This window comes from Opitutus sp. GAS368, assembly GCF_900104925.1.
Lineage (GTDB): Bacteria > Verrucomicrobiota > Verrucomicrobiia > Opitutales > Opitutaceae > Lacunisphaera.
The window spans coordinates 2949326-3004164 of the sequence record NZ_LT629735.1 but is presented as its reverse complement, the minus strand read 5'-3'; the positions used below and the strand labels follow the sequence as shown (position 1 = coordinate 3004164).

Here is a 54839-nt window from a genome sequence, read left to right as displayed (position 1 = left end):
TGCCACTTGCCCCTTGTCACTTTCCCCTCCCGCCATGGGCATGGAATTCGGCTGGTGGGACAAGGACGAGGACGGCGTGAAATGGCAGATCAATGCCCGTTTTCACGGCGGCCACGTCGTGTTCAGCCGCAAGACCGGCCACAATTCCTCGTGGGAAGACTTTGCTCCCACCGACGAACAGTGGGACCGGCTGGTTAGCGAGGCCGAGCGCCGCCTGCCTCGCCGCCTCATGAGTACGAAGGAATTCAACCTGCTCAAGGGCCAGCGGCCGACGTAGGCGCTGCCTGGACTGTAGGAGGGGCTTTACGCCCCGATTTTGGCCGCAAAAAGGCGCAAAGATAATTCCACCTGCCTGCGGCAATTGCGCGCGCCTATAGGCGCCTTGTGAGCATCTTTGCCGCCGGACTTCTTTGTGCCTTCTTGTGGCTAAACTGCCTTGGGCTTGGGCACGAAATGCTCCCGCGCCCGCGCCCAGATGAACGCAAAGGCCGGCGCCAGTTCCTGTGGCCGATCCACCAGCCAGCGGTCGATCTGCACCACGGTGAACCAGTCGCCGCGCTCGATCTCATCGGCCTGCAGGACGAACGGTCCTTCGGCCTCCACGCGGTAGACCCAGACGAATTCCTGGCCGGTCTCCTCGCGCGCCTCGATCTTGAACAGGCGTTGCGGCGGTTTCGCCGGCCGGCAGCCGATCTCCTCTTCCAGCTCGCGCACGGCCGTCGCGTCGTAGTCCTCGCCGGCACCGACGTGTCCGGCGGCCGACGAATCCCACACGCCGGGGAAAAGATCCTTCTGCATCGAGCGCTTGTGCAGGAACACCTGGCCGGCGCGGTTGGCGACCAGCAGGTGCACGGCCCGGTGCCGGAGCTTGCGCCGGTGCACCTCGCGGCGGGCCAGCTGGCCGGTCACCCGGTCCTGCTCGTCCACCACGTCGAAGAGTTCGTCGAGATTCTGCGCCATGGGAATTCCTGTTGAAAATGTGGAAATCAGGAAAGCTGGAAATGCCCACCATTTTCGCCTGCTTGTTCCTGATTTCCTGAGTTCCACATAAAATCCGTTCTTTCTCCTTCTCATCCGTGCTCATCCGTGTAATCCGTGGTCTCTCTCCTCTTTTCCCATGGCCAAAATCGAAGTCAGTCAGGTCGCCGAGATCCTCAAAAAGCACAAGCTCGACCCCTCCATCCTCCGCGAGATCGTGGAGGAGATGAACGAGATCACCTCGCCCGCCGCGGACGAGGACATCAAGCCGCCCGCGCCCAAGAAGCAGTTCGTCATCCTGCTCTCCGACATGGAGGGCAAGCTGCCGAAGAAGGACCTCACGGGCTGGGTCGTGCAGATCGCCGAGGACGCCAGCCCCTACTCGACCACCGACCGCGTCTTCAAAGGCGCCTACGATTTTAACGCCTCCAAGAAAGGCCGCCTGCTGCCGGTGAAGTCCGTCGGCGAGGCGCTCGAGAGCGCCAGCGCGAAATACTTCCGCGAGTCCGAGCTCTGGGTGAAGACCAAGCTGCCCGTCGCCGTCGTCGTCACTGACAACGTCCTCCCGAAGGACGAGTTCAAGATGGAGAAGGTCGACCGCCGCCGAAAGGACGCCTAAGGAGTCTCTTGCTTGCGGTGGAACCCGGCCTCCGGACGGGTTTGTTTGGCGCGCATCCTGAAAACCCGTCCGGAGGCCGGGTTCCACCTTTGGCTCGCGACCAATCCGAAATCCTAGCGCAGCCCCGCCGCCTCGGGCTTGAGCCCGCGGGCCTTCAACGCCTCGGCCACCGCCTTCAGGTCGAGCATCGCGCCGGGCTTCACGCCGCTGCGGGCAAACCAGCCCTGGTTCATCTCGAGGCAAAACTGGATGTTGCGACTGCGCGAGCCCACCGGCCGCTCGTCGTGCGGATACATCGGGTAGATTTCCTTCAGCTCGCCGGTCGGATCGATGTAGCCGATATCGAGCGGCAGGATGGTGTTCCGCATCCAGAAACCCTGCTGCTGCGGGCCGGCGAACACGAACAGCATGCCCTCGTCCTCGCCCATCGCCGTCCGGAACATGAGCCCCTTCTGCTGTTCCGGTGGCAGCGCCGCAATCTGCATCTGCACGGTGCGGTCGCCGATCTTGATGGCGAAGCGGTCGTCGACGGTCTTCGGCACCGCGTTCTTGGCGGCATCGGAACCGCCGCAGGCGCTGAGCAGGGCGAACACGGCGAGGAAGGGCAGGAAACGGCGGGAAAACATGTGGCTCCATTCCCAGTCAGGGAACGCCCAGCGTAAATCCTAAATTGCGCTCCTCTCACTTTCACCTTCACTCCTTGCCGCGCCATAGCCCACCGGGCGACGGCGGGTCCCCTCCCCCTCACCTTCCCCTCCCATGTCCCGTTCCTCCCCGCCCCCGCTCCTCTACGCCGACACCGCCAGCAGCGCCGATCTGCTCTATTTCGGCCGCGTCGAGGTGCACGACCCGTTCATCGCCTTCGGTGCCGGTCGCAAAAAGATCACCCTGCAGAGCGCCCTTGAGTTCGGCCGGGTCAAAAAGACCGGCGGTTTCGATGTCGTCCTGCCGCTCGAGGAGTGGCAGGCCCGCGCCCGGCAACGCTTCGGCCCGAAGGCCGCCGTGCCCGAGGTTATCGCCAGCGTCGCCCGGCATTACGGCCTCCGCACCTTCCGGGTGCCGGCCAACTTTCCGGCGGCCCTTTATCTCCGGCTGACCAAACTGGGCCTGAAGTTCGTCTTCCCCGACGGCCTGCTGTTCCCGGAGCGCGAAATCAAATCCAAGTGGGAGGCGGACTGCATCCGCGAGGGCAACAGGCTGTGCTCGCTCGGTTTCGCGGCCGCCGAGAAAATCCTGCACACCGCCCGGATCAAGGGCCGCACCCTCGTCCACCGCGGCAAGGTGCTCACCTCGGAGGTGCTGCGCTTCGAGCTGGAAACCGCCATCCGCGAGCAGGGCGGCGACCCGCGCGACACAATCGTCGCCGGCGGCGACCAGGCCTGCGACCCGCACGAGCGCGGCTCCGGCCCGCTCCGCCCGCACGAACTGATCATCATCGATATCTTCCCCCGCGTCCTGAAAACCGGCTACCACGGCGACATGACCCGCACCTACCTCAAGGGCCGGCCGCGCGAGGTGCAGCGCCGCCTCGTCGCCACCGTGCGCGAGGCGCAGCAGCGCGCGACCAAGGCCATCAAGGCCGGCGTGGACGGCCGGGCCGTGCATGCCGCGTGCACTGAGTGCTTCGCCGCGGCCGGCTACGAGACCAAGCGCACGAAGCATGGCGCGGTCGGCTTCATCCACGGCACCGGCCACGGCCTCGGCCTCGCCGTGCACGACCCGGGCCGCATGTCGCCCACCGTGGCCTATCCGCTGAAAAAAGGCTCGGTGATGACCGTTGAGCCCGGTCTTTACTACCCCGGCCTCGGTGGCTGTCGTTGGGAGGACGTCGTGTGGGTCACCGCGACCGGTTCCCAGCCTCTCTCCAAACACCCCCACGTCTGGGAAATCCGCTAACCCCATGAAACTCCCTCCCCTGTTGATCACCGCCGGCCTGCTCGGCACCGCCCACCTCGCCGCCCAGCAACCCGATCCCATGATCGCTGTCCGCGCGCCGGTCGTCGCGCTGACGCATGCCCGCGTGATCGACGGCCGCGGCCATGCCCCGATTGAAAACCAGACGCTGATCCTCCGCGACGGCAGGATCGCCGCGCTCACCCCCGACGCCGCGGCACAGATCCCCACGGGCGCCACCGTGCTCGATCTCACGGGCAAGACGGTGCTGCCCGGCCTCGTGATGGTGCACGAGCATCTCTACTATTCCTCCATTGTCCGGGGGCCCCTGCACATCAACGAAATGGAATTCTCCTTCCCGCGGCTTTACCTCGCCGCGGGCGTTACCTCGGCGCGCACCACCGGCAGCATCGAGCCCTACACCGATCTGCAGGTGAAAGACAACATCGACGCCGGCACCACGCCCGGCCCGAAGCTGCATTTGACCGCACCTTACTTCGACGGCCCGGAAACGGGCATCGCGCAGCTGCACGGCGTCAAGGATGCCGCCAGCGCGGTGCGCATGGTGAACTACTGGGCCGACGAGGGCTTCACGTCCGTCAAGGTCTACATCAACCTGCCACACGACATCATGGCCGCGACCATCGACGCCGCGCACAAGCGGGGAATGCAGGTCACCGGCCACATTGGCAAGGTCGGCTACCGCGAGGCCGCCGGACTCGGCATCGACAACCTCGAGCACGGCTTCATGGCGATGTCCGACTTCGTGCCCAACCGCAAGGAAGGCGATCCCTCCAACGCCGTCTACAATTACCGCAGCCTGGAGAACCTCGACGCCGACGCGCCGGCCGTCACGGACCTCATCCAGCTGCTGTTAAGCAAGCATGTCGCCGTCACCTCCACGCTCGCCATCTTCGAGACCTTCACGCCCGGCCGCCGTGTCTGCAGCCAGGCCGAGCTCGATACCCTCGCCCCGCCGCTCCGCGAGAGCTATCTCACCCGCTGGTCGGCCATCAACATCCAGAACAATCCGACCTCCAAGGCCGCGTTCGCGAAGGACATGAAGCTGGAGGCCAAATTCTTCCGGGCCGGCGGGCTGCTCGTCGCCGGCACCGACCCGACCGGTTACGGTGGCTGCATGGCGGGCTACGGCAACTGGCGCGCCATCGAACTGCTGGTCGAGGCCGGCCTGACTCCGGTCGAGGCCATCCAGGTCGCCACGTTCAACGGCGCCAGACTCCTCGGCATCGACGCCTCGACCGGCAGCATCGAGGCCGGCAAGGCCGCCGACCTCATCGTCGTCAACGGCGACCCGTCGAAAACCATCTCCGACATCCGCAAGACCGAGATCGTCTTCAAGGACGGCACGGGCTACGATTCGAAAAAGCTCTTCGACGCTGTGAAGGGGCTCGTCGGCATCCAATAACGTGCCCACCTGAGCTTCTGGAGCTGCAGCGACCTCGCGGCAGTTCGCGGGCGAGGTCGCCCGCGCTCCATTTCCAATTTACCCGAGATAATCCATGCCCGAGCTGGCCGAAGTTGAGTTTTTCCGCAAGCGCTGGAGCGCCGGGCACGGCGCCAAGGTGCTCGCCGTGCGCTTGCACGAGGGGAAGAAGGTCTTCCGCGGCAGCAGCCCTGCGCTGATCAAAAGGAAACTCACCGGCGCCACCCTCCTCGGCTCCGAGACGGCGGCCAAGCAGATGCTCTTCCGTTTCAGCGGCGGCGGCTGGCTCGGCCTCCATCTGGGCATGAGCGGCGAGCTCCGCGTCGAGGCGCCCGACTACCTGCCGGCCAGGCACGACCACTTCATCCTGGTGCAGAAGGACCGCCAGCTGGTCTTCAATGACCCGCGCATGTTCGGCGGCGTGCTTTTCGCCACCGGGCCCAAGCCGCCCGCCTGGTGGACGCGCATCGCCCCGGCGATTTTGTCCAAGGAGTTCACCGTCGAGGTCGCGGCTCATTTTCTTGAACGCCGCGGCCGCGCACCGATCAAGGCCGTCCTGCTCATGCAGGAACGTTTTCCGGGCATCGGCAACTGGATGGCCGACGAGGTGCTTTGGCGCGCCGCCATCCATCCCCAGCGCCCGGCCGGATCGCTCAAGCCCGCCGAGGTGCGCGCCCTGCACCGCGAATGTCAAAAGGTCTGCCGGCTCGCGCTCGACACCATCGCCGGCACCGGCCGCTACCTGCCGCCGCACCTCAACGCCCACATCCCGAAATCCTGGCTCTTCTGGCATCGCTGGGAGGACGGCGGCCGGTGTCCGCGCACGAAAAAACCGCTGGTCCGCGCGGAGGTCGGCGGACGCACAACGTGCTGGTCGCCGGCGCGGCAGAAGCTCTGATCGCTTGGAGCCACGGCGACCTCGCCGTGGTTTTCCACGTCGTCGCGGGCGAGGTCGCCCGCGCTCCAAAAGGGGAATCATTTATGGCGTGGACGAAGCCTGGAAGTGGGCTTTGCTCATCACGTGCCTTCGGCCAAACAACGACTCGACGAACTGCTCGTGGCCCGCGGCCTCGCTCCGTCCCGCGCCCAGGCCAAGGCCCTCATCATGACCGGCCGCGTCCGCCACGGCACCGAGCGACTCGACAAGCCCGGCAAGGAATACCCGGCCGACTTCGAGCTCAGCGTCGACCAGCCGCCACGCTTTGTCAGCCGCGGCGGCGAGAAACTCGCCGCCTTCCTGGAAAAATTCCCGGTCGAGCTGACCGGCGCGCACGTGCTCGACGTCGGCGCCTCGACCGGCGGCTTCACCGATTGCGCCCTGCAGGCCGGCGCCGCCTCCGTCACCTGCGTGGACGTCGGCCACGGCCAGCTGCACGACCGGATCCGCCGCGACCCGCGCGTGACCAACCTCGAGAAGACCAACGCCCGGCACCTCGCGCCCGGCGCCCTGCCCCGCGCCGCGTATGACGCCCTCGTCATGGATCTCTCCTTCATCTCGCTGAAGAGCGTCCTGCCCGCCGTATGGCCGTTCCTGCGCCCCGGCGGCATGCTCATCGCCTTGGTGAAGCCCCAGTTCGAGGCCGGCAAGACCGAGGTCGACAAGGGCCAGGGCATCATCCGCGACGACGCCGTGCGCGCCCGCGTGCTGGCGGAGGTGCGCGATTTCGCCCTGCGCGAGCTGGCCGGGGCGCAAGTGCTCGGTGAAATGGAAAGCCCCGTGCACGGGGCCGACGGCAACCGCGAATTCCTGCTCGGGCTGGACAAGCTGTAAAGCGGGACACCGTATCCCGCCTTCGTTCGGGAATGATATCATGTTCGCGGCTGGGTTCGGTGACCCCGCCCCACAGTAAATTGGTATTCCAATATCTGCGTTTATCCGCGTAATCAGCGGGAAATCACATGCCTCCCTTCCGCAAACTGGCCTTCATCTACAACTCGGAAAAGCCCGGTGCCGCCGAGCTGGCGCAGGAGCTGATGGGAATCGCCCAGGCGGGCGGCGCGAAAAAGGTGAAGCTGTCCGGCGACCGCAAGCTGCCCCGCGGCTATTTCAAGGACTGCGACGCCTGCTGTGTCATCGGCGGCGACGGCACCCTGCTCGGTGCCGTGCGCGGGGCGGCCGAGGCGGACATTCCCATCATCGGTGTCAACCAGGGCAGCCTCGGTTTCCTCACCACTTTCTCGGCCGACGAGGCCCGCGCGCAATTCGCCGCCCTGCTCGAGGGCGACTACCGGATCGCCCGCCGCGCGCTGCTCGACTGCAAGACCGGTCCGCGGCGCACCGACGTCGCCCTGAACGACGTGCTGGTCAAGGACGCCAAGCCCTCGCGCATCGTCCGCCTCGAGGTCTTCGCCAACGACAAGCTCGTCACCGAATACACCTGCGACGGCCTCATCTTCTCCACGCCCACCGGCTCCACGGCCTACAACCTCGCGGCCGGCGGCCCGATCATTCATCCGCAGGCCGAGGTGATCGCGATGACCCCGATCTGCCCGCACACGCTGAGCAACCGCACGATCATCTTTCGCAACGACGTGAAGCTCCGCGTGGTCAACCGCACCGAGGGCTCGCGCCTGCTCGTCGCCATGGACGGCCAGCGCAACATGGTCGTGACCGAAGGCACGCCGGTGGAAATCGCCATGGACAGCCGCACCCTCGCCCTCGCCCAGCGGCGCGATTATTCGCACTACGAGGTCATGCGCGCCAAACTCAAGTGGAGCGGCGGCTTGCTGGAGAAAAAATAAACCAGCAGAACCTGTAGCGGCGCTCCATGAGCGCCGTCCGATCATCCGGCGGTCATAGACCGCCGCTACAGTTGCGACCGCGTTCCATTTGCAAAACAAAACCCCGGCGTTGCGGCCGGGGTTGGGACACGGAGATAAGATGCCGTTTACTTGGTGCTGTTGGCATCTTTCTCGGCCTTCTTGGCGTCCTTTTCCGCCTTCTTGACCGCCTTGGCGGTTTCCTCGTCGGCCTTCATCGCGGCCTTCTCGGCCTCGTCCAGCTTGCCGTCCTTGTTGAGGTCGTATTTGGCGAGGTTGGCTTCCTTGGTCGCCTTGGACTTGGCGGCGATGTCGGCCTTCCAGGCGGCGGTCTCCGCCTTGTCGAGCACGCCATCCTGGTTGGCGTCGTATTTCGCCAGCGTTTCCTTGGAGGGTTTCCTCTCCTTGGGGGCCGCACCATCATCCGCGGCCGTGGCGCGGTTCACTGCAAACAAAAGCGCCAGCAGACCCGGCGCGATCCGTAGAATTGAGCGTAATGCTTTCATGGGAGCGCCAGCCTACCACCCGTGGTCAGGGCGACAAAGATTCGCCTGCGCCTAAAAACAGGCGCCTAAATTTCTCTGACTAAGCCTGCACTCCTAGGTGGAGTGCACTGACCCCCGTGCGCTGATTGGCGGCGGCGGGCGCAAGCGCGCTGGGGTCAGAGCGCTCCACCTCAATGCCTGATCCCGCCTCAGGGCTTCACCACCAGCTGCACGCGGCTGCCGGACTTGAAATACCGCCGGGCAAACGCCTGCACGTCGGCCAGTGTGACGGCATCGATCCGGGTATCGTAGGTCCGCCAGTCGTTGACGGGGAGGCCGTAAACCGCATTCAGCGCGGACTGCATGGCGCGCGACGAATTGGTCTGCAGGCCCATGCGCTTGCCGGCCTTGAGCCGGGTCTGGCAGCGCGCAAGTTCCTCCGGGGTCACGCCGCCGCCCTGCACGCGGGTGATCTCGAGGTTCAGTTCCTCGACGACCTCGCCGTAGCGCTGCGGACTCGTGCCGGCATAGAAGTAGAACATGCCGGTCTCCAGGCCCACGATGCGGCTGGAGCGGACGAAATACGCCAGGCTCTTCTCCTCGCGCACGCGCTCGAACAGGTGCGACGACATGCCGCTGAACAGCTCGTCCATCACCTCGCTCACGGTGTAGTCCGGCGCGTGCAGGCCCGGTCCGGGGAACGCCTGGAAGACGATCGCCTGCTGGCGCGGCTGGGTCTCGGTGAAGTCGCCCGCCTTGACCTTCAGCGCAGCCGTCGCCTTCGCCGCGGCGCCCTTGGGCAGCTGGGCAAGGAACGCCTTCAGCTTGGGCACGAGTTTCTTCGCGTCGAAATCGCCCGCCACCGCCAGCACGGCGTTGCCGCTTACGAGCTGCCGCCGGTGCAGAGCGCGCAGGTCGGCGACCGTGATGGCCTTCAGCCCGGCCTCGTCCCCGCCGCTCTCGATGGCAAAGGGGTGCGCACCGAAGAATTTGGCCCGCATCGCCTTCCGGCCGACGGTGACCACGTCGTCGAGTCCTTCCTTGAGCGCCGCCAGGGCCGACTCGCGCTCGACTTCGAGTCGCGCCGGCTTGAAGGCCGGCCGCAGCACGGCGTCGCTGATCAGTTCCAGTGCCAGATCCGCGTCGCCGGGCAGCACCTCGGCCATGAGCCCATAGCTGTTGTTGCCGGAGAAATCCTCGAACGCTCCGCCCACTGCCTCGATGGCGCGGGCCACTTCCTCGGCGGAGCGCTTCGTCGTGTCCTTGGCCAGGAGCGTGGACAGGAGGTTGGTCAGGCCGCGGCGGTCCGCCGGCTCGAACATCGGCCCGCCGGCCAGGGCGAGGCGCAGGTGCAGGTTGGGCAGGTGCTTGTTCGGCTGCAACAGGAGCCGCGCACCGTTGGGCAGCGTCAGCTCCTCAAAATCCAGCGACGACCCTCCTTCGCCAAGGCCTCGGAGGACGGGTGCGGCGGCCGCACCCGCCGGGTTGCTCGAAACAACAGTGAGCTTCTCCGGCACGAGGTAGGTGTGCATCACCTTTTTCAGGCCGGCCGGCGTGAGGGCGAACAGCCGCTCAAAGTAAGTTCGCGCGTAGTTGATGTCCCCGACCACGACCTCGCCGGCGCCAAGGCGCGAAGCCTGGCCGGACATGGTCTTGCGCATGTTGATCTCGGAGGTGACGGCCTGCCGCACGGCCTTGGCGAGGGCCTTCGGGCTGATACCCTTTTGCCCGATGCGCGCCAGCTCGGCGAGGATGGCCGACTCGGCGGCCACGCGCTTGTCGGGATCGGCGAGGAAGGAAATGTAGAAGAGGCCGCTGGTGCCCGGGCTCCAGGCCATGGCGTCGATCGAGTGCACCAGCCGGGCCTTTTCGCGGATGGCCTGCCAGAGCAGCGAGCTGTCGCCATGGCCCAGCACCATGGCAAGCATGTCGAGCGCCGGGGCGTCGGGATGGGTCAGGCCCGGGATCTGCCAGCCGAGGCCGGCGCGCGACACCTGGACATCCTCGGACAGATGCTGGTCGCGGCGGGAGAGCTGGACGGGTTCGTCGGGCACGAGCACCGGGGCAAGGCGCACGCGCGGCGCCTTGCCAAAATGCTCGGCGATGGCCGCGCGCGTCGCCACGGGGTCGAAAGCACCCGCGATGACCACCACGAGGTTGTTCGGCACGTAGCGGGCGCGGTAGTAGGCCAGCAGGTCCTCGCGGGTATTGGCGGCAAAGACATCGCGGTGCCCGATGATGGGCTGGCGGTAAGGATGGGTGCGGAAGGCCGTCTCGAACAGCGCCTGCGACAGCCGCTGGTCGGGATCGTCGAGGCACATGTCGATCTCCCGCAGGATGACGTCCTTCTCCTTGGTCACCTCCTCAGCCGGCAGGAGCGAGTGCAGCGTGGCGTCGGCCAGGAGATCGATGGCCACGGCCGTGTGGATGGACGGCACGTCGATGTAGTAGACCGTGCGGTCAAAGGTCGTGTAGGCATTGATGTAGCCGCCGTGGGCCTGGACCGTCGCGGAGATCTCGCGGCCGGCGCGGCGCTCCGTGCCCTTGAAGAGCATGTGCTCAAGGTAGTGCGAGAGGCCCGCGCCGAGGTGCGCGCCCTCGTGCGTGCTGCCGGTCTTCACCCACACCTGCACCGAACTGACCGGCGCGGCGGTGTCATGCCGCAGCAGGACGGTAAGGCCGTTAAGCAGCGTGTAACGTTCGACCGGCTCGCGCCAAAGGCTTTCCAACAAGGCGAGGTCGCGGGGACGGGCGGACATTTTTTGGGCGGGCATCAGGAGGGATGAGAGAGAGAAGGAAAGAAGTGAAGGACTGCAAATCCACAGTAAAACTATCGACCGGGCTGGAGACGGATCTTGGCTCGAGCGGGCGGGGTCGCCCGCACTCCACTGTTCCTGAAGACCCGGGACCTCGTCGTGGTATTCCGCTCAGGCGGCGCCGGAATGACCGCGCGTGCGACGAGACGCAGCGGGCTGGAAGGGCTTCACGAACGCCTCGTCGAAATCGTAGATGTCCGCAAAATCCTCGCGGCGGTCGGTCTCGGTTTTGCTGAAGACATTGTATTCGATCAGATTGAAGACAATGTCGCCGAAGTCGGAGCAGCGGCGGATGCCCCAGGTGGTGAGGACGGTCTTGGTCAGCGGGCCGTATTGCTCCAAAGCATAGGCGCGGATGCCTTCGAGGAGTTCGGCCCCGGTCACATGCTGCGACTTGCCGGTGCGCTCCGGGTTTTTGCGCTTCGTCTCCTTGACGGTGTGGTCAAGTGCCTGCCGGACAAAGTTGTAGGCCTTGCGGTCAAAGCGGGAGTCTTCTTTACAAATCAACCCGACGATTTCGGAAAATTCCAAGTCTTGCATGAATTTCAGGGGCAATAGCTAGCACAGCCGGCCACAGGCCGCAACCCCGCAGCCAATCCTCCACCCGCACCGGCGCACGCGTGTAGGGCGTCATCCTACATGCATTTCATCGCAGTAAAGTAGCGTTTGGAAAAACTTCACCTCGCATTTCTCCCGGCATAAGGCATATAGATTACCCTATACCCCACATGATTTCCGCGACCCAGTCGAACCACCCCCTGGCCGCTGTCGCCGCCAGCCCCGCTCCCGCAGATTCGGCCTTGGATGATGCTCGCACCCGCATCCGCCAGGCCCGGATGCGCATCACCAAACCCCGCCTCGCGATCATCGAGTCGATGCAACGTCATGAGGGACCGGTCAGCATCGAGCGCATTCACCACGAAATGGGCACCGCGGTGTGCGACCTCGTCACCGTCTACCGCTGCCTGGCCGCCTTCGAGCAGCTCGGCATGGTCCGCCGCAGCTACCTGCACAATGGCACCTGCCTCTACGAGCTCACCCTGCGCACAACGCGCCACTATCATATCATTTGCAAGGCCTGCGGCTCGACCGATCGCGTGGACTACTTTCCCGTGGAGGGCATCGAGCGCCTGCTGCATGAGCGCGGCTATGCGGACGTCAGCCACGTCGTCGAGTTCTTCGGCGTCTGTCCGGCCTGCCAATCGGCGGTCTCGACCCGCAACGTTGCGCCGGCCATTCCCGGCGATCGCGTCTGAGATTCGCTTATTCTCCCCTTCCGGCGCGGCCCTCTTGCCGCGCCTTTTTTATGGGACAAGCGGATGGACTGCCCGCACCCACTCCTGCACCGGCACGCCACCCTCGAGGTGTTCGCGCCGGATCCGGTCGAAGCGCTCGGGCGTGACCGACGCATACCAGACGCCGTCGGGATAGACGACCAGCCACGGGCCGTCCTGGCACATTTGCAGGCACGCGGCCTTGGTGCGCAACGTGGGGATCTTGTGCTCCTTGAGCGCGCCCTTCAGATGCTCCCAAGTCGCCAGCCCCTGCTCCGGCGTGCAGCAGTCCGGACCGACACACAGGAACAGGTGACGCCGGGCCGCAGGCAGGCCGATCTCATCGAAGGATTTGGGATTCTTAGTCACAGAGTTCACCGAGAACCACCGAGGACACCGAGCAAGACCTCCTTGCCCTCACTCCGGCCTCTCTGCTCTCTGTGTCGAATTCATCAAGCCTTCAGCGCCGCGCCGTAGTTGGTCTCGGCCTGGGTCCAGTTGAGCACGTTCCAGAAGGCCTTCACGTAGTCGGCGCGGACATTCTGGTAATGCAGGTAGTAGGCATGCTCCCAGACATCGAGGCCGATGATGGGCTTGGCGCCGTCGCTGAGCGGCGAGTCCTGATTCGCCGTGGACTGCACCACGAGCTTGCCATCCTTCAGGCTCAGCCAGGCCCAGCCGCTGCCAAAGCGTTTCATGGCGGCATCGGTGAACTGTTTCTTGAACTCATCCATCGAACCAAACGCGGCCGCAATGGCGACGGGCAGTTGCTGGGTGGACGCCCCGGTATCGGGCGCAATGATCTTCCAGAAGAAACTGTGGTTCACGTGGCCGCCGGCGTTGTTGCGGATGCCGGTGCGGATCGCCTCCGGCACGCTCGCCAGGTCACGCACCAGGGCCTCGGGTCCGCGCGCCAGCAGGTCGGGGTGGTCCTTGAGCAGGTTCTTCGCGTTGATGATATAGGCCTGGTGATGCTTCGTGTGATGGATTTCCATCGTTCGCGCATCGATGTGCGGCTCGAGGGCGCCGTAGGCGTAGGACAGCTTGGGCAATTCCCAGTCGAGGGCGGGAGCGGTGGTGGCGGCTTCGGCGGCAATGGCCTTGGTCAGGCCGAGGCTGGCGACCGCCACGCCGGCTCCGATGATTTTCAGCGCGTCACGGCGCGAGATCTGCGGGTTCTCAGGGGCATTCATGACGTGAAACATGTCCGCATCTCCCCGTGATGCAAGGCCGGCGCCAAAAACAAAAGGCCCGGGCGGCGCCCGGGCCTCGACCCCATCCTCACGCTCAGCGCACCAGCGGCGGCACGGCGGCGGTCTCGGAGTGGCGGGCCTTCTTCCTCATTTTGTCGAAGTTGAACATGTTGAAGAAGTGCATCGCCCCCAGCACGAGCAGGACCAACCCCAGCTTCGTGGCCAGGAACTCGAAGGCCGCCTGCACCGTCTCGGGCTTGGTGCCGAGCGGCAGACCCAGCAACACGTAGCCGACATTGATCAGGTAGAACCCGACCAGCAGCAGATGGTTGACCGAGTCCGCCATGTCTTCCTTCCCGTGAAAGGCCTCGACCAGGAAGATCCGGCCGTTGCGATGCAGCGTCTGGCCCACCCAGACCGTCAGCGGCACGCCGAGGAGCAGGTAGATGATGTAGCATTTTTCGGTGATGTTCATGGTGGTTTCCTTTTTCGGCAGCGGGCGGGTTATTCCACCAGCTTGAAGATCTTGTCGCCGAGCTTCAGCAGCCGGCGGAGGGACTCGGGCGAGAGTTTCTGCGCACGCTCCGCCCAAGCGGAGGCCAGTTCGACCAGCCCGAGCAGTTCGTTGAGCCGGTCCTCGGTGTAGGCCTCGTCGGCCTTCTGCTCGTCGAGCTCCTGCACGCACTCGCGCAGCAGCTTCACCGAGGGGTCGAGTTCGCGGCGCTTCCGGCCGTCGAGGATGATGCCGACCATCGCCCAGACGTCCTTGGTCGTCTCGAAATGGTCGCGCCGGTCGCCCAGGAGGTGCGTCACCCGCGCCAGGCCCCAGCCTTGCAGCTCGCGCAGGCTGCCGCTGACGTTGGAGCGCGCGATATCGAGCGTCGTGGCGATCTCGTCGGCGTGCAGCGGCACCGGCGAGACGTAGAGCAGGGCGTGGATCTGGGCGACGGAGCGGTTGATGCCCCAGCGGGTGCCCATCTCGCCCCAGTGGAGGATGAACTTACGGGTCGTATCAGTGAGTTTCATAGCGAGTGTTTCTCTGATTTCTGTCTTTACTGAAATATCTGTCACGATAGGTGTCAAGCTGCAAAAGGAGCCCGCCATGAACACCACCGCCCTCTGCCCCGTCCCTCCCCTCACCGCCCGGGCGAGCCGCTGCTGATCGCGGACTGGGACCGGGCGCTGATGATCCACTATGAGGTGGACCCAGCGCTGCTGCGGCCGCTGGTCCCCTTCCCCCTCGACCTGCACGAGGGCCGGGCCTACGTGACGTTGCTGGCCTTCACGATGCGTGGCATGAAACCGCGGCGGGGCGGTTGGCTCGCCGAATGGCTCTTCCGCCCCATCGCGACGCACGGCTTTCTCAACGTCCGGACCTACGTGAAGGTCGGGAATGAAACCGGCATCTACTTCCTTGCCGAGCACCTCAACAACCGCCTGAGCCTGCGGCTGGGTCCGCCGCTGTTTGGCCTGCCCTACCGGCTGGCCCGGCTGAACTACGCGCACGACTGGCGGAGCGGCGAGGTCAGCGGCCGCGTGACCGATCCCGCTTCCGGCGCCGTTTTCAGCTATCGCGCGCTGGTCGATGCCGATCCCGCGGCCTACCGGCCGGCCGCTGCCGGTTCGCTCACCGCCTGGCTGATGGAACGCTACACCGCTTTCACCGTGCGACTCGGGCACCGCTGCCTGTTCCGGGTCTGGCATCCGCCTTGGCTCGCGACCCCTGCGGTGGTGAAGGTGCGCGAGGACTCGCTGCTGCGCGAAAACTGGCCGTGGTTTGCCGGCGCCCGGCTGGTCGGGGCCAATTTCTCCCCCGGCCTGGCCAAGGTGTGGATGGGCCGGCCCCTGCGGATGCCCTGAAGGCGGAACGCGCTGACTTCAGCGCGCTTGGCTCTGATGGCTCCCAAGCCAGCGCACTGGCGTCAGTGCGCTCCACCACAAGGCCGGCTCAGGCCTCGAGCTGCTTCCGCGCGATCGCGTCCACCAGTTGCGGGTTGGCCTTGCCCTTCGACGCCTTCATCACGGCGCCCTTGATGGCGTTGAGCGCCTTTTCGTTGCCGCCCCGGAAGCCGGCGGCGGCCTTCGGATCAGCGGCGATGGCGTCGGCCACCCACCTCTCCAGCTCGCCGGTGTCGGTGGATTGCTGCAGGCCCTTGCGCCCGACAATGGCGTCGGCCTGGTCGCCCGTGGCAAACATCTCGACGAAGACCTCCTTGGCGCTATTGCTGGAAATAATCCCCGACTCGACGAGCTTCACGAGACCGGCGATGTGCGTCGGCCGGACCTTGCTGCCGGCCAGGTCGACGCCCGCCGCGGCCAGTTCACGCAGCAGGTCGTTGGCGATCCAGTTGGCCGCCGCCTGCGGTTTGCCGCTGAGCTGGGCCGCCTCCTCGAAGAACGCGCCGAGCGCCAGCTGCGGCACGAGGACCGAAGTCAGTGTGTAGGGCAGCTGAAACTGGTCCATATACCGCCGCTGCCGGTCGAACATCGGCTCGGGCAGTGTGGCGCGGATCGCGGCCTGCCAGGCCTCGTCGACCTTCACCGGCATCAGGTCGGGGTCGGGAAAATACCGGTAGTCGTGGGCCATCTCCTTCGACCGCAGCGACTGCGACGCGCCGGTCTGCCCGTCGTAGTCGCGCGTCTCCTGCACGATGGCGCCGCCGCTCGTGACCACGGCGATCTGCCGGCGGATCTCGTGGGCGATGCCGTCGCGGACGAACGAGATGGAATTGAGGTTCTTCAGTTCGACCTTCGTGCCAAGTTTGGTCTCGCCCGCGGGCCGGATGGAAATGTTGGCGTCACAGCGCAGCTGGCCCTTCTCCATGTCGCAGTCGGAGATGCCGCCCTGCACCATCGCCGTGCGCAGCGCGGTCAGGAACGCGAACGCCTCGTCGGCGCTGTGTATCGCCGGCTCGGAGACGATCTCCATCAGCGGCGTGCCGGCGCGGTTGTAGTCGACGAGCGAGTCGCTGGCACCGTGGTTGAGCTTGCCGACATCCTCCTCGAGGTGGATGCGGGTCAGCGGGATCTTCTTGTGCTCGCCCATCACGTTGCGCGACGGGCCGGGCAGCTCGATCTCGACCGAGCCACCGACACAGATCGGCTGGTCGTATTGTGAGATCTGGTAGTTCTTCGGCGAGTCGGGGTAAAAGTAGTTTTTGCGGTCCCACTTGCAGACCGGCGCGATGGTGCAATCGAGGATGAGCCCGGCCTTGATGGTCTTGTCGAGCGCCTCCTTGTTCATCACCGGCAGCGCGCCCGGCAGCGCGAGCACGACGGGATCCGTCAGCGTGTTCTCGGGCTGGCCGTAGCCGGCCGCGACGCGCGTGAACATCTTCGACGCCGTCCTGAGCTGCACATGGACCTCCAGGCCGATGACTGCCTCGTAGTTGGATGGTGATTGGGACACGGAGGAAGAGGGAGGCTGCACAGAGGTCACAGAGCCAGGCGGCGCAGCCCCTTCGTCAGGATGGTTGAGCGAAAATTCATGAGCAGGCCAATATGGCAGTTGGTAAACCTAAGATAGGTGAGGACCTGGGCGTCATGCACCTCGAGCAGCGCATCAACGGCCTTGAGTTCAACCACCACAAGACCATTGACGAGGAAATCCAGCCGATACGCGTCGTCGATGACCAAGTCCTTATATTGAACCGGACAGGGCTTCTGCTGCTCAAAGGATATCTTTCTCAGGGTGAATTCATGGGCAAGCGCCCGTTGGTAAGCCGACTCCAATAAACCCGGTCCGAGTTCCCGGTGCACTTCAATGGCCGCACCAATCACAAGCTCGGTCAAAACGTTGGTTTCTGGATTCATCTCTGTGCCCTCTGTGTCATCTCAGTGCGCTCTGTGCCTCAAAGCTTCGGGTGTTGCGTGGACCAATCATGGGCCGACTCGTAGGCCTGCGCGACGGCGAGCAGGCCGGCCTCGTCGAACGGCCGGCCGATGAGCTGCAGGCCGATGGGCAGCCCGCCGCCGGTGAAGCCGCACGGGATCGAGATGCCCGGCAGGCCGGCAAGGTTGACGCTGATGGTGTAGATATCGGTGAGATACATCGCCAGCGGGTCGGCGGACTTTTCGCCCAGCTTGAACGCCGGCACGGGCGAGGTCGGCGACAACAGCGCATCGCAGTCGCGCAGGACGGCGGTGAACTCGTTGCGGATGAGGGTGCGGACCTTCTGGGCGCGCAGGTAATAGGCGTCGTAGTAGCCGCTGCTCAGCACGTGCGTGCCGAGGATGATGCGGCGCTTCACCTCGGGGCCGAAGCCCTCGGCGCGCGACTGGAAATAGACGCCGGCCACATCCTGGGCCGCCTTGGACCGGTGGCCGTAGCGGATGCCATCATAGCGCGCCAGATTCGACGACGCCTCGGCCGTCGCGATAAGGTAATACACCGCGATGGCGTATTCCGCCGCGAGCGGCAGCGATACCTCTTTGATTTCGCAGCCCTGCCGCCGATAGAAAGCGATGGCCTGCTTCACGGCCGCGCCAATCTCGGGATCGAGGCCGGCGCCGAAGAATTCCTTCGGCACACCGAGCCGCCACGGACCCTTGCGACGGACCAGCTCCGCACGGTAATCAGGCACCTCGGCCTTGACCGACGTCGAGTCGCGCGGGTCGTGCCCGGCGATGGCGCCGAGCAGCAGCGCCGCGTCCCCGACCGTGTGGGCCATCGTGCCGATCTGGTCGAGGGACGAGGCGAACGCCGCGAGCCCGTAGCGCGAGACGAGTCCGTAGGTCGGCTTGAGGCCGACGATGCCGCACAGCGCGGCCGGCTGCCGGATGGAGCCGCCCGTGTCGGAACCGAGGGTCAGCGGCACCTCGCCCGCCGCCACCGCGGCGGCCGAACCGCCCGAACTGCCGCCGGGCACACGGGTCAGGTCCCACGGGTTGGCCGTCGGGCCGAAGGCGGAATTCTCGGTGGAAGAGCCCATGGCAAACTCGTCCATGTTCAGCCGGCCGAAGGGAATCGCGCCCGCGGCCTTGAGCTTGAGCGTCACCGTGGCGTCGTAGGGCGACACGAAATTCGCGAGCATCTTGCTCGAGCAGGTCAGCGGCTGGCCCTCGACGGCGATGACATCCTTGAAACCGACCGGGATGCCGTCGAGCGGTCCCCGCGCCTGCCCGGCGGCGCGGCGCGCATCGGAAGCCTTTGCCGCCGCCAGGGCGCCGGCCTCGTCGAAGGAGTTGAAGGCCTTCACGCGGCCGTCGACCGCCCTGGTGCGGGCGAGGCAGGCCGACACGAGCTCCACCGCGGAGATCCTCCCCGCCGCGAGTTGCGCCGCCAGCTGGGCGGCGGATTGGTAAATGAGTTCGTCCGCCATCGCCTACTCCACGACTTTGGGCACCACGATCATGTCCTGCCGCCGGGCCGGCGCGTTGCGCAAGGCCGCCTCGACCGGCAGCCCCGGCTGCGCGACATCGGGCTGCCAGACATTGTAAACCGGGGAGGCGTGGGCCATGGGCTCGACGCCGCTCACGTCTACCTGCTTCAGTTTCTCGACGTAGTGCAGGATATCGCCCAGTTGTTGCGAAAACTGCGCCTTTTCCGCCTCGGTCAGGGCGAGGCGGGCGAGGTTTGCCACGTAGTCGAGGTTGAGGTCGCGGTTGGTGCTCATGCGGATCGCCGGGATTCCCTCCAAGCAGGCCGTGGAAACGCCGGTTGGCAACCGGCAAAAGGCGTCCGCCGCTCCTATGACCGAGCTTGAACCAGCGCGACATCTCCCCTATCGGTCCCCCGTGCTTCTTTTCAAAAAGATCCTCAACTTCAAGGCGGCGGGCGGCCTCGGAGACAAGCGCGGCGCCACCCGCTACCCCGTCGGGGCGAAATACCCCCTCAAGGCCAAGGTCACGCTCGTCGGGCGCGACGGCGAGGGTCACATCCTCAAGGCTGACGACAACCGCGCCATGGACTGGGGCGGGCAGCTGGTGAACATGTCCTCCGGCGGCGTCAGCATGCGGCTGCATCCGGCGGCCATGGGCGATCGCGGCGAGAACTGCCGGCTGAAGCTCGAACTGGACCACAAGCTCTTCGAGATCGACGCCACCGTCGCCCACTTCTGGTCCGGGCCGCAATACGCCACCTGCGGCGTGGCGCTCAAGTTCCCCGACAGTCACACGCAGAAGGCCTTCCGCCAGCTGGTGGAGCCCGTCGCGCTCGGCTCCGTGCTTACTCCCGTCGACGCGAAGTCGGTCGAGCAGGACGCTCCCGGCCTCCTCAAGGAACAGTATTCCGGCGGCGAGGAAATCCTCCTCACGGTGTGGCGCGACAGCACCGGCAAGGTCATCGAGCATTTCGAGCTGCTAACCCACGACTACATCATCCGCGGCAGCGCCGCCTCTCCGGGATTGCAGATCGGCTGCCAGGAAGGCGCCAAGGCCGGGGGCAAACTCACGCCCACCCAACAGAACGAGGTGCGTCAGCTTTTCCAGCTGATCGTGCCCAACATCCCCAAGGCCGTTCCGGCCGACGTGCGCGCTTTCCTTGAACGATTCGCCGCCTGAGGTCCATGCTGCTTTTCAAGCGCATCCTCAATTTCACCAAGAGCAGCGTCGCCGACAGCGAGCAGCGCGGCGCCGAGCGCTATCCCGTCGGCCCGGCGGTGCAGTTCAAGGTCGCCGTGACCCTGCTCCGCCACGATGACGGCGGGAAACCAGATCCCCGCGGCCGGCAAGGGCCCGATTTCGCCGGCAAGGCGCTCAACCTCTCGACGCTGGGCGCGAGCGTGCAGCTGCCGCCGGACGCCTTTGCCCACCACGGCGAGGACTGCCGGTTCAAGCTGAACCTCGACGACTACCATCTCGATATCGCCGGCAAGGTCGCCTATTTCCGCACCTACCTGACGCACGCGACCTGCGGCGTGGCCTTCGAGTTTGATTTCTTCGAGCTGCGCAAGGCCTACCTCCAGTTCCTCGAGGCCGTGGCCATCGGCGCCTCGCTGGCCCCGGTGAAGGCCGGCGAGATCAAACCCGACGCGACCGACCTCGACCGGGAGGTCTACCGCGGCAAGGACGGCGTCCAGCTGTCAGTCTGGCGCGAAGGGCAGGACGGCGACATCCAGCGCTTTGATTTCCGGATGAATGACTATGGCGTGCGCTGGGCCGCCGGTCTCAGCGAGCTGGAGACCTACGCCAGCGGCCGCAAAGGCGGCGGCGAACTGACCCGGGCCGAGCACGAGGAGGTCAGCTGGCTGTTCTGCCTCGCCGTGCCCAACCTCGCGAAGGCCGTGCAGGCCGACGTGCGGAAATTCCTCGCGACCTTGGTGGGCTGAGGGCGGAGCGCGGCCTCCGGACGCGCTTCTTTCGCCAACAAACCCGTCCGGAGGCCGGGTTCCACACCCGCTCAGGCCCGCACGGTCACCGATCCGGCGGCCGCGACCGCCTGCTGGATCTTCGCGAAGACCGCATTGACCTCGTCGTCCGTCAGCGTGCGTTCCGCCGAACGGAAAGAGAGCGCGAAGGCCAGGCTCTTCTTCCCCTCCGGCAGGCCCTTACCCTGATAGACATCAAACACCACCACGGACTCGATGGTGAAGGCCGCCCCGGCCGTCGCGGCGCACGCAGCCTTCAGCAGTATCACCCGCACCTCGTCGGCGTGGCGCGCGGCGTCGACCACGAGTGCGAGATCGCGCAAGGCCGCCGGGAAAAGACTGAACGGCTGGTAACGGCGGTGGCCGGCGATCGTCGTGAGCTTGGTCGGGAGGAAGGCGAGCATGCCCGCCCACACCTTGCCCTCGATGCCGGCAGCGCGGACCATGGCCAGATTCAGCAGACCGAAGCGCGCGGTCCAACCGTCCTTCATCTCGCCGGCGGCGGCCGACTGGCCCTCCTGCCAGCCCCAGAAGGCGCCGCGCACCGGCACCAGCTCCTGGGCGGCGAGGTCGAGGCCCGCCGATTGGGCGAGGATTTCCAGGTGCCGCTTCACGGCGTAGAAATCCGGCTCGGGCCGGGCGAGCCACGCACGGTCCTTCGGGTTGTGGCCGAGGACGAAACCGACGGCCACGCATTCCTGCACGGTGCCGTTGAGTTCCATGAAGACGCGGCCCGTCTCAAACAGGCGCGCCGCGGCGACGCCACGCGACTGATTGAGCCTGAGCGACTCCATGATACCGAGGATGAGCGTCGGCCGCAGGTGCGACTGGTCGTCGACAAAGGGATTCGCCAGGCCGAGTTCCTCCACCGCGGCGGCCGAGGCCCACGTGGCCAGCTCCTGCTTCGAGCGCAGCGTGTAATTGACCACCTCGTGGAAATGCTGGCCGACCAGGTAGTCGGTCGCCTTGCGGTTGAAGACGGCGATCGGGTCGTCGTCGCCGTCCACGAGCGCCGGGCCCGCGCTCACCTGCGGCGGGATGCGGTCGGTGCCGTAAATGCGCAGCACTTCCTCGACGAGGTCGATGGGCCGGTCGAGGTCACCACGGTAACTCGGGATGCCCACGGTCCACTCGAGGCCGGTCTTGGTGTCTTCCTCGTGCTTGATCGGCAGGTGCAGGCCGTGGAAGGCGTCGCGCATCTCGTCGTCCGTGATGTCAAAACCCACCTTGGCGCGGATGTAATCGGGCGTGACCTTGATCTCACGCGACCACGGCCGGTCGCCACCAACCTGGAAGGACGGGCCGACGACGGTGCCGCCGGCGGTCTCGAGGATGAGGTCAATGGCGCGGCGGGCGGCCTCGACCGTGCCATGCGGATCCACGCCGCGCTCGAAGCGGTAGGACGAATCGGAGGCGAGGCCCAGGCGCTTGGAGGTCCAGCGGATGGACTGCGGACGGAAATACGCGGCCTCGAGGATGATGTCGGTCGTGGTGGCGTCGACGCCCGCGTCGTGCCCGCCCATGATGCCGGCCACGACGAGCGGCTTGGCCTCGTCGGCGATGACCAGCATGCGACTGTTCAGCGTGCGTTCCTTCCCGTCGAGGGTGACGAGCTTCTCGCCGTCGGTGGCGCGGCGAACGACGATCGAGCGACCGGCGATCTTCTTCGCATCGAAGACATGCAGGGGTTGGCCGAGTTCGAGCATCACGTAGTTGCCCACGTCGACCAGGTTGTTGATCGGGCGCAGGCCGACGGCGGCGAGCCGCTCCTGCATCCACGCCGGGCTCGGGCCGACCTTCACGCCGGTGACGGCGATGCCCACGTAGAGCGGGCAGTCTTCGGGCGCATCCACGCGGATGTGCTTCAGGATGTCCGGGCGCGGAGCGCCGGCGGGCTGGCCATCGAACTTGATGGCCGGAAATTGCAGCTCGTTCCGCAGCCAGGCCGCGAGCTCGCGGGCCATGCCGATGTGGCAGAGCGCATCGGGGCGGTTCGGCGTGACCTCGATGTCGAACACCGTGTCGCCGTCGGGCATTGTCTCGTTGATCCGCTGGCCGATCGGGGCCGTCGCCGGGAGGATGAGCAGGCCGGCATGGTCGCCGCCCAGGCCGAGCTCGTCGGCGGCGCACATCATGCCGTCGGACTGCTGGCCGCGGATCTTGGACGACTTGATCTTGAAGTCACCCGGCAGCACGGCGCCCGGCAGGGCCACGGGCACGCGGTTGCCCACGTCGCAGTTGGGGGCGCCGCAGACGATCGTGCGGACACCGCCGTGAGCGGGGCCGACGTCGACCGTGCACACCGAGAGCTTGTCGGCGTTCGGGTGCTTGGCGCGGGTCTTGATCTCGCCGACCACGACCTGCTCGAGCGGCGGCAGGCCGGTGGCGTGCACGCCCTCGACCTCGAAGCCGAGGAAGGTGATGGCGCGCTGGAGTTCGTCGGTCGTGGCATAAAGCCGGACATACTGTCTGAGCCAATTGCGGGAGATTTTCACGGAAGGATTTTAACCACTAATGTTCACTGATTATCACTAATGCGGGATCCGGTGGGATTAGTGGCCATTAGTGCGGATTAGTGGTTTCAAGAAAACTGCCTGAGGAACCTCAGGTCGTTCTGGTAGAAGTAGCGGATGTCATCGATGCCATACATGAGCATCGCCAGGCGCTCGAGGCCCATGCCGAAGGCGTAGCCGCTCCAGACCTTGGGATCGTAGCCCACGCCCTCGAAGACAATCGGGTCCACCATGCCGCAGCCGCCGATCTCGATCCAGGGCTTGTTGACCTTGGGCAGATGCTGGGCGGAGAGGTCGACCTCGAAGCTTGGCTCGGTGTAGCCGAAGTAGTGCGGGCGGAAGCGCGTCTTCGTGTCCTTGCCGAGGAGCGTGGCGAAGATGTAGTCGAGCAGCGCCTTCAGGTCGCGGACGGTGACGTTCTTGTCCACGTAGAGGCACTCGATCTGGTGGAAGTTGGCGCTGTGCGTGGCGTCGGAGGTGTCGCGGCGGTAGACGCGGCCCGGGGACACGACGCGGATGGGCGGCTCGCCCTTGAGCATGGTGCGGATCTGCACCGACGAGGTGTGGGTGCGCAGCAGGTATTTCTCCTCGGGCGTCTTCTTGGTGATGTTGCCAAAGCGCGCCTTCTCCGGGAAATAGAACGTGTCCTGGGCATCGCGCGCCGGGTGGTCGGGGGGCGTGTTGAGGGCATCGAAGCAGTAATATTCGGTCTCGACCTCGGGGCCCTCGACGACGGTGAAGCCGGCCTTGCGCAGGATGCGGCACATCTCCTCGCGCACGAGGGTGAGCGGGTGCGAGGTGCCCGGGCCGGCGTCGGGTGATGGCAGCGTGGGATCGATGGCCGGCCCGAGCTGGGCGGTGATCTCGGCGTCGGCGAGGCGTTGGAGGGTGGCGTCGAGCTGGACCTGCAGCTGCGCCTTGGCCTCGTTGACGAGCTTGCCCATGGCGGGGCGTTCCTCCTTCGGCACGGCACCCATCTGCTTCATCAGCGCGGTGAACTCGCCGTGGGGGCCGACGTAGCGGGCCTTGGCGGCCTCGAAATCGGCGCGCGTCCGCAGCGACGGGAGCTCGGCCGTGGCCTTGGCGAGGAGGGCGGTCAGGGTGGCTTGCATCGATGAATCGTTCTCGGTCCTCGTTCTCCTAATCGTTCCCTCGGTCCGGGAGAACGAGGAAGATTACGAGAACGAGAAGGATATTATATTGGTAAATAAAAAGGACGGGCCCGCGGGGAGCCCGTCCTTCACTGAAATGGTCTTTTTGACCGGAAGGCGAGCCTCCAAAGGCCCGCCGGGTGTCAGGCCTTGGCGGCCTTGGACTTCAGCGCGGCCTGGGCCTGCTTGATGAGGCCGGCAAACGCCGTGGCGTCGGCGATCGCGATCTCGGAGAGCTGGCGACGGTCGAGCTGGATGTTGGCGGCCTTGAGGCCCTCGATGAAGCGGCTGTAGGTGATGCCGGCCTCGCGGCACGCCGCGTTCAAGCGCACGATCCAGAGGCCACGCATGTTGGCCTTCTTCTTCTTGCGGTCGATGTAGGCGTATTGCCAGGCATGCTGCACCGCTTCCTTGGCGTAGCGGTAGAGCTTGGATTTGTTGCCGAAATAGCCCTTGGCGTATTTCAGCACTTTCTTGCGGCGCTTGCGCGACGCGGGGGAGTTGGTGACACGAGCCATGTTATAGTGGTGGTTTTAGTGCCGGCGGGTCGTCTCGTTAGGATTCACCCGCCTGGCAAGTTGTGGTTTTGCGCTTCGGCTTGCTTACCGGAGACCGGTGGGCAGGCAGCGGAGCAGCGGCGCGGCATGGCCGGGCGCCACGAGCTTGTCGCGGGAGGCACGTCGCTTGGACTTCGTGCTCTTCGCGGCCAGCAGGTGACGGAAGCCAGGCGTGCGGCGGATCAGCTTTCCGGTGGCGGAAATCTTGAAGCGCTTGGCAACGGACTTTTTGGTCTTTTGCATGGGAGGAGCGGGCGAAAACAGAGCACGCGCGGGGGCTTGGCAAGAGTTTTGTCCAACAAAGTGCGGGGCACCGGAAGCACCCGCCTAACTCCGCCCCCCGCAGGCCCCTACAGGGGCGGGACGAAGGACCCGCCGGCATCCGCGGCGCGTCTTTTTCCGAGGGAAAATCGCGCGGGGGGCAAAAGCGGGAAATGTCGTTGACATGGCCCCCGCGATAATAACTTTTGCCCCTTCGTTTTTTGGCTTCCTAGCTCAATGGTAGAGCAGTTGACTCTTAATCAATTGGTTCCGGGTTCGAGTCCCGGGGGAGCCACCACTTTCTGTTTTTTGCCAGTCACTTTGGTTCAGTTGCGCAGCAACGCCTCGCCGGCGTAGCTCAACGGTAGAGCACCTGTTTTGTAAACAGGCGGTTGCGGGTTCGAATCCCATCGCCGGCTCCATTTTCCCGTCGGTGATGCGCGAACGAGACCCGCTGAAGCGCACGCAAAAGATTGATCACTGCCCGATGGTGTAATGGTAGCACGAACGACTCTGACTCGTTCTGTCTAGGTTCGACTCCTAGTCGGGCAGCCAATCCTGAACCGCCATTATTTTTTTTGGCGGACACAACAAAGCGCATTGACAGTCCAAAGTTAATCTCGGCAACATTCGGTTTCCCGACAGCATTTTGGTCACATTACTCCCGCTTTCCCACTCCCTTTCCCCCCGCCGAGCTTCCGGCGCCGCTGCTAATGTGTGTTCTTCTGGCGCGCCGCTTGCTTCACGCCTTCCGACTTTCCACTTAAGGAATATTACCCACGGTTAAATCCCTCATCCCACCCGCACTATGATCACCGCATCCCTGCCCTTGGCTCTTCTCCTTACCAATCCGGACGGCAGCCCCATGACCGCCATGGAACTGTTCCATGCCGGCAAGTTCGTCATGTGGCCCATCCTGATCGTCTCCTTCCTCCTGATCACGGTCGCCGTCGAGCGCGTGCTGTTCATCGTCCGGGAAAACCGCCGCCGCGAGCCCGAGCTGGTCGACAAGATGCTCGAGAAGGTCGAGGCCAACGACATCGACGGCGCCGTCGAGCTGGGCAAGAAGAGCCAGGACTACGTGGCCCGCATCATGGTTTACGCCCTCACCCACAAGGAACACTCCCTCGGCAACGCCTTCACCCGCGCCGCCAGCCAGGAGATGCAGCGCTTCGGCCAGGGCCTCCCGACCCTTGACACCTGCATCACCGCCGCCCCGCTCCTCGGCCTCCTCGGCACGGTGACCGGCATGATGGGCACCTTCGCCTCCCTGAACAGCGGCACGGGCGACATCGCCTCCGCGTCCGCCAAGATCACCGGCGGCGTCGCCGAGGCGCTCATCGCCACCATGTGCGGTCTGGCCATCGCCATCATGGGCCTCCTGCCCTTCAATTATCTCAACGCCCGTTCCGAAGAGGCCCGTCACGACATCGAGGACGCCTCCAACTCGCTCGAGATCATTATCAACAAGGCCGAGAGCGCCAAGAGCCGCTGAGCGGCTCCGGCCCTCGCGACTTTCAATCTTTAATCCCTTACTGTCATGCACGGTGGCGGAGGCGGCACAGGCCCAGGCGGCAAAAAAAGGGCGCGCATTGAGATCATCCCTCTCATTGACGTCATCTTCTTCCTGCTCGCGACATTCGTTCTGTTCACGCTCTCGCTGAACAAGTCCAACGGCGTCTCGGTCCATCTGCCGACGGCCGAGAGCAGCGTCCCGCGCGATCCGAACGGCACCGTCACCATCAGCGTGACCGACGAGGGCGCGGTCGCCTGGAACAAGGACATCATCACCCTCGACGAGTTCACCCAGCGCCTGCTCAACGAAAAGCGCGTGAATCCCGACGTCCGCATCCTCATCAACGGCGATGAGCGCGCCTTCTTCGCCCAGGCCATCTACGTCTTCGACGAGGCCCGCAAGGCCGGCTTCACCCGCGTGTTCATCGAAACCCACGCCCACTGACCGCGGCCCTAAGAAACCGGCCCGTCGCCCGTCATACTCTCCGCCCCCAGCCCACACCACATGGAAGGCACCAAAATCAAAATCCCGGCCCGTAAGAAGGCGCGCGTTGAGATCATCCCCCTGATCGACGTCATCTTCTTCCTGCTGGCCACCTTCGTCCTGTTCACCCTCTCCCTGAACCGCATCCAGTCCGTGCCGGTGGACCTGCCCGTGGCCAAGCCGAACTCCGACCCCCAGGACAACAAGGACAGCGTCACCATCCAGGTCTCGGCGGACAATTCCCTCTTCTGGAACCGCGAGCCCATGGAGATGAGCGACCTGCCCAGCCGCATTACCGCCTACAAGTCCCAGACCGAGGATCCCAAGATCCTGATCGCCGGTGACGAGAAGGCCCGTTTCGGCGCCACCGTCCAGGTGCTCGACGAGGTCCGCAAGGCCGGCATCCTGAAGTTCTCGGTCGAAACCCGCACCCGCCCGACCGGCAAATAAGCGCCATGAACAAAGATCTCATAGTCGGCCTCTTGGTCTCGGTCGCGGTGCACCTGATCGCGATCAATCCCTTCTCCGGCAAGAACGCCCCCCCCAAGCACGTCGCCGAGGTCAAGGAGGATGTCGTCCAGATGGAAATGCCGCCGCTCGATCAGGACGAGGAAAAGAAGGTCGAGGAACTGCAGGACGAGCCCATGGAGAATGTCATGGCTCCGCCCAGCCTCATCGATCTGCCGACCGTCGTGCCGGTGAACGCCTTCACCCAGCCCCTCCAGCCGCCCCCGCCCCCGGGCATGACGACCGCCAAGGGAGCCATCAACATCCCGGTCAATCCGCCCGGCGCCAACTTCGGCAAGGGCATCAAGGATCTCTTCGACATCAACAACCTGGACCAGAAGCCCGTCGCCCGTGTCCAGAACCCGCCGCAGTATCCTTATGAGATGAGCCGCGCCGGCATCAGCGGCGAGGTCGCGGTCGAGTTCATCATCAATTCCAGCGGTGACGTCGTGGACACCCGCGTCATGCGCTCCTCGCACCGGGAGTTCGAGGTGCCGGCCATGCAGGCCGTGCAAAAGTGGAAGTTCAAGCCGGGCCGCAAAGGCGGCAAGGCCGTCGCCACCCGGGCCTCCCAGCTCATCGAGTTCAATCTCGAGGACAACAAATGATCCCGCCGGCCGTCATGTCGCACTTTCCCTCCCCCTCTCTCCGTCCCCTTCTCACCCTGCTCGGGGCCGCCGCGCTGGCCGTGACCCTGGCGGCGCAACAGCCCGTCCGGGATTACTCCCTGACCGACGCCACGGGCGAGGTCCTCCCGAAGTTCAAGCTGGCTGCGGACGCGAAGAACTACGACGCCGCGCTCGCCATCCTGGACGCCCAGATCGCCAAGGTGCCGGCCGACAGCTACGACGCGGCCACGCTCGAGCAGATCAAGGTCCAGACCCTGTTCCAGAAGGGCGATTTCGCCCGGGCCATCGAGCCGATGGAGCACGCCCTGGCCGTCTCCGACGCCCATACGCCGACTTATTTTGAGGAACGCATCACCCGCGATCTGCAGAACTACCTGACCCAGCTTTATGTGCAGGAAGCGGTCGGATCGAAGAACCCGGCGGTGGCCAGCAAGCTGTTCGAGAAGGCCGATGGCAGCATGCAGAAGTGGCTCAAGCTCGCGCCCAACTCCACGGCGGATGCCCAGTTGCTCTACGCCCAGCTGCTTTATTCCTGGGCCGTGCAGAACCCCGAGAAGCCCGACCTCAAGCTCATCCAGCGTGCCCTCGACCAGGCCGAGATCGGCCTCCATCTGGCCATCCACCCGAAGGACACCTTCTACCTGATCAAGCTCGCCGCCCTCCAGCAGCTGGGTCGCACCGCGGAGACGGCGGAGATGTTCGAGCTGCTGATCAAGCAGAAGCCCGAAAGCTCCACTTACTACCAGCAGCTCGCCGCCACCTATCTCGGCACCGGCCAGGAACTGCGGGCCGCCCTCACCATCGAGCGGGCCCAGGCGCAAGGGCACATGGCGACCCCGCAATACAACTTCAATCTGGTCGGCATCTACTTCAACATGGGCCAGTTTGAAAAGGCCGCCGACCTGCTCGAGGCCGGGCTGAAGGCCGGCACCATCGACAACGAGCAGAAGAACTGGGAGCTCTATGCCCTCTGCTACCAGCAGCTGGAGCGCCCCCTGAAGAGCATCGAGGTCCTCAAGCAGGCCGCCAAGGTCTTCCCCAAGTCCGGCCAGATCGAGTTCATGATCGCCCAGGCCTACAATGGCCTGGAAAAATCCGACGAGGCCCTCCCCCACCTGCAGGCGGCCATCGCCAAGGGCAACCTGACCAAGCCTCACCAGGTTTACAGCTATCTCGCCTACGTGGCCTATGAGATGAAGAAATTCGACATCGCCCTCGATGCCGCCGAGAAGGCCGTCGCCGATCCGGAAGGCGCCAAGGACCGGCAGGCCCAGGGCCTGCTCAAGGGCATCAAGGACATCATCAAGGAACGCGAGGCCAAGAAAGCCAAGATGTAACCCCCTTTAACGCACACGCACTCGACCATGAATAAAGTCTATATCATCTTCCCGCTCATCTGCACCCTGATCTTTGGTGGGTTCTACTACAAGTTCGAGAAAGGCTACGAGGCCACGCAGCTGGAAATCAAACGGAAGGCCGACGACGAGCTCAAGGCCAAGGTCGCCAGGGACCTGGCCGCCCGCGAGGAGGCCATCAAGGCCGCCGTTGAGGCCTCGAAGAAACGCGAGACCGAGCGCAAGGAACGCGAACGCATCGCCGAGCTCAAGGCCACCGCCCGCCAGGAGGCCGAGGATCGCCGCCAGAAGACCTATGACGAGCGCAACCGCGCCCGCGACCAGGTCGTCCGCCTCAAGAAGGATCTCGACGAGGTCAAGAGCACCTTCGGCAAGCTGGATGACGAGAAGAAAAAATACATCGACGAGCAAGCCTTCCTCAAGACCTACGTCAAACAGGCCGAGGCCAATGTGAAATATTACTACGATCTGCTCGAGAAGATCGACGCCGCCGAAAAGGCCAAGGCGGCCCAAGCCGCCGCTGCCGCCGCCGCCGCCAAGAAAGCCTAACCGCCCCACCTACCCGACTCTCATGAACAAGTCCTATGTGATCGCCCCCGTCATCCTGATGGCCCTCTTCGGCTTCTTTTACAACGGCGCCCTGAATGACATGAAGATCAAGGAGGAAGGCCGCCTTGCCAAGATCGCCGCCACCGAGAAGGCCGAGGCCGATCGCAAAGCGGAAGTGGAGAAGAAAGCCACCGCCGAGGCCCTGAAGAAGCAGGAGGAACGCGCCGCGGCCGACAAGGCCAAGGAGGACAAGAAGGAAAAGGATTACCAGGACGCGATGACCAAGCTCAAGGACGAGGCGGACGACTACGCCAACCAGACCGCCAAGCTGACCAAGGAGGCCGCCGACCTCGACGCCTCCATTCTCCAGACGCGCAGCGACAAGGAGCGGCTCACGCGCGAGAGCCTCGAGCTGGCCAAGCAGGTGGAACTGGCCAAGATCAACCGTCGCAACTCCGAGTTGGAGATCCAGCGCATGATCGACATGGTCGCGAAGAAGCTCAACGACAGCTCGATCGCCGTCGCTCCGCCGCCGCCGCTGGCGACCACCAAGTAAGCCCCGGCCCCCTGTAATGCAGCCGCACTCTTCCCGGTGCGGCTTTTTTGTGCCCGGCCGCCCGAGATGGGCTAACCCCTTCCCGCCCAGCGGCGGACTCCGCCGGTGTGTCATATAACCCGGCCGTTGTTTTGAAACCGCCCGGATTGGCCCGCGGGCTGCTTTTACGTCCATGCTGACGTTCCAACCAACCTACTACCTAAACCACATCATGAAGAAGACTGCACTTCTCCTCGCGGCGCTCGTTGCGGGCGCTTCCCTCCCGGCCCAGACGGCTGCTCCCGCTCCCGCCACTCCCGCTCCGGCCCCTGCTGCGCCCGCCGCACCGGCGGCCGACGCTGCGCCCAGTTCGTCGTGGGTCTTCACCCCGGCGTTCGCCAACCAATACATGTTCCGCGGCACGCGCCTTGGCGGCCCGGCGTTTGAGCCCTCCTTGGAATATGATGCCGGCAACCTCGCCGTCGGCGTGTGGAACAACACCCCGTTGAAGGACAAGGTGGTCGGCCAGTCCGACCCTGAGTTCGACTTCTATGGTTCCTACACCATCGAGGTGATCAAGGACACCCTGTCCTGGCAGCCCGGCTACACCATCTACACCTATCCGAATGCGAAACAGGCCGATGGTTTCTACAAAGCGACCTACGAGCCCAACCTCGCCCTGAACTACACCGTCGCGGGGGTGAAATTCACCCCGAAGATCTATTACGACCTCCGGCTCAAGGGGCCCACCTATGAGCTCACCGTCGCCTACACCGTTCCGCTCACCGAGGCGAAGTCCGAGCTGGACTTCATCGCGACCGCCGGGACGTTCAAGTGGACCTCCGCCGCCCCGGACCAGGTCAACTCCCTCGGTCAGCCGGCTGATGTGAAGAACTACGGCAACTACTGGCTGGTCGGCGTATCCGCCCCCTACCAGGTCACCAAGGACTCGAAGCTCTCGCTCAGCCTGGCGTATACGAAGGGATCCGACAACTTCTTCAAGACCGGCACGGACGGCAAGGTGGCCAACACCGCCGCCGTCGGCCGCGGCGTCATCTCCATCAGCTACGCGATCACGTTCTGACCGGCCTACCACGGTCCCATCCGGCCCGGGCGTATACCGCCCGGGCTTTTTTTATGCCAGTTACGGACTCCTCTGGGACTCTGGCACGCCACGCCGGTAGGGCGCACCGGCCCGGTGCGCCGCGGCGGAGCGGGCCGCTCCGCCCTACCCCAAGACACTCTGGCTGCAGTAATTGGTATTACCGCCCCCCGCTCCGGCTCAGACCGTGGCGGGCGTCTTGAGCGAGTTCAGCAGGCGCTCGATCCGGTCGCACGCCGCCGTGAGCTTCTCCTCGTTGGCCGTGAAGCAGGCCCGCACATGGCCCTGGCCGGCCTCGCCAAACGCGGTGCCGGGCACGACCGCGACCTTTTGCTCGGTCAACAGCCGGCGGGCGAACTCGCCCTCGTTCAGGCCGGTTCCCTCGACCGACGGGAACGCGTAGAACGAACCGCGGGGCGAATGGCACTTGAGGCCGGCCGCATTGATCCGGCGGACAAACAGGTCGCGGCGCTCGCGGTAGCGGTCGCGCATGAACTTGGTGGCGTCGTCGCCGAGGCGCAGCGCCGCCACGGCGCCCTCCTGGCTGATACTCGGGGCGCACAGCATCGAATACTGGTGCACCTTCATCATCGCCTCGATGAGCGGCGCCGGTCCGCAGGCGTAGCCGAGGCGGAAACCGGTCATCGCAAAGGCCTTGGAGAAACCGTGCAGCAGGATCGTCCGCTCCCGCATGCCGGGCAGACTGGCAATGCTCGTGTGCACGCCCTCGAACACCAGTTCCGAGTAGATCTCGTCACTGATCACGATCAGGTCCTTCTCGATCGCGAACTTCGCGATGCGCTCCAGCTGCTCCTTCGAGCAGACGCCGCCGGTCGGATTGCAGGGCAGGTTCAGGAGGAGGAGCTTCGCCCCGGGCTGCCAGGCCGCCCGCAGGGCGGGCTCGTCGAGCGAGAACAGGTCCTTGGCATGCGTGCCGACCGGGAGACCGATGCCGTGCACGAGGTCCACCGACGGGGCGTAGGACACGTAGCAGGGCTGGTGGTAGAGCACCTTGTCGCCCGGGTTGAGCAGCGAGCGCAGGGCCAGGTCGAGGCCCTCGGAGACGCCGACGGTCACCAGGACCTCATCGTCCCAGCGGTAGCCGACCTTGAAGTGGCCCTCGACGTAGCGGCAGATCTCCTTGCGGAGTTCCGGCAGGCCGAGGTTCGAGGTGTAATGGGTTTTGCCCGTGTCCATGGCCGTCTTGACGGCGTCACGGATGGGCTGCGGGGTGTCGAAATCGGGCTCGCCGATGCCGAGGGAGATGACGCCGTCGGTCTTCGCGACGAGTTCGAAGAAGTCGCGGATGCCGGAGCGGCGCAGGCCCGCCACGTGACGCGCGATGAAGCGGGTCGTATCGAGTGGCGGTTGATGGGAAAAGCTCATGGAAAGGTTCGGAAATAAGGTTGGAGGATATTACTGCGCCAGCCGTTCACGGATGGCGTTGCCCATCTGGGCGGTGGTCAGCGGCTGCCTGGCGCCGAGATCGGCGGTGTGACAGCCGGCATCGAGGGCGGCGCTGACGGCCGCCTCAATAGCTCGGGCCTCGGCCTCCAAACCGAGGGAGTAGCGGAGTAGCATGGCGGCCGACAGGATCGTGCCGACGGGATTGGCGATGCCTTTGCCCGCGATGTCGGGGGCCGAGCCGTGGATGGGCTCGTAAAGGCCGAGCTTCCCCTCGCCGAGCGAGGCGCTGGGCAGCACGCCGAGCGAGCCGGCCAGCACCGCCGCCTCGTCCGTCAGGATGTCACCGAACATGTTCTCGGTGACGATGACGTCGAACTGCGGGGCATGGGTGATCAGGCGCATGGCGCAGGAATCGACCAGCTGGTGCTCGAGCTTGACGTCAGGAAACTGTTTGCCGACCCCGATGGCGACCTGGCGCCAGAGGCGGGACGACTCGAGGACGTTGGCCTTGTCGACCGAGGTGACCAGCTTGCGGCGCTTCTGCGCCATCTGGAAGGCGAGCAGCACGATGCGGCGGATCTCCTTCTCCGTGTAGACGAGGGTATCAACGGCAACCTCGCCCTCCGGAGTCTGCGTGCGGCCCTTCGGCGTGCCAAAATACAGGCCGCCCGTCAGCTCGCGGATGACAACGAAGTCCACGCCGGCGACGCGCTCGGGCTTGAGCGGCGACAGCTTGGCCAGGGACGGATAAGGGCGCACCGGGCGGACGTTGGCGTAGAGGCCGAGGGCCTTGCGGATGGCGAGGAGGCCCTGTTCCGGGCGGACCTTGGCCTGCGGGTCGTCCCACTTCGGGCCGCCCACGGCGCCCAAAAGAACGGCATCGGCGGCCTGGGCGGCGGCGAGCGTGTCGTCCGGCATGGCCGTGCCCTTGGCGTCGATGGCGCAGCCACCGAGCAGGTGCTCGGTGAAATTGAATTGGTGACCCTCGCGCTTGGCGACGGCCTCCAGCACGAGCCGGGCTTCATTGACGACTTCGGGGCCAATGCCGTCACCGGGAGTGAGTGCGATGCTTGCTTTCATGGAATAGGAGATAGGGCTCGGCAGGTAGGGGCGCTTGCCCTCAAGCGCCCTTGGAGAGAAGGCCGTTGGGGGCAACGGCCCCTACCGCCTGAGGCGTCAGGCTGTATTCGTAGCCGTCGGCCAGCGCCAGCCAGGTGGCGTCGAGGATGTTGCTGCCGGCGCCGACCGTGCTCCAGCGGCGGACGCCGTCGTGCCAGTCGATGAGCACCCGGGTGATGGCGGCGGTGCCGAGGTTGGAATTGAGGATGCGGACCTTGTAATCGGCCAGGGAGATGTCCTTCACCTGCGGGAAGAGCGGCTGCAGCGCCTTGCGCAGCGCCTGGTCGAAGGCGTTGACCGGGCCGTTGCCCTCGGCCGCCGTGTGCACCTCGTGGCCGCCGATGCTGAGCTTGATGGTCGCCTCGGCCATGCTGCGCTCGCCGTGGCGGCTGACCATGCCGCGGTAGTCCAGCAGCGTGAACAGCGGCTGGTAACCCGGGGTGATCCGGCGGACGAGCAGCGCGACGCTCGCCTCGGCCGCCTCGAAGGAAAAGCCCTCGTGCTCCTTGGCCTTGATGAGCTCGACGATCTTCGCGCCGGTGGCGGCGTCGACCTGCTGCAGGCCGAGCTCGCTCGCCTTGGACACGACGTTGGCCCGGCCGGAAAGCTCGCTGACCACCACGCGCATCTCGTTGCCGACGACCGTCGGGTCGATGTGCTGGTAGGCATCGGGGTGGCGCTGCATGGCGGCCACGTGCACGCCGGCCTTGTGGGCGAAGGCGCTGTCGCCGACGTAGGCCATGTGCTCATTGGGCGCCAGGTTGGCGACCTCGGCGACGAAGCGCGCGACCTCGTGCAGCCGCGCCAGCGCGCCGGACGGCAGGGTCCGAAAATTAAGCTTCAGCTCGAGATTGGGGATGACAACGCAGAGGTTGGCGTTGCCGCAGCGCTCGCCGTAGCCGTTGATCGTGCCCTGCACGTGGCGGGCGCCGGCGCGGACCGCCGCCATGCTGTTGGCCACGCCGCAGCCGGTGTCGTCGTGCGCGTGGATGCCAACCGGCGCGGAACCGAGCCTGGCGCGGACCTCCGTCACGGCCGCCTCGACCTGCCACGGCAGCGAACCGCCGTTGGTATCGCACAGCACGATGGTTTCGGCGCCGCCCTTGACCGCCGCCTGCAGGGTCTGCAGGGCGTAGGTCGCGTCGAGGCGGTAGCCGTCAAAGAAATGCTCGGCGTCGTAGATGACCCGCTTCCCCTGCCCGCGCAGGTAGGCCACGGTCTCCTCGATCATCTTCAGGTTCTCCTCCAGCGTGGTGCGGAGGACTTCCTTCACCTGCAGGACGGAGGACTTGCCGAAGATGGCGCAGACCTCGGTGCCGGCGTCCACCAGCGCGCGGACGCTGGCGTCGTCGGCCGGCTTGAGGCTGGCGCGGCGCGTGGCGCCGAACGCCACGATCTTCGCGTGCGACCACGGCATCGTGCGCGCCTGCTCGAAGAACAGCGCGTCTTTCGGATTGGACCCCGGCCAGCCGCCCTCGATGAACCTCACGCCCAGCTCGTCCAGCTTGCGCGCGATGCGCAGCTTGTCGTCGACGGAATACGAGATGCCCTCCGTCTGCGCGCCGTCGCGCAGGGTGGTGTCAAAGATTTCGACGGAAACGGACTGGGCGGTGCCGGTCATGAGGGATCAGCGGGGAACTTCGGTGGGCGCGCTCTGCGAGTGCTGGACGCGGCCGCTGGACTGGCGCGACAGCACGTGGTTGAGCGAGGCGATGTAAGCCTTGGCCGCGGCGACGACGATGTCGCTGTCCGCGCCGTGGCCGTGCGAGGAGCGCTGCTCCTCGTGGCGGACACGGACGGTGGCCTCGGCGAGGGCGTCGACGCCTTCGGTGACGGCGCTGATGCCGAACTCGAGCAGTTCGACCGGCAGCTGGACGATGCCGTTGATCGCCTTGTAGGCGGCGTCGACCGGACCGGTGCCGAGGGCGGCCGCACTGCGGATCTTGCCGTCGGGATCGCGGAGGCGGACGCTGGCGGTGGGCATGCCGGTGGTGCCGCACATGACCTGGAGGGAATCCAGCGCCCAGAGCTCGGGCACGGTGGTGCGCTCGTCGGAGGCGAGCGCGATGAGGTCGGCGTCGAGGACGCTCTTCTTGCGGTCGGCGAGCTTCTTGAACTCGTTGAAGGCCTTGAGCAGCGCGTCGCCCTCGAGCGGGTAGCCGAGCTCGGTGAGGCGCTTGGAAAAGGCCGCGCGGCCGGAATGCTTGCCGAGCACGAGCATGGTGTGCGTCGCGCCGACATCCTGCGGCTTCATGATCTCATAGGTCTCGGCGTTCTTGATCATGCCGTCCTGGTGGATGCCGGACTCGTGCGCGAAGGCGTTGGCGCCGACGATGGCCTTGTTGGGCGGCACGGGATAGCTGGTGCTGCGGGAGACGAGCTTGCTGATGCGGCAGAGCTGGGTGGCGTCCACGCCGGTCTGGAGGCCGATCTTCGCGCCGCGGGTGCGGATGGCCATGACCACCTCCTCGAGCGACGCGTTGCCCGCGCGCTCGCCGATGCCGTTGACCGTGACCTCCGCCTGGCGTGCGCCGGCGCGGAGGCCGGCGAGCGAATTGGCGACCGCCAGGCCGAGATCGTCGTGGCAGTGCACGGAGATGATCACGTCCTTGGCGCCGGGCGTGTGCTTGATGATGCCCTCGATCAGCGCCCCGAACTCGTCGGGCATGGTGTAGCCGACGGTGTCCGGGATATTGAGCGTGGTGGCGCCGGCCTTGATGACGGCGGCGAGCACCTTGTGGAGGAACTCCGGGTCGCTGCGGCCGGCGTCCTCCGGCGAGAACTCGACGTCCTTGCAGAGCGAACGGGCGTAGGCGACCATCTCGACGGCGCGGGCGGTCATCTCCTCGCGCGACATGCGGAGCTTGTGCTTGAGGTGGAGATCGCTGGTCGCGAGGAAGGTGTGGATACGCGGGTGCTTGGCGCCCTTGACGCCCTGCCAGGCCGCGTCGATGTCGTTCTTCGTGCAGCGGGCCAGGCCGCAGATGATCGGCGGTTGGGCCTGCGGGCGGCCCTCGATGGATGTCTGGCCGATCTCAGCGGCGATGGCCTGCACCGCCGCGAGGTCGTCGGGCGAGGCGGCCGGGAAGCCGGCCTCGATGACGTCGACGCCGAGGCGGGTGAGCGCGCGGGCGACCTCGAGCTTTTCAGCCGAGGTCATGGAAGCACCGGGGGCCTGCTCGCCGTCGCGGAGGCTGGTGTCGAAGATACGAACGTAATTGGCGGAGGAAGATTTCATGGAAAGTAAAAGTGTTTTTGCGGACTGTTGATTGAAACGATCAGGACGACAGGGACAGGAGCTCGCCGGTGCTTCCCTTGCGCAGGGCAGAGAAAGCAGCCGATAGCCCCCGACTAAGTCGCAGTCGCAGGCCCGTCGCGCCCAAGCCACGCAGATTCAGCGCCTCGATGGAGGCGTTGAGGAAGCGGGACTGGGTGCGGCTGGTCATGGTTGGTTCACTCTCACTTTCACCTTCACTTTCACTCCGTGGTCATTTGGAGATGACCACGGGGTTGAGGAACGGCATCATCGCGCGCAGTTTGGCGCCGACGACCTCGATCTTCTGGCCACGCTCGCGGTTGCGGAACTTGTTCATGGTCTTGCGGCCATACTTGTTGTTCTCATCGATGAAGCGCTTCGCAAACCTGCCCTGCTGGATGTCCTTGAGGATGCGTTTCATCTCCTGCTGCGTCTTCTTGGTGATGACGCGCGGGCCGGAGACGTAGTCGCCCCACTCCGCGGTGTCGGAGACGGAGTAGCGCATGTAGTTGAGGCCGCCGCGATACATCAGGTCCACGATGAGCTTCAGCTCGTGCATGCACTCGAAGTAGGCGATCTCGGGCTGGTAGCCCGCGTCGACCAGGGTCTTGAAGCCGGCCTTGACCAGCTCGGAGCAGCCGCCGCAGAGGACGGCCTGCTCGCCGAAGAGGTCGGTCTCGGTCTCCTCCTTGAAGGTGGTCTCGAGCACGCCCGCGCGGGTGCAACCGATGCCGCGGCCGTAGGACAGCGCGAGCTTCTTGGCGTGGCCGGTGGCGTCCTGATGGACGGCGATGAGGCCGGGGACGCCGCCGCCCTCCTGGAAGACCTCGCGGACGCGGTGGCCCGGGGACTTCGGGGCGATCATGCTCACGTCGACGTTCTTCGGCGGGACGATGCCCTTGAAGCGGATGTTGAAGCCGTGGGCGAACATCAGCATCTTGCCGGCCGTGAGGTGCGGCGCAATCTCCTCGCGGTAGAGGCGGGCCTGGACGTGGTCCGGCACCAGCACCATGATGACGTCGGCCCAGGCGGAGGCCTCGGCGACGGAGGTGACCGTCAGGCCGGCCTTCTTGGCCTTGGCGACGGACTTGCTCTTCGGCGAGAGGCCGACGCGGACCTTGACGCCGCTCTCCTTGAGGTTGAGCGCGTGGGCGTGGCCTTGGGAGCCGTAGCCGATGATCGCGACTTTCTTGCCGCGGATGAGCGAGAGGTTCGCGTCCTTGTCGTAGTAGATTTTAGCCATGGTAGTTTGAGTTAAAAGTGAGAGGGAATGTGAAAGTGAGGGTGGGTTTTATTCCGTCATTCTGAGTGAAGCGAAGAATCCAATATCATGTGCGAGGCGGTCGTGCCGCTGGATCCTTCACTGCGTTCAGGATGACAGGTAGCGGAGGATTGGTGGTTAAACGGACATGGAGAGGCTGGCGGCGTCGGGATGGTGGTCATCCGCGGTGGTGCGGACCAGCGGCGGTGCGGCCGAGAGCAGCTCGTGGCCGCGCGCCATCGCGACGGCGCCGGTGCGGACGATCTCGACGATGCCGTAGGGACGCAGGACCATCTCGAACTTGCCGATCTTCTCCGGCGTGCCGGTGACCTCGATGACGAGCGTCGCCTCGTCCACGTCGACGACGCGGGCGCGGAAGACATCGGTCAGCTGCAGCACCTCGGCCCGCGTCTGGTTGGTGACCTTGACCTTGACCAGGCCGAGCTCGCGAAAGAGCGACGGCTTGTGGGTGAGGTCGTCGACGCGGAGGACGTTGACCAGCTTGTAGAGGTTGGCCTCGACGATGCGGGCGCCGGCCTCGGTGGCGTCGACCACGACCGTGAGGCGCGACACGCCCGGCTGCTCGGTGCGGCCGACCGTGAGCGAGTCGATGTTGAAGTTGCGGCGGCGGAAAAGCGACGCGACCCGGTTCAGGACGCCGGGCACGTCTTCCACGTAGGCGATGAGCGTATGTTTGGCCATGGGAGGGTTGGGTTAGCGGCGGGATGTTTTGGCGATCTTGCGGGCCGGCGCCTTCGCCGGCTTCTTGGCGGTCTGGCCGCGGCCGTTGAGGGCCTTGGCCTCGGCTTTCGCCTCGACGAAGACGTTCGGCAGCGCGGACGCCGGCATCTCCCAGTCCTTGTCGGAACCGGACTCGAGCATCACGTCCTGCTTCGGACGGCGGATCATCTTGTCGAGATCGGCGCCGGCGGGGACCATCGGGAACACCGTGTCCTCCTTCTCGACGACGAAGTCGATGACGACGGTGCCCTTGGCCGCGAGGGTCTTCTCCACGGTCGTCTTAACGTCGGAGCGCTTGTCGCACAGGAAGCCGGTGAGACGGTAGGCCTCGGCGAGCTTCACAAAATTCGGGCCGGTCATCGGCGTGGCGGCGTAGCGCTTGTCGTAGAAGAACTCCTGCCACTGGCGCACCATGCCGAGGAAGGCGTTGTTGATGATCGCGACGTTGACCTTGATCCCTTCCTGCTCGGCCGTGGCCAGTTCGCAGGAGGTCATCTGGAAGCCGCCGTCGCCGACGACCACCCACACGTCCTTGTCGGGGCAGGCGAACTTGGCGCCGATGGCCGCGGGGAGCGCGAAGCCCATCGTGCCGAGGCCGCCGGAGGTGATGAGCGAGCGGGGCTTCTCGTGGCGGAAATACTGGGCCTCCCACATCTGGTGCTGGCCGACGTCGGTGACGACGATGGTGTCGCGCTTCTGCGTGAGGCGCCAGATGTCGTTGATGACATGCGCGGCGTAGAGGTGGCCGCTGTCGGGCAGGCTCTGGATGTCGCGCACGGCGGAATCGCCGCGGAAGGCGTTGATCGTGGCCCACCACTCGGTGTGGTCGGCCTTCTGCACCTGCGGCTGGATGAGGGTCAGCACCTCGCGGAGATCGCCGATGAGGGCGACGTCCACCGGGACGTTCTTGTTGATTTCGGTCGGGTCGATATCGACGTGGATCTTCTTCGCATTGAGCGCGTAGGTCTTGAGGTTGCCGGTCACACGGTCGTCGAAGCGCATGCCGAGGGCGATCAGCAGGTCGGCCTGCTGGATGGCCTGGTTGACCCAGGCCTCGCCGTGCATGCCCATCATGCCGAGGTTGAACTCGGACGACGCGGGGATCGCGCCGATGCCGAGCAGCGTCGTGGTGATCGGGATGCCCGCGGTCTTGGCGAGCTTGAGCACCTCGGCGGTCGTGCCGGACTTGAGGACGCCCTGCCCCGCGAAGATGAGCGGCCGCTTGGCGGCATTGATGAGCTCGGCGGCGCGCGCGAACTCCGACGCCGGGGCGTGGTAGCTCGGGCGGTAGCCCGGCAGGCGCGGCGCGGCGGCCTCCCAGTCGAACTCGGCGGTGAGCTGCTGCGCGTCCTTGGTGATGTCCACGAGCACGGGGCCCGGGCGGCCGCTCTTGGCGATGTAGAACGCCTCGCGGATGGCGCGGGCGACATCGCCGGGCTTCGTGACGAGGTAATTGTGCTTGGTGATCGGCAGCGTGACGCCGGTCACGTCCGTCTCCTGGAACGCGTCGGTGCCGATCGCCTTGGAGCCGACCTGGCCGGTGATGCACACGATGGGCGAGGAGTCCATCATGGCGGTGGCGATGCCGGTGACCATGTTGGTCGCGCCGGGGCCCGAGGTCGCGATGGCGACACCGACCTTGCCGCTGGCGCGGGCGTAGCCGTCCGCCATGTGCGTGGCGCCCTGTTCGTGGCGCACGAGCACATGGTGGATCTTCGGATATTTCGTCATCGCGTCGTAGGTCGGCAGGATCGCGCCGCCCGGATAGCCGAAGACGACGTCAACGCCTTCGCGCTGTAAGCATTCCCAAATGATTTCTGCGCCGGTGAGTTTCATGGAGTCCCTTGAGTTGCGGTTGGTTTTAAAATTCAGATCAGGTGGTGACGGCGCCCTCGGAAGCGGACGACACGGTGTTGGCATACTTGGCCATGACGCCGCGCGCGTAGCGCGGGGCGGGTGCCTTCCAGCCGGCCTGGCGGCGGGCCAGCTCGGCGGGGGCGATCTCGACGTGCAGTTTGCGCGCCGGGACATCGATCTCGATGGTGTCGCCCTCCTGCACGAAGGCGATCAGGCCGCCCACGAACGCCTCGGGGGCGACGTGGCCGATGGAGAAGCCGCGCGTTGCGCCGGAGAAGCGGCCGTCGGTGAGCAGCGCCACGGAGTCGGCGAGCCCCTGCCCCGCCAGCGCGCCGGTCACGCCGAGCATTTCGCGCATGCCGGGGCCGCCCTTGGGGCCCTCGTAGCGGATGACGACGACATCGCCGGCCTTGATCTGCTGCGCGTTGGCCGCGGCCATGGCATCCTCCTCGCAATTGAAGACGCGCGCCGGACCCTTGAGTTTTTCGCGCGAGCTGCCGGCGACCTTGAGCACGCCGCCCTCCTCGGCCAGGTTGCCGCGAAGGATGACGAGCCCGCCGGTGGGCTTGAAGGCCTTGTCGGTCGGCCGGATGACCTGCTGGCCGGGCGCCTCGAACGCGCCCTTCACGTCCTCGGCGATCGTGCGGCCGGTGACGGTCACGCACTCCTTGTTCAGGTAGCCGCCCTCGAGCAGACGGCGGAGCAGCAGCGAGATGCCGCCGGCCTTGTGCATCTCGACGGCCGTATAGAGGCCGCCGGGCTTGAGCGTGGCGATGGTCGGGGTCTTCGCGCTGATGGTGTCGAACTCGTCGATCTTGAGCGAAACATTGGCTTCCTTCGCGAGCGCGAGCAGGTGCAACACGGCGTTGGTCGAGCCGCCCGAGGCCGCGACCGAGACGACGGCATTTTCGAAGGCCTTCCGCGTCATGATCTGCGAGGGCTTCAGGTCCGCGCGGACGAGGTCCATCACGATCTCGCCACAGCGGAACGCGGCCTTGTTCTTTTCCTCGGCCGTGGCCGGGATGCCGTTGAGGCCGGCGGGCGAGATGCCGATGGCCTCCATGATCGTCGCCATGGTGTTGGCGGTGAACTGGCCGCCGCACGCGCCGGCCGTCGGGCAGGCGGCGTTCTCGACGCAACGGAATTCCTTCGCGTCGATCTTGCCGGCGGTGAACGCACCGACCGCCTCGAAGACGTCCTGCACAGTGAGCGCCTTGCCGTTGTGGTGGCCGTGGTCGATCGAGCCGCCGTAGAGCGCGAGGCCCGGGATGTCCAGGCGGGCCAGCGCCATCATGACGCCGGGGTTGGTCTTGTCGCAGGCGGAAAGGCAGACGAGGCCGTCGAGGCTGTTGCCGCGGGCGACGAGCTCGATGGAGTCGGCGATGAGCTCGCGGCTGATGAGCGAGGTCTTCATGCCCTCGGTGCCCATCGTGATGCCGTCGGAGATGGAGACGGTGTTGAACTCCAGCGGGGTGCCGCCGGCGGCGCGGACGCCCGCCTTGACGTGCTCGGCGAGGGCGCGGAGGTGGAAATTGCAGGGCCCGATCTCGGTCCAGGTGTTGGCGATGCCGATCAACGGCTTGGCCAGGTCGGCATCGGTAAACCCGATGGCCTTCATCATGGCGCGGGCGGGCGCCCGGCTCGGGCCGTCGGTGACAAGGTGGCTGTGGCGTTTGCCGGAATTCATGGGGTAAAGATCAGGCCATGCTACCGAAATGAGATCGGCAGGGCGAGTAATGGGTTGGGCAGGTCTGCGTCATAACGGAAGATGGGTGGAAAATAAAAAAGCCGCCCCTTGGTGGGCGGCTTCCTGTTTCGAGTTTTTTGTCTCTTAGGAGCTTTTGGCTGTTGCGAGCCGCCCATGTGTATTCGGGTCCGTGGCCAGAGCCAGGACGACGGTAATAAGCACAATAAGGGCGACGTTGAACATGGGAACGGGCCAGAAGTTGTTAACCGGCCCCAGCGCTGTCAACCCTCGTTTCACAATTCCTCAAATTATCCGGGACAAAGAGGCGCAAGGGGCCAAACGAATCAAGATTGATACATGAAAGGGGTCTTCAGAGGTGGAACCCGGCCTCCGGACGGGTTGGTTTGTATGCTCGGCTCCTGAAGCGCGTCCGGAGGCCGCGCTCCACCTGAAGGAAATCTCACCGCCGGCCGCGCATGTTCTGGGCGAGACGGAGGATATCCGCCAGCACGCCGGCCGCGGTCACTTCCCCTCCCGCGCCTGCCCCGCGCACAACCATCGGATATTGGCGGTAGCGCTCGGTATGAAACGCCACGAAGGCCTCCGACCCGCGCAACGACGCCGCCGGATGGGAGGCATCGACGTCAATCGGGCCGACGGTCACCTTCGGCCCCTCGGCGCCGGGCGTGATGCGCGCCAGGTAGCGCGGCTGCTTGCCCTGCTTCATGCTCGCCGCGACGCGCGCCGCGACCTTGGCATCAAGCTTCGCCAGCGACTGCAGGAATTTCTCCGGGTCGTCTTCGCGCAGGTTCTCCGCCGGCACGAACGGCTCGAGGGCCACGTCGCCCAGCTCGACCAGCAGGCCAAGCTCACGGGCGAGGATGACGGCCTTGCGCGCCACATCGAGGCCCGAGAGGTCGTCGCGCGGGTGCGGCTCGGTGTAGCCGAGCTCCTTGGCCTGGCGCACCGCGGCCGACAGGGCGTCGCCCTGCACCAGCCGTTCGCACAGGAAGCCCAGCGTGCCGGAGAACGCGCCCTCGATGGTGATGACGTGGTCGCCGGTGCGGACGAGGTTCTTCAACGTCTCGATGACCGGCAGCGCCGCCCCGACGGTTGTCTCGTAGTGGTAGGCGCGGAAATTCTTCCGCGCCGCGGCCAGCAGCGCCACGCGCTCCGGCTGCGGCAGCGCGAGCGGCTGCTTGTTGGCCGACACGACGTTGATGCCGTGCTCGAAGGCCGCCCGGTAGATCTTTTCCATGCCGGCCGCGGCCGAGCAGTCCACGAGCACGGGATTGGGCAGTTGCGAGAGTTTCTTGAGCAGGGAGCTGGCGTCCTTGACGGCCTTCCCCGTGGCGAGCGCCTTCTCGAGCGCGGCGATGGCCTCGAGCGGCGGCAGGCCCTCGGCGTCGTAAAGCGCCCCCTTGCTCGAGCCGATGCCGACCAGCCGCACCTGCACGTCGTGCTCGCGGCCGAGCGCCTGGTTCTGCCGGTCGATCTGCTTGAGGAGGCTGCCACCCACCACGCCCTTGCCGAGCAGGAGCACGCTGAGCTGGGTGTGCGCGAGGTTGAAGGCGCCGTGCACCGTGCGCACTGCGGTCGCCGTCTGGTCGGCGTCCACCACGCACGAGATGCTGCGGGCCGACGCACCCTGTGCCACGGCGCGCACCGGGATGCCCGCCGCGCCGATCGAATTGAGGAACTTGCCCGCCACGTTCGGCTGGGCGCCCATGTTCTCGCCGACCAGCGTGACGAGCGTCACCGGCGAGAGCACCGGCTCGATCCGCAGGTCGCCCGACTGGATTTCCGGCGCGAGCGCCTCGCTGATGCTTTGCTTGGCGCGGGCCTCGTCGACTTCGGGGATCACGACGGAGAACGACTGGCCGAGGGTGGACTCGGTGGTCATCCACACGCGCACGCCGGCCTCGCCGAGGGCGGCGAGGATGCGGCCGCCGAGCGGCTTGCCCAGTCCGGTGCGGCGCGACTGCACGCCGATCAGGCCGAGGCGCTCGAGGCTGGTGACGCAGGTCGGGCGGTTCGGGTCGGGATTGCCCTTCGCGTCAATCCGCGTGCCGGGAGCGTCGGGCTGCGTGGTGCTGCGGATGACGAGCGCCGCGCCGCATTCGCGGAGCGGGATGATGGTGCGCGGATGGAACATCCGCGTGCCGAAATAAGCGAGCTCGAGCGCCTCGTCGTAGGACAACCGGTCCACCGGCGTGGCCTCGCGCACGAGCGCCGGGTCGGCGGTCATCACGCCGAGCACGTCCGTCCAGACGGTGACGGCGCTGGCCTTGAGCAAACCGGCCACGAGCGTGGCGGTGTAATCGGAGCCGTTGCGGCCGAGCGTGGTCGTCTGGCCGTCCTTGGTGCGGCCGATGAAGCCCGTGACGATCGGCACCGAGCCGGTCCACCTGGCCGCCCCGGCGGCGAATTTCTCCGCGGTCGCGGCCTTGTCCACCGTGGCCGCGCCGAAGGTGGCGTCGGTCACGACAAAATCGCGGGCGTCCACCGGGATGGCCGGCACATCGCGCTCGGTCAGCGCCCGGGCCAGCAGCGCCACGGAGATGCGCTCGCCGACGCTGATGATGGAGTCGAGGGTGCGGGCCGAGCACTCGCGGGTCAGCTCGATGCCGGAGAGCAGGCGCTCCACGGGGGTAAGGATGTCGTCGAGGTCGTGCTTGAGGCCCTTCTGCCCCTGGCTGTTGAGCACGCTGCGGCCGGTGGCGGTGGCGAGCTCGCGCACCTGGGCCAGTTCGCGGCGGGCCTGGCTGATGTTGCCGTCGGCGGCCGACTTCGCGGACAGGATGAGCCAGTCGGTGCTGTCGCCGAGGGCGGAGACGACCAGCGCCAGCGGGCGCGGCGCGGCGACCACCAGCTCCAGCACCTTGGGCAGACGCCCCGAAGTGCCGAGGGAGGAGCCCCCGAATTTGTAGACCTGCCAGCGCGCGCTCATGGGCCGGGAGCCTGCAGATGCAGCGCCTTTGTCAAGAGAGGTCCGAGTGTCTTCCATTCGATGAGGAAAGCGTCGTGGCCGTGGATGCTCGCCACGGTCTCCCGCTCGACCTTGGCGCCGGCGGCGCGCAATTGCGCGGCCAGGGCCGCGGCCTGGGCCGGGGTGAAAAGCTGGTCGGTGTCCACATCGACGACCAGCGTCGCCGCGCGGACCCGGCTGATCGCGGGTTTCGTGTCTCCCGGCAGCGGCTGGGTCAGGTCGTGGTGGTCCATCGCCGCGAGCTGCAGCTCGTAGGCCTGCGCCGCGAAACGGTTGCGCAGCTTCTTGCCCTGGTGCTCGAGATAGCTCTGCACCGGATAACCGGCGTCGGTGCCGGGGGCCGGGCGCGGCTGGCGGGCGTCGAGGCCCGGCTCGGCGCGGTAAGTGAGGATGGCGAGCTGGCGCGCGATCTCGAGGCCGCGGCCGACGTTCTCCGGGTAACCCGGGTCGAGCCGCAGGATCTGGCGCGCCACGTGGTTCCAGCCGACCACCCAGGCGCTGGCCGACACGCTGGTCGCGAACGGCAGGATGCGCTCGAAGCGCTCGGGCGCGAGCGCGGCCAGCGTCAGCGTCACCATGCCGCCCAGCGAACCGCCGGTCGTGAGATGCACGCGGCCGACGCCAAGCTTGTCCAGCGCGAGCAGGATGGCGCGGGAGATGTCGAGGCTCGTGAGGTCGACCGTCTTCATCGCCGGGAAGCCTTCCACGCCGGGCCCGCTGCTGCCGTAGCAGGAGCCGAGGTTGTTGAAACACACCAGCCGGTGGTGCGCGGGATCGAGCGCCTTGCCCGGGCCGATGAGCGGGTCCCACCAGCCGTCCTTGCCGCCGGCCACGGCGCTGCCCGTAAGGGCGTGCACCAGCAGCACGGTCGGGACGTCCTTGGCGGGATTCTCAGGCGTGTCGCCCTCGCGACTCCACCACCAGCCGCGGACGCGGTGGGACCGGACTACGCCTCCTCGCGCGAGCGCGAGGTCGGGCAAGCCCAATTCAAAGATACGCGGAGTCGCGGCAACAGTCGGCATGACGATGGGGGGCATGATGCTTCCATCTCACAGAACCGGCGTCAACGCGCCGGCGACCGATTGTTGCTGAACCGCCATGCCTTCCGTCACGTAGTCACCACCGTTGGTGGTGCAGCGTTTGGGATCGGAAGGGTTGGCGGAATTCGTGTTCATGGGGGGATTGTGTTGATTTTGTGTTGGTTCTAAAAGACGGCCCGGCCCGGGGCGAGACAAGGGAGGGACGTGTCATACCTGTGGGCCATTCGCCCCATACGTGTCATAGCCGGGCAGTAGCACGATCAAGGCCAAGGCATTGATAGCCATAAAAAGTCTCAAAAATCCGGCGGCAAACGGTGCTACCAAGGCGCCTATAGGCGCGCGCGGGATGTTCGACGCAGAAATGATGATCTTTGTGACTTTTCGTGGCGAAAAATCCTCCTTCAGGCGACTGGGCAATTCAAGGCATAGCGAGGATTCCTGCTTGTTGCGCGAACCCGGCTGGCTACGCTGCAAATTTCATGGCCAAACGTTCCCAGCGCATCGTGCTCAAGTTCGGTTCCGGCATCCTGTCGACCGAAAAGGGCATCGGCTTGAGCCGCCGGCAGATCGCGCGCCTGGCCCGCGAGGTCGGCGCGCTGGTCCGGGCCGGCCACCAGTGTGTCATCGTGTCCAGCGGCGCCATCGCCGCCGGGCTCGCCACCCTGGGCCTCGACGCCAAGCCCAAGGAACTCGCCGGCAAGCAGGCCTGCGCCGCCGTCGGCCAGTCCCAGCTGATGCACGCCTACGCCAGCGCCTTCGCCCAGCAGGGCCTCAACGTCGCCCAGCTGCTGCTCACCCACAACGACCTCGACAGCCGCACGCGCCACCACAACGCCCGCAACACCCTCACCCACCTCCTGTCGCGCGGCAACGTCGTCCCCATCATCAACGAGAACGACTCCGTCGCGGTCGAGGAAATCAACTTCGGCGACAATGACCGGCTCTCCGCCGAGGTCGCCATCCTGATCGACGCCGACCTGCTCATCATCCTGACGAGCGTGGACGGCCTGCAGGACGCCGCCGGCCAGGTCGTGCCGGTCGTGAAGGATTTCAGCGAGGTCGCGGGCCTCGTCCGCGCCGACAAGGGCCACACGTCCACCGGCGGCATGGTCACCAAGCTCCAGGCCGCGCAGCTCGCCGTGAAGGCCGGCATCCCGGTCAACATCGCCAGCGGGAGAAAAGCGGGCCTGGTTTATGCCATCGTGACCGGGCAACGCGTGGGAACCCATTTCCCGGCCAATTAACCTGGCAAAATTCCAAACGCCAATGGCCAAACGCCAAACAATTTTCAATTTTCAGGTCTTCGGATTTGTTTGGGATTTGGCTTTTGGCCTTTGGGATTTCTCCCGCCATGGCTGACCTGGCACAACTCATCGCCCAGCTCGGGCAACAGGCCCGCGTCGCCGCGCGCCAGCTCGCGCGCACGCCCGCGAAGCAGATCGACGCCGCGCTCCTTGCGATGGCCGACGCGCTCGTCGCCGCGCAGATGGATTTGCTCAATGCCAACGCGGCCGATGTCGCCGCGGCCCGGGCCAACAACCAGACCGCCGCGCTCATCGACCGCCTCACGCTCACACCCGAGCGCATCGCCAAGTGCGCCGAGGGCCTGCGCTTGGTCGCGGCCCTCCCCCACCCGCTCGGCGAGGTGCTCCGCGAGTGGACGCAGCCCAACGGCCTGAAGTTCGCCAAGGTCCGCGTGCCGCTCGGCGTCATCGGCTTCATCTACGAGTCCCGCCCCAACGTCACGGTCGACGCCGCCGGCCTCTGCCTGAAGAGCGGCAACGCCGTCATCCTCCGCGGCGGCTCCGAGGCGCTGCGTTCCAACACGATCATCGCCGCCGCCCTCTCCCGCGGCCTGGCCCAGGCCGGCCTGCCCGCCCACGCGGTGCAGCTCGTGCCGGTCGCCGACCGCGACGTCGTCCGCCTGTTCGGCGAATCGGTCGGCGCCATCGACCTCCTCATTCCCCGCGGCGGCAAGGGCCTGATCGAAACCGTCGTGAAGTTCGCGCGCATCCCGGTCATTAAGCATTATGACGGCATCTGTGCGGTCTACGTGGACCGGGCCGCCGACCTGGTCATGGCGGAGAAGCTCATCGTCAACGCCAAGGTCTCCCGCCCCGGCGTGTGCAACGCCGCCGAGACGCTCCTCGTGCACCGCGACGTCGCCGCCACCTTCCTGCCCAAGGCCGGCGCCGCCCTGCTCGAGGCCGGAGTTCGCCTGCGCGTCGACCAAGCCTCCCGCACTGCGCTCGGCGATCTCGTCACTCATCACCCGTCACTCATCACGGTCGCGAACCGGGACGACTATCGCACCGAGTTCCTCGACCTGATCCTCGCGGTGAAGATCGTGGACGACGTCGCCGTCGCCATCGAGCACATCGAGACCAACGGCTCGCACCACACGGACACGATCGTTACGGCCGACGCCGCCACGGCGGAGCAGTTCCTCGCCGGCGTGGACAGCGCCGTCGTGCTCTGGAACGCCTCGACGCGCTTCAACGACGGCCACGAGTTCGGCTTCGGTGCGGAGATCGGCATCAGCACGGACAAGCTTCACGCCCGCGGCCCGATGGGCCTCGAGGAGCTGACGTCCTACAAGTATGTCGTCCGCGGCGCCGGACAGATCAGAAGCTGAAGCGGGTGGAACGCATTGACCCCAACGCGTTGTTCGAACGCCCGAAGCGCGTTGAGGTCAACGCGCTCCACCTCAAGCCAGTTAGATAATGCAGGGTCGCCGCCAGTCGGCGGACCGCGTCGACCGCTGAAGGTCCGCCGACCAACGGCGACCCTACCTTGCGGGATTTCGCCTTTACCGCCACCGTGGCTGTCGCGATTCTGCCGCCATGCGAATTACCCTCCCGCTCGTCTCCGTCCTCCTCCTCGCTTCCCTCGCCCCGGCCAAGGAAGCCCCCCTGCCCGCCGAGGCCGAACTGCGCGCCATGACCGCGCGTTTCGCCCCGGTTGAGATCAAGGTCGACACCTCCGCCCTGCCCGCCAACGAAAAGCTCGCCTTGGCCAGGATGGTCGAGGCGGCGCGGATCTGCGACGCCCTCTTCTACCGTCAGTCCGCCCCGCTCAACGAGACCTGGCTCGCGCAGCTCGCGACGGACGACTCCGCCCTCGGCCGCGCCCGCCTCCACTATTTCGCCCTCAACAAGGGCCCGTGGTCGCGCCTCGATCTCAACCGCGTCTTCCTGCCGGGTGTCGGCCATAAGCCGCCGAGCGGCAATTTCTACCCGACCGCCGCCAGCCGCGAAGCCGTGGAGCAGTGGATCAACTCCCTGCTGCCGGCCGAGAAGGCCGCCGCCACCGGCTTCTTCACCACCATCCGCCGCAGCCCGTCCGGCGAGTTCATACTCGTGCCGTATAGTATCGAATACCAGGCCGAGCTGACCGAGGCCGCCCGCCTCCTCAACGAGGCCGCCGCCGCGACGAACCAGCCGACCCTGAAAAACTTCCTCGAGAAGCGCGCCCGCGCCTTCCTGACCAACGACTATTACGACAGCGACATGGCGTGGATGGAGCTCGACGCCACCATCGAGCCGACCATCGGGCCCTACGAGACCTACGAGGACGAGTGGTTCAACTACAAGGCCGCCTTCGAGGCCTTCATCACGCTCACCGACGCGGCCGAGACGGCCAAGCTCGCCCGCTTCGGCGCCGAGCTGCAGGGCCTCGAGGACCATCTCCCCATCGACCCGAAGTTCCGCCGCCCGAAGCTCGGCGGCCTTTCGCCCATCCGCGTCGTCAACGTCGTCTTCTGCGCCGGCGACGGCAACCGCGGCGTCCAGACCGCCGCCTTCAACCTGCCGAACGACGAGCGCGTCGTCGCCGCCAAGGGCTCGAAGCGCGTCATGTTGAAAAACTTCCAGGAGGCGAAGTTCGCCCACGTCCTCGTGCCGATCTCGAAGCACGCCCTCGTCGCCGCTGACCAGCCGCTGGTCGCCTTCGACCCGTTCTTCACCCACATCCTGATGCACGAGCTCATGCACGGCCTCGGGCCGCAGGAGATCACCGTCGGCGGCCGCCGGACGACCGTCCGGCTCGAGCTCAAGGAGCTCAACAGCACGCTCGAGGAGGCCAAGGCCGACATCTCCGGCCTCTGGGCGCTGCAGCAGCTCATGGACAAGGGCGTCCTCGACAAAACACAGGAGCGCTCGATGTATGTCACCTTCCTCGCCTCCTCTTTCCGCACGCTGCGCTTCGGCCTGACCGAGGCGCACGCCAAGAGCATGGCGCTGCAGATGAACTGGCTGCTCGACCAGGGTGCCTTCACGGTGGACAAGGACGGCCGCTTCGGCGTCGACTTCGCCAAGGTCAAGCCGGGCGTCGCGAGCCTCGTCACCGAGATCATGACGATCCAGGCCACGGGCGACTACCCGCGCTGCAAGGCCCTGCTCGACAGGATGGTCGTCATCCGCCCCGAGGTGAAGACGCTGCTCGGCCGCCTCAACGACGTGCCGGTGGACATCGAGCCGCACTTCGCGACGGAGCTGTGATTTAACCACAACGACGTGACGACACAACGGGGTGGCCATCCGGCCGCCCTTTTGATTGTAGGGCGGGATCACCGTATCCCGCCTCGAACATGATATCATTTCCGAGCGGAGGCGGGATACGGTGATCCCGCCCTACATTTCAAATCAGAACACCACTGAGCCGCTGCGATGTAGCCCTCCGGCGCTCCGTCTGCTTTCTCATCGGGGCCCCGGCCGAGCGGCCGGGACTTCCTCGTGTCCGCCTTGATCTTCCCGGAAGTCTTCGTGACCTGCGCCTTCGTGGCGTGGGCCTTGAACGAGCTGGAGCTGATCGGCTGGCGGCGCTCCCAGGCGATGCACTGGACGGAGCGCGCGCGGCGGCTCTTTCCCGCACGGGTCTCGCGGCAGATCAACGTCTGGGTGATCCCGGCCTGCGCCGCGCTGCTGCACCGCAATTTCAACCCGGCCAGCCCCTCGGGCCTCGTGTTCCTCTGCGGGTTTCTGGGCACGCTGCTGGGCAACTACCCGATGGACCGCGACACCCACTATGACCTGGCCTTCCGGCCGTGGGCGCACGAGGTCGTGGCCGGTCTGCTCATGCAGTTCTCCACCCTCGGCGCCTACCTCGCGGCCTCCGCCCTCATGCCCGCCCGGTGGGACTGGCGGGTGCCGGTGATCACGGTGGTTTTCCTCGGCCTGCTCCTCGCGCTGCAGTTCGGCCTCGCGGTCCGCCTGATGCGGGCGCTGCGCCTCCTCCGGCCCGCGTCGCCGCGGCTGCAACAGCTGGTGGACGAAACCGCCGCCACGCTCGGCGTGAAGGTCCGCGCCACGTGGGAGCTGGCCCGCTGCGACGCCAACGCCATCGCCTTTGTCCTGACCGGCGAACTCGCCTTCACCGACGGGTTGCTCGTGTATTGTCCCGATGACGAGCTCAAGGCCATCTGCGCACACGAAGTGGGTCACCTGACCGAGGGCCGCCTGTCGCTCACGGCACGCCTCCTCGGCTCGCTGATCTTCGCGCCGTTGATTTTCCTCAACCCGGTCTACCACCAGTGGGGATTGTTCGGCGTCGCGGGCCTCGTCCTCGTCGTGCTGGTCGTCCTGTTTGCCCGGCCGCGCCTGTCGCGGGCCATGGAGAAACGCGCCGACCGGATCGCCCAGGAAAGCGTCGCCGGCACGACGGTCTACGCCCGCGCGCTGGAACGCCTTTACCGCGTCAACTGCTCCCCCGCGGCGCTGAAGAAGGGCGCCGGGCGGACGCACCCGGACCTTTACGACCGGATGCTCGCGGTCGGCCTGACGCCGGACTACCCGCGCCCCGCCCCGCCCCGCCCCGCGGCCAAGGCTGGACGAGCATGGTTCTCACCGCGCTTTGCGTCATCGCCGCGATGCAGCTGACGGGGCTGTGAGATGGCGGTAGGCGATAAGCGGTAAGCTTTAAGAACTGACCGACTTTAGTGTGCTTCACTGGTTCCGGGTGAATCTCCCTGCTATGATATGCCGAACGGCTCAATAATCATTGAGTCAACCCTCAAAACCCACACTATATGAAAAATCCTAACCAACCTGGCGACAATTCATTGTGGGCCTCTGTGGACATAGCTGGGTTAGCATATTCATAGTTCGGCAGAAGCACTCACTGCAATCCCGAATACCCTCATGCGGTTGACACGACAATTACGCGGCGGACAGAGTTCAGGAAGGCCATTCCGATCAAACCCATGGTCAATAAATTTGCTCAATAGCATCTTCATGTGCGGAATAGTAGTCGCTACCGGCTGTCACCACGAGCGGGTCGCACCGCCGAATGCGGGTGCAAGTTCATTCGCGTTTTTGGCGGAACCATCATCCGCTACTCCGCCCGAGGAAACAAGCGGGAAGGCGAACCCCAGCGGGACAAAGCATTTTGAAGATTTCCGGGACGTTGAGCCGATTAACCCGCTGGCAACTCCCGTATATCCCGCACGGGCCTTGGCCGCCAAAGCTGGTCAGGCGGTCGTAAGCGTGCGGATTACTGTAGATGAGCGGGGTCAGGTCTCAGACATTGCGTCAAGTATAGTGGGCTTTTCTACTCCAGGTCCGTTTGCAGATGATTTTTACGCGGCGGTAGAAAAAGCTCTACGTCACTGGAGATTCAAGCCCGCTGAGATTGACCAAGTAGAGTCCGTCTGGACACCGCGAAAAATTACTAACCGTGTGGTCCGCACTGATAAGACCGAGACTCATTTCGATGTCACTTTTACTTTCACCGCAAGTGGTGGCGTAATTAGTGGCGCGCAGAAAAAATGAACAAGCTATGCAAGAGTTGCCGAACCACTCACCGGAACCGACGGATGGCGCGGTTCACTGAAACGTTCCCGAAACCATCCCGCGCGGCAAGGTCTTAGGCCGTGCCCAGAGGGCAGCCGACCTTTCTATGCACAGCAAAGTCGGTCAGTTCTTAAGCTTTAAGCCAGACATTCAAACCCGAGGCCGGATCGCTCCAGCCTTTTGTCTTTCGCCTGTCGGGTCAACGCTTACAGCCTAAAGCTTACCGCTTAGAGCTATTTTGCCTTCGCCGTGCGGTTGGTCCGGCCGGGATTGCCCTGGCGGGTCACCTTGGAGTGGTTGCTGCCGTTCTGGCGGATGTCGTGGGCGGCGGCGAGGTGCGTGTGGTTCTTGTTGGTCGCCGCGGCGGCACCGGCGCGTTGGGCAAAGATGGCGTCACGGTCTGATTTGGAACTCATCCCCCGAGGATACGCACCTCGGGCCGGTTAGCGAATGGATACGCTCTGCATATCTTGGCGAAGGTATTCAGGTGGAGGGCCCGCGTCCGGCGGAGTGACAGACATCGAGGACAGTTGAGGTGACAGACATCGGAGACAGTTAGATCGGATCAGATCTTGATCGATCGGGGTGGGCGCGGGAGGGGCTGCGCCCCTCCCGCTTTGGATTGCAGGGGTTGACGCCAACGGGCGTGCCGGAGTCCGGCCGGATCGTGGGCGTGGAGGTGGCCGAGCAGATGGGGTCCGAAATAGACGGCGAGGACATCAGGGCGGACCAGGCGGGCGCCGAGTTCCTCCGCGATGAAGGCCTTG

General features: G+C 65.7%; 54 protein-coding genes and 3 tRNA genes (1 of these 57 cut by a window edge). 27 read left to right on the top strand and 30 right to left on the bottom strand.

Annotated features, from left to right (window positions below):
* Positions 1-13 precede the first annotated feature (13 nt).
* On the top strand, positions 14-277 hold the full coding sequence (locus BLU29_RS12885; RefSeq protein WP_231962230.1) for a hypothetical protein: 264 nt from the start codon (positions 14-16) through the stop codon (positions 275-277).
* Positions 278-426: 149 nt separating this feature from the next.
* Here the strand turns inward: BLU29_RS12885 and BLU29_RS12880 are convergent, their stop codons facing one another.
* Positions 427-960 carry an NUDIX domain-containing protein gene (locus tag BLU29_RS12880; protein ID WP_172830260.1) on the bottom strand — a complete coding sequence of 178 codons (534 nt, stop codon included), beginning with the start codon at positions 958-960 and terminating at the stop codon, positions 427-429.
* A 157-nt stretch (positions 961-1117) separates the two neighbouring features.
* Between BLU29_RS12880 and BLU29_RS12875 the strand changes: the two genes are divergently transcribed.
* Positions 1118-1597, top strand: coding sequence for a hypothetical protein (locus BLU29_RS12875; RefSeq protein WP_091058607.1), 480 nt, complete (start codon positions 1118-1120; stop codon positions 1595-1597).
* A 113-nt stretch (positions 1598-1710) separates the two neighbouring features.
* Here BLU29_RS12875 and BLU29_RS12870 read toward each other — a convergent pair whose 3' ends face one another.
* Positions 1711-2223, bottom strand: coding sequence for a DUF192 domain-containing protein (locus BLU29_RS12870; RefSeq protein WP_091058604.1), 513 nt, complete (start codon positions 2221-2223; stop codon positions 1711-1713).
* A gap of 133 nt (positions 2224-2356) precedes the next feature.
* On the opposite strand from BLU29_RS12870, the gene BLU29_RS12865 reads away from it, so the two are divergent.
* From BLU29_RS12865 to BLU29_RS12845, 5 genes are all read left to right on the top strand, one after another.
* Positions 2357-3493: a M24 family metallopeptidase gene (locus BLU29_RS12865; protein ID WP_091058602.1), complete on the top strand. Its 1137-nt coding sequence runs from the start codon at positions 2357-2359 to the stop codon at positions 3491-3493.
* A 4-nt stretch (positions 3494-3497) separates the two neighbouring features.
* Positions 3498-4916, top strand: coding sequence for an amidohydrolase family protein (locus tag BLU29_RS12860; protein ID WP_091058599.1), 1419 nt, complete (start codon positions 3498-3500; stop codon positions 4914-4916).
* A gap of 94 nt (positions 4917-5010) precedes the next feature.
* Positions 5011-5832 carry a DNA-formamidopyrimidine glycosylase family protein gene (locus BLU29_RS12855; protein ID WP_091058598.1) on the top strand — a complete coding sequence of 274 codons (822 nt, stop codon included), beginning with the start codon at positions 5011-5013 and terminating at the stop codon, positions 5830-5832.
* Between the two features lie 123 nt (positions 5833-5955).
* Positions 5956-6705: a TlyA family RNA methyltransferase gene (locus tag BLU29_RS12850; protein ID WP_091061138.1), complete on the top strand. Its 750-nt coding sequence runs from the start codon at positions 5956-5958 to the stop codon at positions 6703-6705.
* A gap of 128 nt (positions 6706-6833) precedes the next feature.
* The gene (locus BLU29_RS12845) at positions 6834-7676 is read left to right on the top strand and encodes an NAD(+)/NADH kinase (protein WP_091058596.1); all 843 of its coding nucleotides are present in this window, start codon (positions 6834-6836) and stop codon (positions 7674-7676) included.
* A 146-nt stretch (positions 7677-7822) separates the two neighbouring features.
* Here the strand turns inward: BLU29_RS12845 and BLU29_RS18100 are convergent, their stop codons facing one another.
* From BLU29_RS18100 to BLU29_RS12830, 3 genes are all read right to left on the bottom strand, one after another.
* Entirely contained in the window at positions 7823-8200 is a 378-nt protein-coding gene (locus tag BLU29_RS18100; protein WP_157693842.1) for a hypothetical protein, read from the bottom strand.
* A 188-nt stretch (positions 8201-8388) separates the two neighbouring features.
* Complete coding sequence (locus tag BLU29_RS12835) at positions 8389-10938, bottom strand: pitrilysin family protein (protein WP_091061135.1); 2550 nt, start codon at positions 10936-10938, stop codon at positions 8389-8391.
* 168 nt (positions 10939-11106) lie between these two features.
* The gene (locus tag BLU29_RS12830) at positions 11107-11535 is read right to left on the bottom strand and encodes a Minf_1886 family protein (protein WP_091058594.1); all 429 of its coding nucleotides are present in this window, start codon (positions 11533-11535) and stop codon (positions 11107-11109) included.
* Positions 11536-11723: 188 nt separating this feature from the next.
* On the opposite strand from BLU29_RS12830, the gene BLU29_RS12825 reads away from it, so the two are divergent.
* Positions 11724-12251, top strand: a complete 528-nt coding sequence (locus BLU29_RS12825) for a Fur family transcriptional regulator (RefSeq protein ID WP_091058591.1) — start codon at positions 11724-11726, stop codon at positions 12249-12251.
* A gap of 48 nt (positions 12252-12299) precedes the next feature.
* Here BLU29_RS12825 and BLU29_RS12820 read toward each other — a convergent pair whose 3' ends face one another.
* The 4 genes from BLU29_RS12820 to BLU29_RS12805 all read right to left on the bottom strand — a co-directional run bounded on the left by BLU29_RS12820 (position 12300) and on the right by BLU29_RS12805 (position 14488).
* Positions 12300-12638, bottom strand: coding sequence for a (2Fe-2S) ferredoxin domain-containing protein (locus BLU29_RS12820; protein ID WP_197677710.1), 339 nt, complete (start codon positions 12636-12638; stop codon positions 12300-12302).
* A gap of 83 nt (positions 12639-12721) precedes the next feature.
* Positions 12722-13462 carry a superoxide dismutase gene (locus tag BLU29_RS12815; protein ID WP_091061134.1) on the bottom strand — a complete coding sequence of 247 codons (741 nt, stop codon included), beginning with the start codon at positions 13460-13462 and terminating at the stop codon, positions 12722-12724.
* A gap of 94 nt (positions 13463-13556) precedes the next feature.
* Positions 13557-13937 (bottom strand): hypothetical protein, encoded by a 381-nt coding sequence (locus BLU29_RS12810; RefSeq protein WP_091058587.1) that lies wholly within the window; start codon positions 13935-13937, stop codon positions 13557-13559.
* A gap of 29 nt (positions 13938-13966) precedes the next feature.
* Complete coding sequence (locus tag BLU29_RS12805) at positions 13967-14488, bottom strand: MarR family transcriptional regulator (protein ID WP_091058584.1); 522 nt, start codon at positions 14486-14488, stop codon at positions 13967-13969.
* 36 nt (positions 14489-14524) lie between these two features.
* Here BLU29_RS12805 and BLU29_RS12800 point away from each other — a divergent pair, with 36 nt between their 5' ends.
* The gene (locus tag BLU29_RS12800; protein ID WP_343125162.1) at positions 14525-15322 is read left to right on the top strand and encodes a DUF2071 domain-containing protein; all 798 of its coding nucleotides are present in this window, start codon (positions 14525-14527) and stop codon (positions 15320-15322) included.
* A gap of 88 nt (positions 15323-15410) precedes the next feature.
* Here BLU29_RS12800 and gatB read toward each other — a convergent pair whose 3' ends face one another.
* The 4 genes from gatB to gatC are packed head-to-tail and all read right to left on the bottom strand — an operon-like array spanning position 15411 to position 19077.
* Positions 15411-16871 (bottom strand): Asp-tRNA(Asn)/Glu-tRNA(Gln) amidotransferase subunit GatB, encoded by a 1461-nt coding sequence (gene gatB, locus BLU29_RS12795; RefSeq protein WP_091058580.1) that lies wholly within the window; start codon positions 16869-16871, stop codon positions 15411-15413.
* Between the two features lie 26 nt (positions 16872-16897).
* The gene (locus tag BLU29_RS12790; protein WP_091058578.1) at positions 16898-17275 is read right to left on the bottom strand and encodes a GxxExxY protein; all 378 of its coding nucleotides are present in this window, start codon (positions 17273-17275) and stop codon (positions 16898-16900) included.
* A 38-nt stretch (positions 17276-17313) separates the two neighbouring features.
* Positions 17314-18783 carry an Asp-tRNA(Asn)/Glu-tRNA(Gln) amidotransferase subunit GatA gene (gene gatA, locus BLU29_RS12785; RefSeq protein WP_091058575.1) on the bottom strand — a complete coding sequence of 490 codons (1470 nt, stop codon included), beginning with the start codon at positions 18781-18783 and terminating at the stop codon, positions 17314-17316.
* Between the two features lie 3 nt (positions 18784-18786).
* Complete coding sequence (gene gatC / locus BLU29_RS12780) at positions 18787-19077, bottom strand: Asp-tRNA(Asn)/Glu-tRNA(Gln) amidotransferase subunit GatC (protein WP_091058573.1); 291 nt, start codon at positions 19075-19077, stop codon at positions 18787-18789.
* A gap of 121 nt (positions 19078-19198) precedes the next feature.
* Here gatC and BLU29_RS12775 point away from each other — a divergent pair, with 121 nt between their 5' ends.
* Entirely contained in the window at positions 19199-19963 is a 765-nt protein-coding gene (locus tag BLU29_RS12775; RefSeq protein ID WP_091058571.1) for a PilZ domain-containing protein, read from the top strand.
* Between the two features lie 5 nt (positions 19964-19968).
* Positions 19969-20730, top strand: a complete 762-nt coding sequence (locus tag BLU29_RS12770) for a PilZ domain-containing protein (RefSeq protein ID WP_091058569.1) — start codon at positions 19969-19971, stop codon at positions 20728-20730.
* A gap of 71 nt (positions 20731-20801) precedes the next feature.
* On the opposite strand, the gene pheT is transcribed toward BLU29_RS12770, so the two are convergent.
* The 4 genes from pheT to rpmI form a co-directional block, all read right to left on the bottom strand.
* Entirely contained in the window at positions 20802-23264 is a 2463-nt protein-coding gene (pheT, locus tag BLU29_RS12765) for a phenylalanine--tRNA ligase subunit beta (RefSeq protein ID WP_091058566.1), read from the bottom strand.
* Positions 23265-23350: 86 nt separating this feature from the next.
* Positions 23351-24394 carry a phenylalanine--tRNA ligase subunit alpha gene (pheS, locus tag BLU29_RS12760; protein WP_091058564.1) on the bottom strand — a complete coding sequence of 348 codons (1044 nt, stop codon included), beginning with the start codon at positions 24392-24394 and terminating at the stop codon, positions 23351-23353.
* 182 nt (positions 24395-24576) lie between these two features.
* A complete protein-coding gene (gene rplT / locus BLU29_RS12755; RefSeq protein WP_091058561.1) occupies positions 24577-24951 on the bottom strand; it encodes a 50S ribosomal protein L20 in 375 nt (124 codons plus the stop codon).
* An 84-nt stretch (positions 24952-25035) separates the two neighbouring features.
* Positions 25036-25233, bottom strand: a complete 198-nt coding sequence (gene rpmI, locus BLU29_RS12750) for a 50S ribosomal protein L35 (protein WP_091058558.1) — start codon at positions 25231-25233, stop codon at positions 25036-25038.
* 241 nt (positions 25234-25474) lie between these two features.
* On the opposite strand from rpmI, the gene BLU29_RS12745 reads away from it, so the two are divergent.
* The 11 genes from BLU29_RS12745 (at position 25475) to BLU29_RS12695 (ending at position 31909) form a co-directional block, all read left to right on the top strand.
* Positions 25475-25549 (top strand) — tRNA-Lys (locus tag BLU29_RS12745).
* A 49-nt stretch (positions 25550-25598) separates the two neighbouring features.
* Positions 25599-25673 (top strand) — tRNA-Thr (locus tag BLU29_RS12740).
* A 59-nt stretch (positions 25674-25732) separates the two neighbouring features.
* Positions 25733-25806 (top strand) — tRNA-Gln (locus tag BLU29_RS12735).
* 253 nt (positions 25807-26059) lie between these two features.
* Positions 26060-26746: a MotA/TolQ/ExbB proton channel family protein gene (locus BLU29_RS12730; RefSeq protein WP_091058555.1), complete on the top strand. Its 687-nt coding sequence runs from the start codon at positions 26060-26062 to the stop codon at positions 26744-26746.
* A 45-nt stretch (positions 26747-26791) separates the two neighbouring features.
* Complete coding sequence (locus BLU29_RS12725; RefSeq protein ID WP_091058553.1) at positions 26792-27211, top strand: biopolymer transporter ExbD; 420 nt, start codon at positions 26792-26794, stop codon at positions 27209-27211.
* Positions 27212-27271: 60 nt separating this feature from the next.
* Positions 27272-27700 carry a biopolymer transporter ExbD gene (locus BLU29_RS12720; RefSeq protein WP_091058551.1) on the top strand — a complete coding sequence of 143 codons (429 nt, stop codon included), beginning with the start codon at positions 27272-27274 and terminating at the stop codon, positions 27698-27700.
* Between the two features lie 5 nt (positions 27701-27705).
* Positions 27706-28365, top strand: a complete 660-nt coding sequence (locus BLU29_RS12715; RefSeq protein ID WP_091058549.1) for an energy transducer TonB — start codon at positions 27706-27708, stop codon at positions 28363-28365.
* On the top strand, positions 28362-29723 hold the full coding sequence (locus BLU29_RS12710; protein WP_091058547.1) for a hypothetical protein: 1362 nt from the start codon (positions 28362-28364) through the stop codon (positions 29721-29723). Before BLU29_RS12715 ends, BLU29_RS12710 begins: the two co-directional genes overlap by 4 nt.
* A gap of 27 nt (positions 29724-29750) precedes the next feature.
* The gene (locus tag BLU29_RS12705; RefSeq protein WP_091058545.1) at positions 29751-30290 is read left to right on the top strand and encodes a hypothetical protein; all 540 of its coding nucleotides are present in this window, start codon (positions 29751-29753) and stop codon (positions 30288-30290) included.
* 22 nt (positions 30291-30312) lie between these two features.
* A complete protein-coding gene (locus BLU29_RS12700) occupies positions 30313-30846 on the top strand; it encodes a hypothetical protein (RefSeq protein ID WP_091058542.1) in 534 nt (177 codons plus the stop codon).
* A gap of 211 nt (positions 30847-31057) precedes the next feature.
* Positions 31058-31909, top strand: a complete 852-nt coding sequence (locus BLU29_RS12695) for a TorF family putative porin (RefSeq protein ID WP_157693841.1) — start codon at positions 31058-31060, stop codon at positions 31907-31909.
* A 198-nt stretch (positions 31910-32107) separates the two neighbouring features.
* Here the strand turns inward: BLU29_RS12695 and BLU29_RS12690 are convergent, their stop codons facing one another.
* The 11 genes from BLU29_RS12690 to BLU29_RS18705 form a co-directional block, all read right to left on the bottom strand.
* Positions 32108-33313, bottom strand: a complete 1206-nt coding sequence (locus tag BLU29_RS12690) for an aminotransferase class I/II-fold pyridoxal phosphate-dependent enzyme (RefSeq protein ID WP_091058538.1) — start codon at positions 33311-33313, stop codon at positions 32108-32110.
* A 30-nt stretch (positions 33314-33343) separates the two neighbouring features.
* Positions 33344-34414 carry a 3-isopropylmalate dehydrogenase gene (gene leuB / locus BLU29_RS12685; protein WP_091058537.1) on the bottom strand — a complete coding sequence of 357 codons (1071 nt, stop codon included), beginning with the start codon at positions 34412-34414 and terminating at the stop codon, positions 33344-33346.
* Between the two features lie 40 nt (positions 34415-34454).
* Positions 34455-36074: a citramalate synthase gene (cimA, locus tag BLU29_RS12680; protein ID WP_091058534.1), complete on the bottom strand. Its 1620-nt coding sequence runs from the start codon at positions 36072-36074 to the stop codon at positions 34455-34457.
* A 6-nt stretch (positions 36075-36080) separates the two neighbouring features.
* Positions 36081-37691, bottom strand: coding sequence for a 2-isopropylmalate synthase (locus BLU29_RS12675; RefSeq protein WP_091058532.1), 1611 nt, complete (start codon positions 37689-37691; stop codon positions 36081-36083).
* A 250-nt stretch (positions 37692-37941) separates the two neighbouring features.
* Complete coding sequence (gene ilvC, locus BLU29_RS12670; protein ID WP_091058530.1) at positions 37942-38952, bottom strand: ketol-acid reductoisomerase; 1011 nt, start codon at positions 38950-38952, stop codon at positions 37942-37944.
* 156 nt (positions 38953-39108) lie between these two features.
* Complete coding sequence (gene ilvN / locus BLU29_RS12665) at positions 39109-39672, bottom strand: acetolactate synthase small subunit (protein ID WP_091058527.1); 564 nt, start codon at positions 39670-39672, stop codon at positions 39109-39111.
* Between the two features lie 12 nt (positions 39673-39684).
* Positions 39685-41547: a biosynthetic-type acetolactate synthase large subunit gene (ilvB, locus tag BLU29_RS12660; RefSeq protein ID WP_091058526.1), complete on the bottom strand. Its 1863-nt coding sequence runs from the start codon at positions 41545-41547 to the stop codon at positions 39685-39687.
* Positions 41548-41584: 37 nt separating this feature from the next.
* Positions 41585-43255: a dihydroxy-acid dehydratase gene (gene ilvD, locus BLU29_RS12655; RefSeq protein WP_091058523.1), complete on the bottom strand. Its 1671-nt coding sequence runs from the start codon at positions 43253-43255 to the stop codon at positions 41585-41587.
* 460 nt (positions 43256-43715) lie between these two features.
* Complete coding sequence (gene thrA / locus BLU29_RS12650) at positions 43716-46205, bottom strand: bifunctional aspartate kinase/homoserine dehydrogenase I (protein ID WP_091058521.1); 2490 nt, start codon at positions 46203-46205, stop codon at positions 43716-43718.
* Entirely contained in the window at positions 46202-47266 is a 1065-nt protein-coding gene (locus BLU29_RS12645) for an alpha/beta fold hydrolase (RefSeq protein ID WP_197677709.1), read from the bottom strand. Before BLU29_RS12645 ends, thrA begins: the two co-directional genes overlap by 4 nt.
* Positions 47267-47293: 27 nt before the next feature.
* Positions 47294-47419 (bottom strand): hypothetical protein, encoded by a 126-nt coding sequence (locus BLU29_RS18705; RefSeq protein ID WP_255401042.1) that lies wholly within the window; start codon positions 47417-47419, stop codon positions 47294-47296.
* A 344-nt stretch (positions 47420-47763) separates the two neighbouring features.
* Between BLU29_RS18705 and proB the strand changes: the two genes are divergently transcribed.
* From proB to BLU29_RS18825, 5 genes are all read left to right on the top strand, one after another.
* Complete coding sequence (proB, locus tag BLU29_RS12640; protein WP_091058515.1) at positions 47764-48528, top strand: glutamate 5-kinase; 765 nt, start codon at positions 47764-47766, stop codon at positions 48526-48528.
* 107 nt (positions 48529-48635) lie between these two features.
* Positions 48636-49919: a glutamate-5-semialdehyde dehydrogenase gene (locus BLU29_RS12635; RefSeq protein WP_091058512.1), complete on the top strand. Its 1284-nt coding sequence runs from the start codon at positions 48636-48638 to the stop codon at positions 49917-49919.
* A 208-nt stretch (positions 49920-50127) separates the two neighbouring features.
* The gene (locus BLU29_RS12630; protein WP_091058511.1) at positions 50128-51783 is read left to right on the top strand and encodes a hypothetical protein; all 1656 of its coding nucleotides are present in this window, start codon (positions 50128-50130) and stop codon (positions 51781-51783) included.
* A gap of 234 nt (positions 51784-52017) precedes the next feature.
* Positions 52018-53160 carry a M48 family metalloprotease gene (locus BLU29_RS12625; protein ID WP_091058508.1) on the top strand — a complete coding sequence of 381 codons (1143 nt, stop codon included), beginning with the start codon at positions 52018-52020 and terminating at the stop codon, positions 53158-53160.
* A 573-nt stretch (positions 53161-53733) separates the two neighbouring features.
* Positions 53734-54051 (top strand): hypothetical protein, encoded by a 318-nt coding sequence (locus BLU29_RS18825; protein WP_157693840.1) that lies wholly within the window; start codon positions 53734-53736, stop codon positions 54049-54051.
* Positions 54052-54305: 254 nt separating this feature from the next.
* Here BLU29_RS18825 and BLU29_RS12620 read toward each other — a convergent pair whose 3' ends face one another.
* Both BLU29_RS12620 and BLU29_RS12615 read right to left on the bottom strand, forming a co-directional pair.
* On the bottom strand, positions 54306-54488 hold the full coding sequence (locus BLU29_RS12620; RefSeq protein WP_091058507.1) for a hypothetical protein: 183 nt from the start codon (positions 54486-54488) through the stop codon (positions 54306-54308).
* A 149-nt stretch (positions 54489-54637) separates the two neighbouring features.
* Positions 54638-54839, bottom strand: the end of a protein-coding gene (locus BLU29_RS12615; protein ID WP_231962229.1) for a DDE-type integrase/transposase/recombinase. Its footprint extends 800 nt past the window's final position; 202 of the gene's 1002 nt are visible here — the last part of the coding sequence; its start codon lies beyond the right edge, outside the window — the gene reads right to left on this strand; its stop codon occupies positions 54638-54640.

What these genes read in the sequence shown, in the direction of transcription:
- BLU29_RS12880 (WP_172830260.1), bottom strand. Translation starts at nt 960, where the DNA reads ATGGCGCAGAATCTCGACGAACTCTTCGACGTGGTGGACGAGCAGGAC.
- BLU29_RS12875 (WP_091058607.1), top strand. Translation starts at nt 1,118, where the DNA reads ATGGCCAAAATCGAAGTCAGTCAGGTCGCCGAGATCCTCAAAAAGCAC.
- BLU29_RS12870 (WP_091058604.1), bottom strand. Translation starts at nt 2,223, where the DNA reads ATGTTTTCCCGCCGTTTCCTGCCCTTCCTCGCCGTGTTCGCCCTGCTC.
- BLU29_RS12865 (WP_091058602.1), top strand. Translation starts at nt 2,357, where the DNA reads ATGTCCCGTTCCTCCCCGCCCCCGCTCCTCTACGCCGACACCGCCAGC.
- BLU29_RS12860 (WP_091058599.1), top strand. Translation starts at nt 3,498, where the DNA reads ATGAAACTCCCTCCCCTGTTGATCACCGCCGGCCTGCTCGGCACCGCC.
- BLU29_RS12855 (WP_091058598.1), top strand. Translation starts at nt 5,011, where the DNA reads ATGCCCGAGCTGGCCGAAGTTGAGTTTTTCCGCAAGCGCTGGAGCGCC.
- BLU29_RS12845 (WP_091058596.1), top strand. Translation starts at nt 6,834, where the DNA reads ATGCCTCCCTTCCGCAAACTGGCCTTCATCTACAACTCGGAAAAGCCC.
- BLU29_RS18100 (WP_157693842.1), bottom strand. Translation starts at nt 8,200, where the DNA reads ATGAAAGCATTACGCTCAATTCTACGGATCGCGCCGGGTCTGCTGGCG.
- BLU29_RS12835 (WP_091061135.1), bottom strand. Translation starts at nt 10,938, where the DNA reads ATGTCCGCCCGTCCCCGCGACCTCGCCTTGTTGGAAAGCCTTTGGCGC.
- BLU29_RS12830 (WP_091058594.1), bottom strand. Translation starts at nt 11,535, where the DNA reads ATGCAAGACTTGGAATTTTCCGAAATCGTCGGGTTGATTTGTAAAGAA.
- BLU29_RS12825 (WP_091058591.1), top strand. Translation starts at nt 11,724, where the DNA reads ATGATTTCCGCGACCCAGTCGAACCACCCCCTGGCCGCTGTCGCCGCC.
- BLU29_RS12815 (WP_091061134.1), bottom strand. Translation starts at nt 13,462, where the DNA reads ATGAATGCCCCTGAGAACCCGCAGATCTCGCGCCGTGACGCGCTGAAA.
- BLU29_RS12810 (WP_091058587.1), bottom strand. Translation starts at nt 13,937, where the DNA reads ATGAACATCACCGAAAAATGCTACATCATCTACCTGCTCCTCGGCGTG.
- BLU29_RS12805 (WP_091058584.1), bottom strand. Translation starts at nt 14,488, where the DNA reads ATGAAACTCACTGATACGACCCGTAAGTTCATCCTCCACTGGGGCGAG.
- BLU29_RS12790 (WP_091058578.1), bottom strand. Translation starts at nt 17,275, where the DNA reads ATGAATCCAGAAACCAACGTTTTGACCGAGCTTGTGATTGGTGCGGCC.
- gatA (WP_091058575.1), bottom strand. Translation starts at nt 18,783, where the DNA reads ATGGCGGACGAACTCATTTACCAATCCGCCGCCCAGCTGGCGGCGCAA.
- gatC (WP_091058573.1), bottom strand. Translation starts at nt 19,077, where the DNA reads ATGAGCACCAACCGCGACCTCAACCTCGACTACGTGGCAAACCTCGCC.
- BLU29_RS12770 (WP_091058569.1), top strand. Translation starts at nt 19,969, where the DNA reads ATGCTGCTTTTCAAGCGCATCCTCAATTTCACCAAGAGCAGCGTCGCC.
- pheS (WP_091058564.1), bottom strand. Translation starts at nt 24,394, where the DNA reads ATGCAAGCCACCCTGACCGCCCTCCTCGCCAAGGCCACGGCCGAGCTC.
- rplT (WP_091058561.1), bottom strand. Translation starts at nt 24,951, where the DNA reads ATGGCTCGTGTCACCAACTCCCCCGCGTCGCGCAAGCGCCGCAAGAAA.
- rpmI (WP_091058558.1), bottom strand. Translation starts at nt 25,233, where the DNA reads ATGCAAAAGACCAAAAAGTCCGTTGCCAAGCGCTTCAAGATTTCCGCC.
- BLU29_RS12730 (WP_091058555.1), top strand. Translation starts at nt 26,060, where the DNA reads ATGATCACCGCATCCCTGCCCTTGGCTCTTCTCCTTACCAATCCGGAC.
- BLU29_RS12725 (WP_091058553.1), top strand. Translation starts at nt 26,792, where the DNA reads ATGCACGGTGGCGGAGGCGGCACAGGCCCAGGCGGCAAAAAAAGGGCG.
- BLU29_RS12720 (WP_091058551.1), top strand. Translation starts at nt 27,272, where the DNA reads ATGGAAGGCACCAAAATCAAAATCCCGGCCCGTAAGAAGGCGCGCGTT.
- BLU29_RS12715 (WP_091058549.1), top strand. Translation starts at nt 27,706, where the DNA reads ATGAACAAAGATCTCATAGTCGGCCTCTTGGTCTCGGTCGCGGTGCAC.
- BLU29_RS12710 (WP_091058547.1), top strand. Translation starts at nt 28,362, where the DNA reads ATGATCCCGCCGGCCGTCATGTCGCACTTTCCCTCCCCCTCTCTCCGT.
- BLU29_RS12705 (WP_091058545.1), top strand. Translation starts at nt 29,751, where the DNA reads ATGAATAAAGTCTATATCATCTTCCCGCTCATCTGCACCCTGATCTTT.
- BLU29_RS12700 (WP_091058542.1), top strand. Translation starts at nt 30,313, where the DNA reads ATGAACAAGTCCTATGTGATCGCCCCCGTCATCCTGATGGCCCTCTTC.
- BLU29_RS12695 (WP_157693841.1), top strand. Translation starts at nt 31,058, where the DNA reads ATGAAGAAGACTGCACTTCTCCTCGCGGCGCTCGTTGCGGGCGCTTCC.
- BLU29_RS12690 (WP_091058538.1), bottom strand. Translation starts at nt 33,313, where the DNA reads ATGAGCTTTTCCCATCAACCGCCACTCGATACGACCCGCTTCATCGCG.
- leuB (WP_091058537.1), bottom strand. Translation starts at nt 34,414, where the DNA reads ATGAAAGCAAGCATCGCACTCACTCCCGGTGACGGCATTGGCCCCGAA.
- cimA (WP_091058534.1), bottom strand. Translation starts at nt 36,074, where the DNA reads ATGACCGGCACCGCCCAGTCCGTTTCCGTCGAAATCTTTGACACCACC.
- BLU29_RS12675 (WP_091058532.1), bottom strand. Translation starts at nt 37,691, where the DNA reads ATGAAATCTTCCTCCGCCAATTACGTTCGTATCTTCGACACCAGCCTC.
- ilvC (WP_091058530.1), bottom strand. Translation starts at nt 38,952, where the DNA reads ATGGCTAAAATCTACTACGACAAGGACGCGAACCTCTCGCTCATCCGC.
- ilvN (WP_091058527.1), bottom strand. Translation starts at nt 39,672, where the DNA reads ATGGCCAAACATACGCTCATCGCCTACGTGGAAGACGTGCCCGGCGTC.
- ilvB (WP_091058526.1), bottom strand. Translation starts at nt 41,547, where the DNA reads ATGAAACTCACCGGCGCAGAAATCATTTGGGAATGCTTACAGCGCGAA.
- ilvD (WP_091058523.1), bottom strand. Translation starts at nt 43,255, where the DNA reads ATGAATTCCGGCAAACGCCACAGCCACCTTGTCACCGACGGCCCGAGC.
- thrA (WP_091058521.1), bottom strand. Translation starts at nt 46,205, where the DNA reads ATGAGCGCGCGCTGGCAGGTCTACAAATTCGGGGGCTCCTCCCTCGGC.
- BLU29_RS12645 (WP_197677709.1), bottom strand. Translation starts at nt 47,266, where the DNA reads ATGCCGACTGTTGCCGCGACTCCGCGTATCTTTGAATTGGGCTTGCCC.
- BLU29_RS18705 (WP_255401042.1), bottom strand. Translation starts at nt 47,419, where the DNA reads ATGAACACGAATTCCGCCAACCCTTCCGATCCCAAACGCTGCACCACC.
- proB (WP_091058515.1), top strand. Translation starts at nt 47,764, where the DNA reads ATGGCCAAACGTTCCCAGCGCATCGTGCTCAAGTTCGGTTCCGGCATC.
- BLU29_RS12635 (WP_091058512.1), top strand. Translation starts at nt 48,636, where the DNA reads ATGGCTGACCTGGCACAACTCATCGCCCAGCTCGGGCAACAGGCCCGC.
- BLU29_RS12630 (WP_091058511.1), top strand. Translation starts at nt 50,128, where the DNA reads ATGCGAATTACCCTCCCGCTCGTCTCCGTCCTCCTCCTCGCTTCCCTC.
- BLU29_RS12620 (WP_091058507.1), bottom strand. Translation starts at nt 54,488, where the DNA reads ATGAGTTCCAAATCAGACCGTGACGCCATCTTTGCCCAACGCGCCGGT.